Source organism: Halobellus litoreus (genome assembly GCF_024464595.1).
Classification (GTDB): domain Archaea; phylum Halobacteriota; class Halobacteria; order Halobacteriales; family Haloferacaceae; genus Haloquadratum; species Haloquadratum litoreum.
On sequence record NZ_JANHAW010000002.1, the window covers coordinates 57672 to 114358 of the forward strand.

Below are 56687 nucleotides of genomic sequence, written 5' to 3' on the forward strand. Positions count from 1 at the left end.
GACGATACCCCGAAGCGAGATTTACAGTCGATTCGTGTCATCGGCGAGATCCTCCGGCGTTTCGACGTCGTGGCCCTGCAGGAAGTCCGGGGCAACCTCGAGGCGCTCCGCGAGACGCTCGCATTTCTCGGCTCGGACTGGGGACTCATTCTGACCGACGTCACACGGGGCGCGCCCGGTAACGACGAGCGCCTCGGGTTCCTCTTCGACCAGCGAAAGGTCCAGATCAGCGGTCTCGCTGCCGAACTGGTGGTGCCCCGCGAGGAACTGGACGATATCGGTCCCGACGCCCTCCAGCGGCAGTTCGCCCGCACGCCGTATGCAGTGAGTTTCCGCTGTGGCGACGAGAGCTTCGTGCTCGTGACGCTCCACGTGCTCTACGGCGACTCCGCGACTGAACGGACCGGAGAGCTCCGAGCCATCGCAGCGTGGCTCGACCGATGGGCCCGCGACAGCGACGCGTGGGACCACAACTTCATCGCGCTGGGGGATTTCAATATCGACCGGATGGGCGACGAGCGCTACGACGCGTTCACCTCCACCGGCCTGCACGTTCCGGCGGACCTCCATCGGGTCCCGCGAACGCTGTTCAGCGACCCGGACAACCCGAACAAGCAGAAGTTCTACGACCAGATCGCGTGGTTCACGGAGGCTGACAGTCGCCCCGCACTCTCGCTCGCGCACGAGCGGAGTGGCTACTTCGATTTCAGGGACGCTGCGCTCCCGCGTCGCGATCTGAGCGACTTTCAGCTCTCCTGGCGAATCTCCGACCATTACCCGCTCTGGTCGGAGTTCAGCCTCTGACCGTCGAGGGTGAGCGCGGGCCGTCCCCCCCATCGAGAGAACTGCTTGTAATACAGTTCTATCGAGAATTCCGGTGACGACCGTGCCAGCACCCCGGTCAGAAGTATCGCTCGAGGATCCTGTCGGCCGTTCGAGCAGCGAGCGCCTGGCCCGTGTTCGTCGGGTTCGCACCGCCGACGCCGTTGGACAGTGCGGAGTGGTCGGCGACGAACAGCCGTTCGACGTCGTACGCCTCGCAGGTCTCGTCGACCACCTTCCCCATCCGCATCGTGCTGTGAACGTGGAGTGCCGTGGGCGGGGAATCGGAACGATGAACGTGGGCGGCACCCGCCTCGCGCAGGATTTCGGCGGCGATTTCGGCGAGTTCGTCGCGGCGCTGCCGGTCGCCCCGACTGGGCTCGTAGTTCACGAGCGGGATCGGGCCGTGTTCGTCCGGAAGCGCCTCCGAGACGGTCACGCCGTTGCGCTTGTGCGGCCGGTCGTCGCTCACGACGAGGATCTGGAGCATCCGTCGGTAATCGGAAAGGAGGCGCTTGAGTTCCGCTCCCGCGAGTCGGCCCATCGTATCCCAGGGGGCGTCGTCGGGGTCGTTCTGGAAGGCGAACCCGGACGCGCTGGCACCGAATCCCAGGATTGCACCGATGCCGGGACCGGTTCCAACCGTCTGGAGCATACCGAGGCCGGGGTAATCGAAGCGGGCGGCGATGTCTTGTCCCTGATGCTGGTCGACCGTCCGCTTGCCGAGGATTCCCTCGAGGTCGGCGGCGTCCCACAGCCCCATCACGTTGTCACCGAAGTGGATGGTCAGCCCGCGACCCACCCACTCGTTCCGCGGGAGATCCGTGTTCAGCCACAGCCGCGGCGTCTCGATGGCTCCCGCAGCGAGGATGACAACCTCCGCCTCGACGGACTCCGTGCGTCCAGTCCACGTGTCGCGGAAGGCGACGCCAGTCGCCGTGGGTGAATCGTCCAGGGCAGTCTCGGTCCGAACGTCCGTGACGAAGGCGTTCGGCCGAATCGTCACGTTGCCCGTGCGCAGCGCCGCGGGCACGAAACTGACGTTGCTCGCGCGCTTCGCCTTCTCTTCGTAGGGTGCCCCTCGCGGGTGGGGATTCCCGGCGATGTTCCCCAGCGCCAGGGTGTCGCCCCGGACCTCCGGGTAAGTGAAGCCCCCATCGTGCCCGGCGTCCACGTGGAGTTTCGCATCCGGCGGTCTGATGGCGTTCGGCTGGGGGCGGTAGCCCGGACCGGTGACGTTGTAGTCGTCGATGAACTCCCACCCGGCTCGGGCGGCACCGCGGAAGAACAGTTCCTCCTTGGCGGTGATCGGCGCGGGCGTCACCTCGCACAGCTCCTCGACCTCCCGGTAGTAGGGGAGCAGGTCGGCGTAATCGATCGGCCAGTGGCCCTGCTCGTCGATGGACGCGGGATAGGCCCGCGGATGACAGCCGGTGTAGTGGAGGGTCGTCCCGCCGACGCCCGCACACTGGAGGATAGCGCCGTCTCCCGGGAACTTCCGAAACCAGAAGCCCCGCTCGTGGTCCGCCGGGCCGAAGAGCAGTTTGTTTATCATCTCGAACTCACGGGTGGTGAACTGCTCATCCAGAAGATCACCACTCAAATCGGCTGTACTCGAAGAGGCTTCGCCGCCGGGTTCCTCGTTGGGTTTGGGCCACTGCTCGTTACCGTAGAACGGCCCCGCTTCGAGCAGGAGCACGGACAGGCCGGCCTCTCCGAGTTTCCAGGCCGCGACCGGACCGTCACCACCTGCGCCGACAACGACCGCATCGTAGCTCTCGGCGACCATCGTCACTCGGGATAGGGTTCCGTGTAGTCGCTCGTGTCGTACTCGTTCTCCCGGAACGATCCGGGCTGACGGGTTATGCGAACCGGTGAGGCGGCGTCCGAGTCGATGGTCGTCCACGTTTCGCCGTCCCCGAGCGTCCCGTCGTCGGTCCCGATGTATCCGCGGAGCGCGGCGTATCCGTCCGCGAAGCCGGGAAACCCGGTCTGCCGCCAGCTCTGGACGGCGGCCGGATCGTTGGGGTGAACGCGCTCGCTCGGGGGCTGTGTGAACTCGTCGTAGCCCTGCCACTCGCTGTAGTAAATCATCTCCGTGAACCCGACGACGAGCTGGCCGACGAGGCCGGCATCGAACTCGAACAGGTCGTCGACGCCGGGCGTGACCGAGAGTTCGAACTCATCGAGAATAGAGATGGCTCGCAGCCGGTCCTTGGAGGACAGCTTCGAGAACGTCCCGGCCGCGTCCCGGACCGCTTCCGGCGACGCCTCGCCCGGGTCGAGGAGCGACACTGGCCGGTCCGGGCTCGGCTCAGACTCGTTCTCGCTGCGGTCACATAGCGCTAGCGCCGCAAAGTCGAGCGCGTGTGCGATCGGGTCGGCCAGCTGGATATTGCCGTGCGGGCCGACGTGCGGGAGGCCTAACTGGAACCCGTCGTCGACGTACGTGACGACGAACTCGTCGAGGGCGATCGCCAGCCCACCCGGGACGTGTTCGTCACCGATCTCTGAGCCGAGCGCCGGCGTCTCGGGCAGGACCGCGTCCGTAACGGCCCGGAACGTCACCTCTGTGTGGTGGTCGACGTCCGACCCGAGGCCGATCGTCTCGAGAGCCACCTCACGAAGTGAACTCACGGCACGCCAGAGGGCGTCTATCCACCGGACGAGTTGACCGAGTTTGCCGCGTGTTCCCATACGACGCTATGGGGGACAAAAGTAATAATTTTTGCTGATAGATAGGGAGAGACGATCGTCCGGTGTCGAGACCGGATCGAGAACGGCTCATTCACGATCAGTCGTGCCGCCCCGACTCGGACGTCAGTTGAGTCGCTCGACGGAACCCGAGAGTCAGTAGCACCCAGCCCGTCACGCCGGTCGCGAGAAAGTCGAGGGGCCAGTGCCAGGGATACGGCGACGGCGGGTCTCGAACGTGCTTGAGCGGAGCCCTGAGAACGGGAATATACCAGAATAGATACGCGAGAAGGTAGAACCCGCCGATGATCATCCAGAGCCAGTCGGTGCGCCGGAGCCAGGTTTGAACGGACATATTCGATCCATCGCACCGCGTCCCTAAGCCTCTTTGCCGGAACGAGCGACCCGACCGCGCCGTGAGCAGAACCGCCAGACGGCGTAGCCCGCGGCGACCAGCGCGAGCGCGAGAAGCGCGAACCGGACGGATCGCTGTCCGTCCTCGCCAGACTGGCGGCCTATGGACGCGGTGGCCCGCCACGCGAGCGGGCGGGCGGCGACGTACTCCTCGACGGTGGCACCCTCGACGACCTCGAAGGTGGTCGATCCGAGCGAGTCGAAGGGAGCGAGAAGCGACTCCATTACGTCAACGAACCGCTCTGCGTCGGCAGTGGAGTCCCACTCGTAGAGTTCGAGATACGCTCCCGATTGCTCCCCCGCGAGCCAGAGCTTCCGTCTGAAGCCGGGCAGACCCAAAAAGAACGGTGTCGCGACGTTCGCGACCGGCGCGAACAATACCTCACGGAGCCCCGCTGCCGCCTCGCGTTGTGTCACGTCGATCCGAAAGACGAGGACGGCTGGCTCCTCGACCGCGTCCGCCCGAGCCGCCCGGAGTGTAGTCTCTCGATAGACCGAGAATCGATCGCCGTCCTGCAGTTCGAGGACGTACCCCAGTCGGTCGTGAGGGAACCGAACGTCGCCGGCGAGAAAATATCGGATAGAGTGGACGGCCGCCCCTGCGAGCGTGAACGCGTGTTGGATCTTCATAGCGGACCTTCCGGCCGGCGGCCCGACCGGAGTCGACCGATTGATTCGGGCTACAGCTACAAATAATCGCGCACACCAGATGTCGATAGTCTAACTAGACAGATAGTTGAACGATACGGCGTTCCTCATCTCGCCGAAACGATGCTCGTCTCCCTTCGAAGGAGTGACCGAACGACCGCGAACCCGACTTCAGGGACAAGGCCGGTCATCGAGCCGCGACATCGATTGAGAACCGGCGAACGGCGACACGAGGGCCAGTCGCACCTACACGAGCGCCGGCGGCCTTCTCGCGAATCGTCCCGGAGTACCCATCGTACTTCTCACATTCTTTCCACTCACAAACACGTGACTGATCGGAAAGTTTTATGCTATGCGGTAACATACTTATAAGGGTTATGGGGGCTGCCGAGCAGCCGTCGACCGGCGAAAACAAACCGGTTCCTGCTCCGCAGACGGAGACGACGCGTGAGGCGACAGACAGATCGCTTGTGGGAAGGTTCATCGCGAGACGGGCCGTGAACAAAGGGGCGTATATCCAGCTCCGCGCGGAACTCACCGCGGCGCGCCCGGAGTTTGAGCAGTTGGTCGAACAGACTGACGCGGAGGGCGCATCGTGGGTGAAACACGGCCGCGACCTATTCGAGAGGGCAGAGACGAATCTTAGACGGGGTGAGATCGAGGAAGCCTGGCGGGCCCTTCACACCGCAAGGCGGTTCGAGGTCTACGGGCTCGAAGCTCTCGCCGGCCAGACGGCGACCGCGGGCGAACGATCGGAACTCCAGATTCGGGCGGGAATCGTCCACGAGGAGGCGCTCGACGAACTCGTCGGCTGGCGACGGCGGGCAGTCGTCGACATCCTTTGCGACGAGCACGAACAGCTCCGGGCGGGGATCACAGGTCCGGAACTTCGGGCGGCGAGTCGACTCCTGCACGAGCAGTACGAGCGGGTCTATCTGCGCCGCAGTGAACGCCAGCGCGAGTTCAATCAGTTGGTCCTGATGGGGACGCTTTCCGGGCTGGCGCTGCTCGTGCTCACCCTGGCTGACTGGTCTCTGGATGCGACGTCGACTGCGGGGCTTGCGAGTCTCCTCGGGGAGTTTCTGGCGACGCCGTTCGACGCGAGCGCCGGTGACGTCGCTACCCCCGGGTTCGCCGTGTTTATGACCGTCGTCGGTGTCATAGGCGCGTCGCTGTTCGGGATTCGAACCCTCCGAAACCAGTCGCTCTCGACGAAGATCCCTCAGCAGATAAACCAACTCACAGTGACTAGCGCCCGAGGCGTCATCGGCGCGATCTCCGCGCTGCTGTTCTACTTCGTCCTGCAGACCCCACTGCTGACGGACGGGGCAATTCTGGCCGACGGCGTGGTCTCGGCGCCGATGATGGTCGTCGTCGCGTTCGCCGCGGGATACACCGAGCGTATGGCTCCGAGCGTGGTCGCCAAGGTCGCGTCGATTACCGATACGGACGACAGTGACGCCTCGCCACCGAACCCGGACTCGAACCCCGCCACGGCTCCGACGCCGGGATCGAACGAAGAGCAGACTGGAACTGGTCCCTGACCGATGGCGTCCTCCGACCTAAACACCAATATGTTTATAATTTCTCCTGCCTGGTGCTGGGCTTCGTCAGTCTCAAGACTACTGTGTACGCCGCCGACCTCGATGAGGACCTGAATGAGTTTGAGACGTCGACCTGGAGTTTCATCGTCAGCGGCTGTCGCTCTCGACGCTGTACTTTATGTACGTCGTCTGGATGGCACTCGTGACGAGACGATTCGTGCCCATCCGTTCGCTCGACATCAACCGGGTCGAGATCGTCGCAGTCTATCCGGTTCTCCACCTCGTGGCGACGCTCGTCGGCTACGTGAGTGCGATGCTCTTCGGTCCGGACGGGTGGCGCGTCCGCGATATCGCAGCACGACACGGCCCGGTAAGAGGCCCGTTCTGGAGGTGGGTGGCTGTTCTGAATGTAGGAGGGGTACGGCCACACCGGACAGGCGCGCTCACTCGAGGTCCAGTTTCACGTGGCTGACTCGCTGTCGAAACGCCGCTTCCAGCGACGCCAGCGGGAGGGTCTCCCGCTCCAAGTAACGGAGCGTTCGCCGCAGGGCCGGATCGACGCTGGGGGTGAGCAGGAGGTACCCGAAACCGGTCGAGACCGCACGGATTCGCCAGTCGACGAAGCGTTCCACCGGCGGCCACTGCGTGTCGACCAGGAGCACCGCGTTGCGCCACGCCAGCGACCGGGCCTCAGAGAGTCCCACGTACGTGACGGTCTCGTCGACGGAAGCGAGCCACTCGTCGGCGCGGGTGTAACTGTCTGCGTCGTAAACGTCAGCCACTACGCCCTGGACGACGTCCACCAGTTGGCGGAGGACGTCGTTGATTCGGTCGTGATCCCGGTGTTTCGCCCGCCTGTCCGGGTCGATTCCGACGTCGCGGAGGGAGTACGACAGGTCGTGATTGATGTGGGCGTTGACCCCGAGCAACGCGTCCTGCAGGAACAGCGTCTCGCCGCTCGCAGCGGCCTGAAAGGCGAGTCGCCAGGCTTGGGGGGACGGTAGCCAGCTCACCCCCGCTCGGCCCCGAGCAGCGCCGTTCGGTACCGCTCCGCGAAGGCGACGAGGTAGTCGCGGACCCACCCGGGAGACTCGAACGCCCCCGATTCGATGCCACGCTTGACGGTCGCCGTCATTTCCGTGTAGACGGTCAGGAACACTGACCGACGGTCGGAGCGCTGGCGGAAGTATACCTCCGCCTCGCCGAGGCGGTTGAGAACGTCGTCGACGGATCTGAAGAATCGGCCATCGTCTGGAGCAGACGGTCGTCGGGGGCCCTTCTGGTGAGATTCGACGGGAACCCAGTCACCCTGACCGTCACGCTTACCGGGTGCACGGGCCACGGCCCGCAGTTCGGCGAACGTCGGTGCGTAGGTGCGAACGCCGGCCGTCATAGCGATTCCGGTAGACGGAGCCGGGAGGTCACTGCGGCACTATCCGCCCGCACCGTTGCGTAGAGGGAGGGCCGTCCGTTGTGGGAGTGACAGTGACCGCCTGACGATGAAACTCGGGGTCACGCTCCTCCTGCGTCGACAGACCGGTCGGTCGAGTCGGTGACCGTGGCCACCTCGTCCGGAGAGAGGTGGGTATATTCGACGCCCTCCTCGTTCATAATGACCTGTATCTCGTCCATCCCGTACTCGACGTCGAGGCCGTACATCGAGACGTGGGCGTCGGGGTGTTCGCTCGGCTCGGTCTCGAAGTGCGCGCTGAGTTCGATACCGCCGTCGTCGTGGAGATAGCCCCGGATGTGGACCTGCCACCACTCGTAGGGTTTATCCTCGTGGTATTCGACGCGTCGAAGGTTGAGCACCTCGCCGAGGTAGTTGTAGGACAGTTCCCAACCGGGTTCGAAGTGGTTGCGGCCGAACAGGCGGACCACCTCGGGCTTGGTCATATCGACCAGATAGGCCGGCGTCTCACTGCGCGGGCGCGTGAAGAACGTCTTGCGGATCCACCACAGCGAATGGCGCAGGTTTCGCAACGGCGCGCGGTGAATCGTCCGGAGCCGGTCGAGAATCGTATACGCGGGCTCGAACTGGGACTGCGTGACCGATCCGAAGGGGAGCACATCCCAGAGTCGGTCGGCCAGAGTCTCCCCGCCCCTGTGTCCGTCACTTCTACTTGTCATGCGAACGATTAGCACTGAGCGAATATGAATTTACGCTGGTCCTCTCACGAGCCCGATGCCGAGAATCACCCGAGTTCCCGGGACAATGCAGTCGTCTATACCGTTCTGGATTACCGTCGACAGTGCGTGACGACGACGATTAACTCCGAAGGCGAGCGATTGTCTCGTCTCCGGTCTCTTCGACCTCAACTAGTCCATCATCGGCCAACTCCTCAAGTAGCTCTCGAAGCCATTCGCGTCCGTGCTCGCCGTCCGGCGTATAGTCGACGCGAATACGGTGTCCGAGTGTGTCGAGGCCCATCTCGTCGTGTTCGCCGAGGAATCGAACCACACGCCCGCGGAACTGTCGCCGACTGCCATCGAAGGTCGGCTGGGTCGGAACGTCGGGCGCGGTGAAGTCGCCGGTCCCGTAGGCGTGACACCACTGTCGCCAGGGACACCCGGCCTCGTCACAGCGCGGCGTCTTCCCGCAGGCGACGCCCCCGAGTTCCATAATCGCGTTGTTCCAGACCCGTGATTTCCCCTCGGGCATCAGTCCCGCCGCGACTCGCTCGAACGCCGCGTCGTCGTCCTCGACGTCGAACGCGCGGTAAAGCACGCGCTTGACGTTCGTATCGACGACGGCATCGCCGTTGTTGAACGCGAAGGAGGCCACCGCGTTCGCCGTGTACGGTCCGACGCCCATCAGTTCGGAGAGTTCCGCCGGCGACTCCGGGAAGTCACCGTCGTACTCCTCGATCACCTGTCCGGCGGCCTCGTGGAGGTACTTCGCGCGGTTGTTGTAGCCGAGGGAGTGATCGCTCCAGAAGGCGACGACGTCGGCCCGGTCGGCCGCGGCGAGGACCTCGGCGGTCGGCCAGCGGTCCAGGAAGTCGTGCCAGGCGTCGATGACGCGGTCGAGTTGCGTCTGTTGGCTCATCACCTCCGAGACGAGGATCTCGTAGGGATCGTCGGTCTCGCGCCAGGGGAACGATCGGTGATCGGCTTCGTACCACGACACGAGCGCGCCGCGGACGGCGTCGATGTCTCCGTCTCCGATTCCCTCGACGCCATCGCTCCGATCACCCTCCTCGTCGGTCATCACTCGAAGGTGGGACCGACCGGGTTTGTGGATTCTGGTCGGCGTCGACGGCTCCCACCGGAGTCGACCAACCCTCTCCGGCGTCGGCGATCGGGCCCGACGAGCGACGGCCAGACCGACCGAGACGAAAGTCGTTTGCCCGCGTCGCCCGAGAGGGAGAGGTATGAGTCTCGACGAACTCACGGAAGACGTAGAAACCGCTTACAGCGACGTCGACGAGGAGCAGTCCGTCTCGCTGGATCGGGAGACGCGTCACGAACTCGCGATGCTCGCGGCGGCGTTCGGGACCGACGACACCGACGAACTGCTCCGGCGGGCGGTGCACCTCCTGTTTCAGACGACCGTCGACCGCGGGACGCTCGATTTCCACCTGCGGCAGGGCTACGACGTGACCTACGACGAGTATCTCTCGGGGATGACCTTCGAGGAGATGACCGGGCAGGACCAGTATCCCCAGCGAGACGACGAACGCCGGTATCAGATGTAACCGCGTCCGAACCCCCCTCCGACGAGCGTTTATATGCGATCGGGCGGCCATCCTTCCCGTGCGCTGACGCTGGCCTCGCGTCGGGCGCGGTTGTTCGGCACGTCGACGCGGGGGACGGTCGTCGTCGCGGGCGCGGGCGGGTCGCGCTTCGGCGTCGCGAGCGGTGTGCCGACTGTTCGCCCATTCTGCGACCCGCTTCCGGAGCGGAGACCTTTATCCGTCGGAGACTCCGATAGCGAGTATGGACACCGACGAGGTCGAACGACGGATCGAGGCCGAGATACCGGACGCCGAGGCGGACGTCACGCTGCCCCGGGTTCCCGACGAGGACCACGAGGACGCGCACTTCGCCGCCGTGATCGTCTCACCGGCGTTCGAGGGGAAGTCCCTCGTCCAGCAGCACCAGATGGTCTACGACGCCCTCGGCGACGCGATGACGACGGAGATCCACGCGTTAGAGATGCAGACGTTCACGCCCGAGGAGTTCCGAGAGCGGAGCTGACCGGACGCCACCCCTCCTTCGGTCCGCGCCTACCCGAACAGGCGCTCGAACTCGCGGACGCTTTCGTCCGTTCCGGCGACGACGAGCCTGTCGTCCACTTCGATCCGAGTGTCCGGCCCGACGTCGGTCACAACGCCGCCGTCGCGCTCGATGGCCACGACGGTACTGCCGGTTCGCGCGCGGATATCGACGTCCTCGATCGTACGACCGACGATCTTCGGCGCGCCCATCCGGACGACCTCCACCTGTTGATCCAGCGAAAGCACGTCGCGGTCCTGGAGCACCCGCGAAGCGATCATCCGGCCAGTAACCGTCGCCAGCGATAGGACGTAGTCTCCGCCGGCACGGAACGTCTTCGGGATGCTCGGCGCTTTCTCGACGCGGGCGACGATCTCGGTTTCGGGTGCCAGATCGCGGACCACGAGCGTCGCGAACTCCGTCGTCGTGTCGTCAGGGAGCGCGAGCACCACCGTCCGGGCCTCGCTGATTCCAGCCTCCTCGAGCGTCTCGACTTCGGTCGCGTCGCCGACGACGTCGACGCCGTCTTCGTCAGTCCGATCGACGGTCGTGTGCGGCACTCCGGCGTCTTCGAGCGTCGCGGCGACGGTCCGTCCCACTTGCCCGTACCCGACGACGATCGTTTGTCCCGTCCCGAACTGCCGGAGTCCAGCCTGGGTCATCGCGAGGAGGCGGTCGAGCTGTTCGGGGTGTCCAGAGACGAACAGCACCGTTCCGGCGGACAGTTCGTCGTCGGGCGTCAACTGGGCCGTGAACTCGCCGTGGAACCACGCACCGATCACGTTGACGCCCGTCTCCTCGCGGATTCCGCTGTCGGCGAGCGTGCTCCCGACGAGGCTGCTCCCGTGGTGGATCGGGACCTCCGCGAGCTCCAGGTCCTCCCCCACTTCGACCGCTTCGTCGATCTCCGCCGTCAGCGCCGTCGTCACTTTGGCGGCGAGGCTCTCGCCGAGCAACGACCGCGGCGAGAGGACCTGATCGGCCCCCGCCAGTCGGTGGTACCTCGCACGCGCGGGCTCTTCGACGACGCTGAGGACCGAAACGTCGTCGTCGAGCTCCCTCGCGGCGAGGACGATGCTCGCGTCGACCTGATCGTCGCCGTCTGCCACCAGTGCCCGGGCGTCTGAGAGTCTCGCCCGCGCCAGCCCGTCGGTCGATTCGGGGTCCGCTCGAATCACGCGCTGGCCGTTGTCGTACAGTTCGGCGGCCTGGGTTCGATCCGGCTCGACGATCACGTACGGCACGCCCTGCGATTCGAGTTCCGTCGTGAGCGCGTCGGCGCGCGACGTGTACGAACAGATCACGACGTGGTCTTCGAGGGCCTCATCGAGCGCTTTGGGAACTGTCGTCGAGAACGCGTCTTCCAGGAACGGCGTCGCCAGGACCGGTAACGCACCGATCAGAAGCGCCATTCCGACCAGATCCATCACGATGATGAACACGTTCATCTGGGGGCTCGTCCACGGTGCGTCCCCGCCGAACCCGGTCGTCGTGAACATCTCCACGACCACCTGCAGGGAGTGTAGCAGGGTGACCGGGTCCCCCTCGTACACGCGCATCCCGAACTGGTAGGACACCGCAGTCAAGAGCATCACTGCCGCGAGAAACGCGGTGTATCCGACGACTCGACGTCCCCACGCGTTCACGGGATGAAAACGGGCGGGGAGTATCTTAAACCGTCGGGATCTCCGACAGAACCGAGAAACGGCGTGACTCTCTCGGGATTCGCCGGCGGATCGAACCGACGGGTTTTACGCGCTCGCCAGCCCTCGCTCCGAGTATGTCAGACGACGAGTACCGCATCGAGCGGGACAGCCTCGGAGAGATGCAGGTGCCGAGAGACGCCTACTGGGGCGCACAGACCCAGCGGGCCATCGAGAACTTCCCCATCTCGGGTATCGCCTTCGGACGCCGCTTCGTCCGGGCGCTCGGAGTGGTGAAGAAGGCCGCCGCGCAGGCGAACCGCGATCTCGGACTCGTCGACGACGAGATTGCCGACGCCATCGTCGCGGCCGCAGACGAGGTCATCGCCGGCGAGCACGACGACCAGTTCCCGGTCGACGTCTTCCAGACCGGATCGGGGACCTCCTCGAATATGAACGCCAACGAGGTCATCGCTAACCGCGCCGCCGAAATTATGGGCGAGTCGATCGGCGACCGCGCCGTCCACCCGAACGACCACGTCAACTACGGCCAGTCCTCGAACGACGTGATCCCGACGGCGATGCACGTCTCTGCGCTGGAGGCCGTCCAGAAGGATCTGATCCCGGCGCTCGAAACGCTCGCGGCGTCGCTCGAAGCGAAGGAAGACGAGTTCGACGGCGTCGTCAAGACCGGTCGCACGCACCTGCAGGACGCCACCCCGATCCGACTCGGCCAGGAGTTCGCGGGCTACCGCACGCAGGTCGAGAAGGGAGTCGCCCGCGCGGAGACCGTCAGCGACCACCTTGGCGAACTCGCCCTCGGCGGCACCGCCGTCGGGACGGGGCTCAACACGCACCCCGAGTTCCCCGAGCGCGCCGCCGACTACATCTCCGCGGAGACGGGCCTCTCGTTCCGGCCGGCGGACAGCCACTTCGAGGCGCAGGCCGCCCACGACGCGATGAACGAGGCCCACGGCGCGCTCCGCACGGTCGCGGGCTCGCTGAACAAGATCGCGAACGACCTCCGACTCCTGGCCTCGGGGCCGCGAAACGGCCTCGGCGAGATCGAACAGCCCGAGAATCAGCCCGGGAGTTCGATCATGCCCGGCAAGATCAACCCGGTCGTCGCGGAGGCGGTCAACCAGGTCCACAAGCAGGTCGTCGGCAACGACGCCGCCGTCGCCGCGGGCGCTGCGGAGGGACAGATCGATCTCAACCTCTACAAGCCCGTCCTCGCGCACAACTTCCTGCAGTCGGCCGACCTGCTCTCGAACGCCGCCGAGGTGTTCGCCGAGCGCTTCGTCGCGAAGCTCGAAGCCAACGAGGAGGTCTGCGAGGCGCAGGTCGAGCGGTCGATGGCGCTGGCGACGGCGCTGAACCCGACGATCGGGTACGACAAGGCCAGCGAGGTCGCGAAAACGGCCCTGAAGGAGGACAAGACGGTGCGGGAAGTCGTCGTCGAGAAGGGCTACCTCACGGAGACCGAGGCCGACGAGGTGTTGAACCCCGAGTCGATGACGCACCGCGGTATCCTCGGCGAGGACTGACCGCCGCAGTCGTTCAGACTGGCATACTCCGTGCGCGGCCGTTTTCAGATCCATCCGTACGCAACCGTTTCCGGCCCCGTCCCCCGTCGCGGTCGTCGCCGGACGTACGCTTTTGCCCGTGCGACCGTATGCGGACGTATGGCGGGTCCGAACCCCGATGAACTGCTCGCGGTCGTCGATCGGTTCCCGACGCCGCCCGAATCGGACCGATTCGACCGCGCCGACGAACTGCTCGACGGCACGTACAGCGCGATGGCGGACTCGTGGTACCCGGAGCTACAGCGCCGCGCTGCGGCGTACGCCGACGGCGACGTTCTCCGCGAGTCGGTGCTCGAACACGTCGAATCGGTCCCCTCCTTCCGGCTCTCGGAGGGGGCGACGCCGTTGCCCCGATCGCGGGAGGCGCTCGCGAGGGCCGCCGCCACGCTCGATTCCGTCTCCGAAGTCTCGGCGTGGTACGCCGACCTGTGGACGATGCTCGCCGACACCCGCGACGGTCTGTCCCTCTTCGAGCGAGTCCTCCACGACTTCGGCTACGCGGCGGCGCACGTCCTCTTTCTCGGCGCGTCATCGCCCGAACAGGTGGTCCGTCGACTCCGCTGGGCGTATCGGGCCGTGGGGGTCCGGATCGACGAAACGGCGTCGGAGGCCGGAACCGAACGGACGGCGTTCACCTGTCCGTACCGCGACCTCGCCGCCGGGAGTCGCGGACAGCGGTGGGTCTGTCACGAGAAACTGGACCGCGTCGACGACGGGTACGTGACCTACCTGCGAGAGGGCGGAATCGACTACCAGCGACCGCGAGGCTGTCCCGACTCCGAGCGATGCTACTCGTCGGTCGCGCGGGACGGCCCCCGCCAGTGGTGGCCGAAGACGTCGCCGGCGACGGTCGAGAGCGGACCGTGACGCCGAGCGATTCGACGAACGGACCCGCGCCGTTCGACCTCGACGCGGCCAGTCGGATCCGGCGGGAGTACGGCGCGTGGGCACCGATCTACGACTGGTTCGCGCGCTCGACGGCCTCGGTCGGCGGCGTCCGCGACGGCTGCGTGGCCGCGCTCGACCTCGAACCGGGCGACACCGTCGTCGATTTCGGCTGCGGTCCCGGCGTCAACTTCCCCGCGCTACGGGAAACCGTCGGTCCCGACGGCCGCGTCGTCGGCGTCGACGTCACCGGGCCGATGCTCGAACGGGCGCGCGGACTCGTCGAGCGACGCGGCTGGGAGAACGTCGCCGTGGTGCAGGGCGACGCCACGAGACCGCCGGTTCGATCGGCCGACGGCGTCCTCTCCACGTTCGTGACGTCCCTGTTCGCGGATCCGTACGCGGTCGTCTGTACGTGGTGCGACCTCGCGGACCACGTCGTCGTGACTAACTTCGCACCACACGGGGGACGCGCAGCCAACGCCGCGCTCTGGGGGTTCGCACAGTTGAACGCCCGCCTGTTCGACGTCGAGGCGGGCGATCCCCTTCGGCAACTCCAAGCCCGAACGGCCGAGTCCCGACGGGCGCTCGTCGACTGCCTCGATTCGGTCGTCTACCGGGACTACCTGTTCGGAACGATCCGCCTGCACGCCGGGTATCGGGCGGATTGAGTGGACGTCGCGGCGCGAGCCCGATTCCCCGAAAGCGCGTTCGCCGCGGGTCGTCCACACTCGTTCGAGAATCGATACGTTGATACTGGCATTCGTCGAAATCCGCGTATGCAGGGACTTCAGTACAACCGCGACCGCGGTCGGGACCTCCTAGAGTGCCGACACTGCGGCGCGACGTTCCCCGAAGGCAGGGCGACGACCGACGGTTGGCACTACGCCTGTCCGGAGTGCGACGAGGGAAGCGGCATCGGCGACGGCCTCCGTCGGCTGTAGCGAATCTACCGGGAAAACGCCGTCCCGACCGTTCGCTTCGAGTGGTCTCTAGCCGTAACGGCCGTGTGGTATGTGACCTATTGTGTCGCGGTCGCTCTTGACGCAATCGACCGCAGGGAGTCGGTCCCCTCGCCGCGGACTGAATCATTTTTTACGCCGGGAGTGCGCACTCACTCGTAATGACCGCGTACGACTACGACGATCTCGGCCTCGTCGCGGGCCTCGAGATCCACCAGCAACTCGACACCGCGACGAAGCTGTTCTGTCAGTGTCCGACCGACGAGCGCGACCCCGATTCGGCGACGCGCTCGTTCACGCGCTACCTCCACCCGACGAAGAGCGAACTCGGCGAACTCGACGAGGCCGCCCTCGAAGAGAGCCGCGTCGACCGCGAGTTCGAGTACCTCGCCTACGACTCGACCTGCCTCGTCGAGGAGGACGAGGAGCCGCCGCACCGCCTCGACGCGGAGGCACAGGAGGTCGCCCTCCAGATCGCGGAACTCCTCGATATGGAGCCGGTCGATCAGGCGCACGTGATGCGAAAGCTGGTCATCGACGGATCGAACACCTCTGGGTTCCAGCGGACGTCGCTCGTCGCTCAGGACGGGGAAATCGAGACCGGCGACGGCCCCGTCGGCGTCGAGGACCTGCTGCTCGAAGAGGAGTCGGCCCAGCGCGTCGAGGAGCGCGACGAGGGGGTCACTTTCTCGCTGGACCGACTGGGCGTCCCGCTCGTTGAGATCGGGACGCGCCCCGACATCGACTCCCCCGAGCAAGCGCGTGAGGCCGCCGAGACGATCGGAATGCTGCTCCGCTCGACCGGGTCGGTCAAGCGCGGCCTGGGGACGATCCGCCAGGACGTGAACGTCTCCATCGCCGAGGGCGCGCGCGTCGAGATCAAGGGCGTGCAGGCGCTCGATCAGATCGACGAGATCGTCCGCCAGGAGGTCGGCCGCCAGGTCGAACTGCTCGACGTCCGCGACGAACTCCGCGACCGCGGTGCCGCCGTCGGCGACGTCGTCGATGTCTCCGAGGTGTTCGAGGGGACCGACTCCGGCGTGATCAGCGGCGCGCTCTCGGGCGGCGGCTCGGTGATGGCAGTGCCGCTCTTCGGGTTCGACGGCCTCGTCGGCCGCGAGATCCAGCCGGATCGTCGGCTCGGGACCGAACTCTCGGACCACGCGAAGCGCCACGGCGCGGGCGGCATCTTCCACACCGACGAACTGCCGGCCTACGGCGTGACCGAAGACGAGGTCGACGCGCTGCGCGACGCCGTGGACGCCGGCGAAGAGGACGCTGTCGCCATCGTCGCCGCCGGAGCCGAGACCGCGGAACTGGCTATCGATGCCGCGGCAGCGCGCGCGGAGACCGCGCTCGACGGCGTCCCCGAGGAGACGCGCGGCGCGAACGAGGACGGGACGACGCGCTACCTCCGACCGCTGCCCGGCGCGGCGCGGATGTACCCCGAGACGGACGTCCCGCCGGTCGAACTGTACCCCTCGGCCGTCGAGACGCCGGAACTGCTGACCGAGAAGGTCGAGCGCTACCAGGACGAGTTCGGACTCGATGCGGGCCTCGCAGAGCAGGTCGCCTACGGCCGCCGGATGCCCTTGTTCGAGCGCGCCGTCGACGAGGGCGTCGACGCGACGTTCGCGGCCGGTCTGCTGGAGTCGACGCTCACGGAACTCCGTCGCGACGACGTCGCCGTCGAGCGGCTGACCGACGAACACCTCCTCGCGGTGATGCGCCTCGTCGAGGACGGCGAGTTGGCGAAGGAGGGCGTCGCCGACGTCCTGGGAGAACTGGCGGCCGATCCCGACCTCACCGCCGCGGCGGCCGTCGAGGAGGCCGGGCTCTCGGGCGTCTCCGAGGCCGAAGTCCGCGACGCGGTCGTCGAGGTCGTCGAGCGGAACGCCGAGCAGGTCGACGCGGAGGGAATGGCGGCGTTCTCAGGTCTGATGGGCGAGGCGATGGGCGCGCTTCGCGGCAAGGCCGACGGCGAAATCGTCAGCGACGTGCTCCGCGAGGAGATACAGAAGCGCTCCTAACCGAGTCGGCGGGACGTAGCGAACGCGTTCGGGCACTTCGTGCGCCATTATGTGATCTGATATCTGGCACCGAAGGGTTTTCACCGTGCTCGTCAGCGTGCGTGTATGGCAGAGGCGACCGGCAACACCGCGGCGGAGGCAGGGCTGGGGGACGGGGTGCGCGGGACGATCAGGGAGATCATCAAGTACACCCCGAGCGGCTACTCGATCCCGGACGAGTCGTGGCGTCGTCGCCACCGCAACATCGTCATCCTCCTCGTGGCGCACATCCCGCTCCTCTTCGCCCTCGGGATGTACGAGGGCACGGACTCGTTCACCGGTGCGACGATCCCCGGAACCCCGCTCTCGCAGATCCTGCTTCGGGTGGGCGTGCTCGGGGCTATCGCCGCGCTAGCGAGTTGGCCCAGACTCGGGCGGCGAACGCGGACGACGCTCGCGACGGTCGGACTGGCGACGGGATCGGCGATACTCGTCTACTTCTCGGGGGGCTACATCGAGGCGCACTTCCACTTCTTCGTCGTTATGGGCGTCGTCGCCATTTACGAGGACTGGCTCCCCTTCCTCGTCGGGATCGCCTACGTCGCGATCCAGCACGGCGTCTTCGGGATGCTGAACCCCAGTGCGGTGTACAACCACGCCGCCGGTGCCAACAACCCCTTCGTGTGGGCGGGCATCCACGCGACGTTCGTGCTGGCGCTGTCGGCCGCGCTGATGGCCAACTGGTACTCCATCGAACGATCCCGCGAGGAGACCCGAAAGCAACTCGCCGAGACCGAGGAGGCCGAGGCGCTGAAGGCCGAGGCCGAGAAGCGACAGCGGGAGGTCGAACGACTGAACGAGCATCTCGAAGCGAAGGCCGACGCCTACAGCGCGACGATGGCGCGCGCGGCCGACGGTGAACTCGGTGTCCGACTCGACGCCGAGAGCCAGAGCGAGGCGATGACGCAGATCGGCGAGGCCTACAACGAGATGATGACGGAGATGGAATCGGCGATGTCCGACATCCAGACGTTCGCCGAGGAGGTCTCCGCCGCGAGCGAGGAGGCCAACGCCGGGGCCGGCGAGGTCAAGCAGGCGAGCGCGGAAGTCAGCGAGGCGATCCAGGAGATCTCGAGCGGGACGACCGACCAGCGCGAGATGCTCGAAGAGGTCTACGGAGAGATGACGGACCTCTCGGCGACCGTCGAGGAGGTCGCGGCGTCGGCGGAAACCGTCGCGGAGACCTCACACCAGACGGCGGAGGTCGCCGAGGCCGGCGAATCGACCGCCCGACAGGCGATCGACGACACGCGGGGCGGCCAGACCGCGATCGACTCGACGGTCGACCACGTCGAGCGCCTCGACGAGCAGATGGCGGAGATCGGCGAGATCGTCGAACTCATCAGCGACATCGCCGAACAGACCAACCTGCTGGCGCTGAACGCGAACATCGAGGCCGCTCGCGTCGGCAGCACGGGCGGCGGGGGCAGCGGCGACGGGTTCGCGGTCGTCGCCGACGAGGTCAAGCAACTGGCCGAGGAGACCCAGGAGTCGGCCAACGACATCGAGGAACTGATCGAGGAGACGCAGGCGCAGACGGCGCGGACCGTCGAGGAGGCGCGGACCGCCGAGGAGCATATGCAGGAGGGCGTCGAGGCCGTCCAGGACGTGCTCGACGCGTTCACGCAGGTGGTCGAGAACACCGACGAGACCGACAGCGGGATCCAGGAGATCAGCGGGGCGACCGACGATCAGGCGGCGAGCGCGGAGCACGCCGTCTCGCGCGTCGAGGAGGTGGCCGAGATCAGTCAGCGCACCGCCGACGAGGCCGAGAGCGTCTCCGCGGCCGCCGAGGAGCAGGCGGCGTCGATCTCGCAGGTAAGCTCGAACGTCGAGTCGCTGGCGACCCAGGCCGAGAAGCTCCAGTCGCTGGTGTCGGACTTCGAGGTCAGCGGGACGGGGTCCGAACCGCCGGCCGGCGGTCCCGGCGCGGGCGCGGGCGAGAGCGTCGCCGTCGGCGACGGCGGACGCTTGGAGTAACCGAGCTACTCGATCGGGAGCAGTACCGTCGACGCTCGTTCTTTAGCCAGGTCATAGAGGTTCGAGACACAGTCTTTGTTCCTCTGTGGATTTGAATCTCGCCGCGGGTCCACAGAGAAGAGGAAGCCGAACTCCTTCTGGGTCCCTTGGTTTTAAATACCCAAAATGTGACAACTTGGAATCAATGCTGACTGTGCCCCTCATTCTGGAATCCCCGGGTCTGATTCCGTGGCTGGTTTTCTTTCTGTACGCGATTTTGCTGGTCGTTGGACTGTACTACCTCTCTCGGACGTTCATCCAGTATCGAATCGTCTACGGGCACCTTGACGACCTGTTCAGGTTCCTCACTTCACTCCGCATCTGGAGTATCCGCTATCGGAAATCCTACACCATCGCCGTCGTTCTGGTTTTGACCGGAATTTTCCTGGGGTTAGTGTATGCGGCCGAAATGCTACACGTCACGTTCTACGGGACGGATCCGGTCTTCAGCGGTCCAGTCGACTATTTTCGTTGGCTGTCGGTATTCGTCATTAGCGGCCTGCAGATGGGTGAGTATCCCCGGAGTTTACTTGCGTTCGTTCTGTCAGGGGTGTTTCCCCTGTTTGTCATCGGTTCCGTGTTAAGCATCGTCAGACTAACCTCGGAGGGGGCTCACGAGGCTCTCGTCACGAGAATGGCCGAGGGCGAGATTTCGCCGTACCGCGTGGTCATTTTGAATTATCAGGAGGAATACGATGAATTCGTTCGCTCCGTGCTCAGTCACTCCACGGCATTCGTCGTCCTCTTCGCGAAAGACGATCACATACAGGACGCGAGGAGTTTTGTCGAGGGCATCGAACAGACCGACGGGCGTGAGTACCGGACCCACATCGAACACCTCTCGTACTCCAGTGACGTGCTCTTTGAGCAGTACAGCGTCCTGCAGAGTGACGAACTCTACATTTTCCCCGACGCCGAGAGCCGCACCGATTACGAGAATCTCCGACTTATCACCCGTCTCAACGAGGAGGTCAAGGACCGCGAGCAGAGTCCCTACCGATCAGCGGAGCCCCCGAACGTCATCTGGATGACCGACAGTCGCAAGCTGTCCGGTGTCGCGAAGAACCTCGAACCGACGACGTTCAAAGAAAATCTCCACGCGATGAGTTTCCAAGACGACGTCCGTGATCTGGTCCGCGCGAACACGAACGAGACAATAACGGAACTTGAGCAGTATTACAACTTCTCCGACGAGGAGGTCCCCCCCTGGATCGAGGGGTACCCGCTGGAGAACTACACGTTCAGGCCGAATCCACTCACCGAGGAAGAACTCGATGCCCTCGACGAAATCAAAGACTACCGGGTGCGGATCGGATCGAATTCGGTCGAGTCGGTCCAGCAGGGTCAACTCGCAGCGATGCGAGACAGGGTTCTGAATTCGATCCGGGATCGGTTGCAGACCGAGCGAGCAACGAACCCGCCGGATCGAGTCGGGCTGTTTTTCGGCCTCCTGACAGAGAATGCGAACGCGTCGATACCGATCGATCTCCATTCGGCGTACCTGAGCCAGCAGATGGAGACGACGACCGACGCCATTCAACTTCGGAAAACGGAGAACGTCTCGGCCCCTGATGACCGCCGGAGCTCCGGCGGAAACATCTTTATCGTGAACTACAACTCGAAGATCAAGGACTTCGCCCTCTCGTTCGAAGACTACGAATCGAGCAGTGAGCGCTACCTCACGATGTACACTTCCGAGAACCAGATCACACCGGACAGCACTTCACGTACTAACTTCGTGGAGTACCGTTCGATGAACGACCTTCTCGATATGCTGTTCAACGAAACTGAGCGGAGTCCACACCGTGTCAGGCCCGGCGACACGATCATCCTCCTGCTGGATTACACTATTCCGAGCCCGAAAATCAACGTCCTGCGCGTGCTGGACGCGATCGACGATAAACTGAATGCCGATTCGACCGATGTCGATCACAACGAGGTGTTCCTCGCCGTTGAATCGGACCTCGAATCGGGGAACGAAGAATACCGCTATCTGGCGGTCGACAAGATACTCGAGACGCAACTCACCCAGCGGTTGTTCCTCCATAACCTCGTCCAGATGCGGACGAGTGATGTCGTCACGAATCTGATTCAGGAGGGGAAAATCACCCGAGAGGAAGCGTTCGGCTGGGCAGTCAACACGGCGTACTATTTCAGGGAGTTCCGGATCGACTCCTGTAAGGACCCGAAAACTGGCGATCGAGAGGACGAGCCGGTGACCGGACCGATCACGGATATCGTCGAAGAATGGCAAGATAACAGCCAGCGGAACCCCCTCCCGTTCACCACGTTCTCCCTCCATCGTGATGAGGAACACGGGATCTCTGTCGAGTTACACGAGTTGCGCCGAGATCTTGAGGTGACTGAGAATCAGTTTTTGGTCTCATTCCCGCGGATGTAGAAAAGTCAGTACGGTCCGATGAGAATCGAGAGCAGCACCCAAGCGAACACGAGAAACAGGCCGACGGAGAGGCCAGTGAACAGGAAGTGGGTTATCCCGTACCGGACCAGATCCGATCGATCCGGGAACGACATCTCGTCGTGAAACTCCGGATATACCTTTCGCTGGCGTAGTCGATGGATGCGGATCTGATTGAACCAGAGCAGTCCCGCCAGTGCGCCGACCTGTGTCACGTATGTCCCGATGTTTAGTCCAGTCAGCGACGCCTGCACGAGAATGATCTCGGTGACGTCCGACGTGAACTCGATTTGCGAGAAGACCGTCGCCACGAGGGCTGCGGCGGGGAGATCGTTGAATATGTTCACTATCACGCCGGACCCGAGGACTCCGAACACTGCGGATCGGACCGGACTCCCGACGAAAAAGTTCTCGATGATCGGGATCAGAGTCCCACTCACGAATGCTGTCTGGCCGAAGGCTTCAGCGAACGTAAAGAACGTCATCCCGAAAAAAAAGACGCCGTATGGAAGCCGCTTGATCGCGCCCGAGACGGGTTCCTCGTGTTCGCTGGAACGCATCCAATACCCAATCGCGATAAGGATACTCGGAACCGCACACCAGTACAGTGACGCCTCAAAGAACGTCACGACAGCCACGAACGCTACGAATAGCCCGAAAATGACGATCCAGTCCCGCATCTGCCTCGTGAAATACGGTTCGGGCACTTCCTGTGGCATCGTGTACTCGTTCTGAATTTCAAGGTAATTGAACAGTCGCGAATCGGCCCGGGAGATATCAAGCATCCTGCTAATCAACAGGAACGACGACCCGAAGGCGGCGACTGCGGGAACGAACATCAGCGCCAGATACTCAAAGAAGTTGATCGCCAACTCCTCTGCGACGATAATATTCGTCGGTGATCCGATGAGTAATCCCATCGACAGCGTGTTTGCTGCGACGAATTGGGAGAGCAAGAGAGGTTTCGTGTTCTTGACTCCGGCTTGGAAACAGATCTCGACGATGATCGGCGTCACGACGAGAACGACGATATCGTTCGTCGTAAAGAACGTAACCGCGGATGTCATCGTGAACATATAGAGGACTAGTCTCCGGGACTGCCCCTTACAGAGCTCCACGATCTTGTACGCGAGATATCGAAAGAATCCCGACGCTCCCAGCCCCTCGGACATAATGCCGAAAGAAAAAATGAGAATGATGATGTCGAGTTTCTCGGCAAAGGCCGTCCTGATTGCCGAACCCTGGATTGCCTCCAGCCCCAGCGCGAGTATAAACGCAATGACTGGAACCCACCAGTCCCTGTCGATCCCGAATCGCTCTCTCAGCCGAATCTCCACCCCTGCCCGGTGATCTGTGACAATAGTTAACACAGACAATATTGTCAGAATAAGAATAATTACGGCGTCAGATGATGCCATTGTGTACTGTTTTGGGGTGTTTAGGCGACAGCACATCCCGACCGAATTATTTCAGGGATGACCGATCAGGGGCTTGTTTTCCCATTCGTTACTAATAATTTTCGCTCTGCTAGCAATTATGCGCCTCCATCTCCCCGATGATGACCTCGAAGTGTCGCATCGAATAGATTTCTCTGAGGCGCTCAGAGAAGGAGACCGGCCCCGCTCGGGGGTCGGAGATAGCGCTGAACTTACAGAAATTTTTCATTATCCGGGGGCCGCCAGTTTTAGGTCCACGGGACGCGGTCCAGAACGGCTTGTGGGACTCGTAGTCGAAGAGAAAGGTATCGTCGTCGTTTCGCCGACGCAATAAGCAGTGACCGGGTGCGATCTCATCGTCGCTCTCGGACCGCAACGGGCGTGGCGTCTCGCATCTATCGCAGGATGGCGGACAACAACGCGGCTACACTACCAGGTTCCGTGGCCGAGATTGGGAAACCATTTGATAATAACAGCGTTGACCCCAGTCAGAACGGAACAGCTGTACTGGACGACCCTCCGGATTTGAGTCTGAGGGCGTAATAGGAGGCATTTCTAGGAATCTCGGCTACAAGGACGTCCCCCGACCGGGGCGACCGACCAGAGGCGCGACGTTATGATCGAAGAGGTCGTTGACCGCAGGTGCAGCGGACATCTGACGAATGTAGACACAAGGGGTGGCGGAGTCAGTCGCGACGCGGTCGGGCAGTCGGTTCGGAGCCGGCGTCCGCGTCGGCATCGTCGGTGTGGTCGCCGAACGTTCGGTCCCCGAGGAGGTCGTTCGCGCGCCGAAAGATGCCGGTGAGGGTGGTGATCTCCCGCTCGGTCGGGTGCGCGCGGCCGAGCAGCCGTCGCAGCATCACGTTCGTCTTCTCGCGTTTGTGCGCCCGATTGTCGATGGATCGATGGAACTCCTCGAAAAAGTCGTAGAAGCGGTCGATCTCGGCCTCCGAGGCGCGCTCGCGCTCGACGTCCGGCAGTTGCGTCTCCTCGACGGTCAGCGTCCGGAGTTCGTAGAACAGGATCGTGGCCGCCTGTCCGAGGTTCAACACCGGATAGTCGCCGCTCGCGGGGATCGAACACACTTCGTCGAGCCGTTTCAACTCCGCGTTGTCGAGGCCGGTCCCCTCGCGGCCGAAGACGAGCGCCGTCTCCGTCTCCACGGTTTCGAGGCTCTCCCGGACCTCCACAGGCGTCTTGAACGGGAACCGCACGTGCTTGCGGCTGTCCTCGTTGGTGATCGCGGTCGTCCCGATCGTGTGGTAGTTCTCGACGACCTCCTCGAAGGTCACTTCGTCGGCGTTCGGGAGGACGTCCTCGCGGGCGTGGCCGGCGAAGCCGTACGCCTCCCCGTCCTCGTCGAGTTCGGGGGGATCGACGAGCTTCAGGTCCGAGAGCCCGAAGTTCTTCATCGCGCGGGCGATCGTGCCGACGTTTCCGGGGGTTTTCGGCTCGACGACGACGACGACGGGCTCGCGGCTGCGTGTCGGGTCGGTGCTCTCTCCCGACATCTACTTCGTGGGGTAGTCGCGGCTGAGATCGACGTCGCCGAGCGACGGCGCGTCCTCGCCCTCCTCGACGGTCGTGATCTCGCCGGTCCTGAGGTCGATCCGCTTGCGCTCGCCCTCGTAGTTCTCGTTGAGCCGGCGGTTGAGTTCCGCGGGGTCCGGCGGCGTCGGCAGCGTGTCGGGGTCGGTGTCGACGTGTTCGAGGCCACCGTAGCCCTCCGGCGCGCGGTTACCAGCCGCGAACCACTCGTGGAACCGGTCGCGGAAGGTCTCCGTCCCCGCGGCCTCCTTCCCGCCCTCCTCGCGGAACCAGTAGAGGAAGTCCGCCTCGTGGTCCGAACACAGCAGCACCTCCTCCATCGGTTCGCCGTAGACGATCTCCGCCTGGTTCGAGCGGCGCTTCTCCGCCTCCCCGTGGACGAGATAGCAGGCGTCGCAGGGCTTCTCCTGGAGGTACGTCAGGCGGATGAGTCGCTTCCGCGTGTCGTCGGGCACCGAGTCGAGCGCGCGGAACTCGCCGTCGTCGGTGAACACCTCCTCCTCGTCGAAGCGCCAGCCGCGGAGACCGATGCTGACTTTGGCCATTAGCGGACCGTAGCGCGTCGGTAAATAAAAGGAGCGCGTCTCGGCGGACGGCTGGGTCGAGCTGATCGCCGTGGGCCGCAGCGGAGCGACCGGAACGTGCGGCTTTTCCTTCCCCCGCGAGAACGGAGGGCTATGGACCCGAAGCGGGAACTCACGAGCGTCGACCTGGCCGCCCTCGTCACCGAACTGAACCGGTACGAGGGGGCGAAGGTCGACAAGGCCTACCTCTACGGCGACGACCTGCTCCGCTTCCGGATGCGCGACTTCGACCGCGGTCGCGTGGAACTGATTTTGGAGGTCGGCGACACGAAGCGGGCGCACGTCGCCGATCCCGACCACGTCCCCGACGCGCCGGGGCGGCCGCCGAACTTCGCGATGATGCTGCGGAACCGACTCTCCGGAGCAGACTTCGCGGGCGTCGAGCAGTTCGAGTTCGACCGCATCCTCGTCTTCGAGTTCGAGCGCGACGACGAGGACACGAGGATCGTCGTCGAACTGTTCGGGCAGGGCAACGTCGCCGTCCTCGACGAGACCGGCGAGGTCGTCCAGAGCCTCGAAACCGTCCGGCTGAAGTCCAGGACGGTCGCACCGGGGGCGCAGTACGAGTTCCCCTCCTCGCGGCTGGACCCGCTGACGGTCGGCTACGAGGCGTTCGTGCGGAATATGGCCGACTCCGACACCGACGTCGTGCGGACGCTCGCGACGCAGTTGAACCTCGGCGGCCTCTACGCCGAGGAGGTCTGCACCCGCGCGGGCGTAGAGAAGACGACCCCGATAGGGGACGCCACCGAAGAGGAGTTCCGCGCGCTCCACGACGCGCTCGACGACCTTCGGACCAGACTCCGCTCCGGGGAGTTCGACCCCCGCGTCTACGTCGACGACGACGGTGCGGTCGTCGACGCGACGCCGTTCCCGCTGAAGGAACACGAGCGGGAAGGACTCGACAGCCAAGCCTACGACTCGTTCAACGAGGCGCTCGACGAGTACTTCTACCGACTGGAGACCGAGGAGGCGTCCGAGGCGGAAGAGCCGGGGAGCGCGCGCCCGGATTTCCAGGCCGAGATCGAGAAGAAAAAGCGAATCATCGACCAGCAGGAGGGCGCGATCGAGGGGTTCGAACAGCAGGCCGAGACCGAGCGCCGCCGCGCCGAACTGCTGTACGCGAACTACGACCTCGTCGACGAGGTGCTCTCGACCGTTCGCGAGGCCCGCGGGAACGGCGTCCCGTGGGACGAGATCCGCGAGACGCTCGACGCGGGGGCCGAACGGGGGATCCCGGCGGCCGAGGCCGTCGTCGACGTCGACGGCGCGGAGGGGACAGTCACGATCGAACTCGACGGCACCGACGTGGAAGTCGACGTCGACGACGGCGTCGAGAAGAACGCCGACCGCCTCTACACCGAGGCCAAGCGGATCGAGGAGAAGAAGGAGGGCGCGCTCGCGGCGATCGAGAACACGCGGGAGGAACTCGAAGCCGTCAAGAAGCGGCGCGACGAGTGGGAGGCCGACGAGGGAGACGACGAAGGTCAGACGGAGGAAGCGGACGGAGACGACGAGGCAGAGTTCGAGGACCGCGATTGGCTCGCGATGGAGTCGATCCCGATTCGGCGCTCCGAGGAGTGGTACGAGCGGTTCCGCTGGTTCCACACGGCCGACGGCTTCCTCGTCATCGGCGGCCGCAACGCCGATCAGAACGAGGAGATCGTCACCAAGTACCTGAACAAGCACGACCTGTTCTTCCACACGCAGGCCCACGGCGGCCCGGTGACGATCGTGAAGGCGACGGGGCCCTCCGAGCCCTCCGAGGCGGTCGAATTCCCCGAATCCACGAAGGAGCAGGCCGCTCAGTTCGCCGTCTCCTACTCTTCGACCTGGAAGGAGGGTCGATACGCCGGCGAGGCGTATATGGTGACGCCCGATCAGGTGTCGAAGACCCCGGAGTCCGGCGAGTACATCGAGAAGGGCTCGTTCGTCATCAGAGGCGATCGGACCTACTTCAGAGACGTCGCCGCCGAAGTCGCCGTCGGAATCCAGTGCGAAGGCGAGACCCGGGTGCTCGGCGGTCCGCCGGCGGCGATCGAGGACCGCGTCGCGACGTCGATCCGTGTGCAACCCGGCCGCTATGCTCAGAACGACGCCGCGAAGATGCTCTACCGGGAGTTCAAAGACCGGTTCACAGACCAATCGTTCCTCCGGAAAGTTGCCAGTCCGGACAAGATCCAGGAGTTCCTGCCGCCGGGTGGGAGCGAGATCGTCGACGAGTGAGGGTGCGCCCAGAAAATAATAATTTCTGACACTTTACGGTTGGATTACGGCAGATAAGCCATCTATGTTTATCTCCGATGACAGCGTACTGATTAGTCTGAGCGAGCTCCGTCGAAACGGTGTCAGACGACGCCGACGGCATCGCTCGGTGATCACGATGATACAACAGTCACTGCAGTACCTCCGGAACGACGAAGAGCAATGGGTAAGGACCGTTCTCATCGGCGGCATTCTCAGCCTCTTGAGCGTCCTCATCGTCCCCTCGTTCCTCGTCCTCGGCTATCTCGTCCGGGTCGTCCGTGGAACGATGCACGAGAACGAACAACCGCCGGTCTTCGACGAGTGGGGCGACCTGTTCGTCGACGGTCTGAAGGCCTTCGTCGTGGCGTTCGCGTACAGCCTGGTGCCGGGAATCATCGCCGCCGTCGTCATCGGCGGTAGCGTCCTCTCGTTCGTCGTGGGCGGGGGGTCGGAATCCGCCAGTCTCGTGGGTCTCGGGATGGCCGGCCTCTTCGTCGGCGGGTTGCTCGCGTTCGTGCTGAGCCTGCTGGCCGCGTACGTCATACCGGCGGCCGTCGCCGCCTTCGCGGAGACCGACAGACTCGGCGCGGCCTTCTCCGTCGGCGAACTGCGTCCGGTACTGACCTCGGGAACCTACGCCACCGCGTGGGTCTACGGCATCGCGCTCATCCTCGCGGCCAGTCTGATCGCGGGCGCGCTGAACGCCGTCCCGGTCATCGGAACCGTCGCGGGCGCCTTCATCGCGTTCTACGCCGCGGTCGCGGCCTACTACCTCATCGGTCACGCGTGGGGCGAACTCCGCGACGTCGAGGTCAGCGAACGCGACGATACCGTCGGTGAGTCGCCGGCGGTCTGAGACGGCCGACGGCACGGGAGCGGAACGCTCTCGGGGCCGAGCTCCGAGAGGTGGGCTTCACTCACCTGTAACTATTCTCTGGTAATTTTTCTGGTGTCGGCGGAGTCGGTCGATTGACCGATCACCTATGCGCAAGAATTACTTGTTTGGATCGTGAGATCCGATTCGATGCTGTCAGATGCCCTGTCCTACCCGCTGAACGGTGATAGCTGGCTCCGAACGATTCTCGTCGGCGGCCTCCTGAGTCTGCTCACGGTGTTCGTGATCCCGGTATTCTTCCTCCAGGGATACTACGTCCGGATCCTCCGAGGCGCGTCGACCGGGGGGACCGATGCACCCGAGTTCTCCGACTGGGGCGACCTGCTCGTCGACGGACTGAAACTGTTCGCGGTGAACCTGCTCGTCTCGCTCGTCGTCTTCGTGGCGATGTTCGCGGTCGCCGCCATCTTCGGGGCGGGATCGCTCCTCTCGGGGGCCGGGCCCGCGGCCGATCCCGGATCGGGTGGCGGGGGGATCTTCGCGGTCTTCGGCGCGGTCGGGTTCCTCCTGTTCCTCGCGATCGTGCTGGCGATCGGCTACGTGGCGCCCGGGATGTTCGCGAACTTCGCTCGAGAGGACTCCATCGCGGCGGCGTTCGACGTCTCGACGGTCGTCGCCGGCGTGACGACGAGCGAGTACCTGGTCGCGTGGGTACTCGCCGTCGTCGTCGGCCTCGTCCTCGGGACGATCGCGAGTCTCCTCAGCATCGTGGTCGTCGGCATCTTCGGCCTCTTCTACGTCCAGGTCGTCACGTACTACCTGTTCGGCCGCGGGTTCGCCGACGGCCTCGACGAGAAACGGGGCGGCGCGGCGGCGACGACGTACTGAGCCGCTCGGCAGCCGTCAGGATCTGAGCACCGACACGACGCCGAAGAGTGCGAACAGTCCGCCCACTCCGATCACTTTCATCGGCGCGGTCGACTCCTCTGCCTTGAGGAAGCCCGCCGCGGGCGCGTTCGGGTCGACGTAGGCCGTCACGCGTTCGCCCTCGCCGTACCCGTCGAGGACCGAGCGCGCCGCGCTTTCCGTGTCGAAGTTCGACTGCGTCGACGCCGGATACACGTCGGTTCCGGTGTAGTTCGCGCCGTCGTATCGGTAGCGGAACTCGACTGTCGGGTGGTATTCGACGCCGCCGCGACGCGAGGACGATTCCTCGACACCCGTTTCGACGACCGTCGCGTCGACCTCGACCGCGTTCGCGACGGCCTCGGACTGTTGGGTGTAGTCGTAGCCACCGTAGCCGGCGACGGCGACGCCGACGACGATCATCAGGAGGGCGAGACGTGTGGAGTCGGGTCCGTCGCTGCCGATGGAGAGATTCAGGGCCACGAGAGGTGGTGATCGGTCGAGGTTTTAAAAATCCCCCGTTCGGAGGACGTGCGCGGAACAATTCTTCAATCGATACCACCGCCGACGAACGGCCGGAGGCCGTGAGTCGGCGGCATTTTTCCCTCCGCCGTGAGACGCGAAGCGTCTCACGAGCCTTGCTTCGCTTCGCTCAGCAAGACAGGTTTTTGCGCGGCGGGGTCCCACAGACCCCGCCGTGGAAAAAGGTGGATGTTTAGGCCCCGGACCTCGGAGAACTGGGTATGCGAATTTCGAGTCGCGGCCACGGCGAGGAGGGTCGCGAGCGGATGACACTCGTTCCCGAGAACGTCGACGACCTCTGGCACCTCTCGCACGTCCTCGAATCGGGCGACTTCGTCTCCGGCGACACCACGCGTCGGATCCAGCGCGACGACGAACAGCTCAGAGACACCGGCGGCCAGCGCGAACACCTCTTCGTCACGATCGAAGTCGACGACGTGGAGTTCGCGCGCTTCGCGAACCGCCTGCGCGTCGGCGGGGAGATCGTCGACTGTTCCCGGGAGGACCAACTCGGTCACCACCACACGATAAACGTCGAGGAGCACGACGAGGTCACGATCGAGAAGCACTTCAAGCCCGATCAGGTCGAGCGGATCGAGGCGGCCGAGGAGGCCGCAGAGAACGCCGACGTCGCCATCGCGACCGTCGAGGAGGGCGAGGCCCACATCCATACGGTCGCACAGTACGGCACCGAGGAGCGCTTTTCCTTCACCGCGCCGACCGGAAAAGGCGAGTACGCGCGGCCGCGGTCGGAACTGTTCGCCGAGTTGGGGAAGGCGCTCGCCCGGATGGACGTCGACGCCATCATCCTCGCGGGGCCGGGGTTCACGAAACAGGACGCCCGCGACTACATCGAGGAGAACCACTCGGAGGTCGCGGACCTCCTCACCGTCGTCGACACCGCGGGCATCGGCGACCGCGGGGTCCACGAGGTGTTGAAACGCGGCGCGGTCGACGAGGTACAGACGCAGACGCGAATCTCGAAAGAGGCGTCGCTCCTCGACGACCTGATGGAGGGCATTGCGACGGGCGAGAAGGTCGCTTACGGCATCGACGAGGTCGCCGAGGCCGCGGAGTTCGGCGCCGTCGAGACGCTGCTCGTCCTCGACGACCGGCTGCGACGGGAGCGGCAGGGCGACGGCGACTGGGAGGTCGACGTCAACGAGGTCATCCAGACGGTCGAGCGCAAGGGCGGGGAGGTCACCGTCTTCTCCGGGGAGTTCGACCCCGGTCAGCAGTTGCGGAACCTCGGCGGGATCGCGGCGCTGCTGCGGTACCGACTCCAGTAATTTGGGGCGTCTTTCGCCAATGCACCGCCGTCAGAGCCGGTATACGACGGCCTCGTAGGGCTCGAAGGACCGTTCGACCGGCGTGGACGACGTCCCGTAATTGGAGCACAGCGGCGTCGCGTCAGCCAGTTCGAGGTCGGCGTCGGGATCGAACGCGGCCGACTCACCCGACCAGTTGAGTACGATCAGCAGGCGCTCGTCGTCGAGCGTGCGTGTGTAGGCGTAGATCTGTTCGTCGTCGGGGAGCAGGAGGTCGTAGTCGCCGTAGACCAGCGCGTCCTCGCGGTGCCGGAGGTCGATGAGTCGCCGGTAGTGGTGCCAGATCGAATCCTCGTCGGCGCGCGCCGCCGCGACGTTGATCTCCGAGTAGTTCTCGTTGACGCCGAACCACGGCGTGTCGATGGTAAAGCCCGCGTGTTCCTCGTCGGACCACTGCATCGGCGTCCGCGCGTGGTCTCGGCTGACGTAGTTCACGAACGCCCGCAGGTCCGCGAAGGAATCCGCGCGGCCGTCATCGATGGCGTCCTCGACGGCCCCGATCGTCATCGGGTCGTCGAGCTCCGCGAGACTGTCGAACTCGTCGTTCGTCATCCCGATCTCCTCGCCCTGGTACACGAACGGCGTCCCGCGGGTCGTAAGCAGGAACGTCGCGAGCAGTTTCGCGCTCTCGACGCGGTAGGCGTCGTCGTCGCCGAACCGCGAGACGATCCGGGGCTGGTCGTGGTTGCCGAGATACTGAGCGGTCCAGTCGTCGCCCAGTTCCGTCTGCCAGCGGCTCATTATCTCCTTGAACTCGACGAGGTCCCACTCGCCCCACTCGGTCGGGTCGAACCGCCCGCGCGGACTCACGTCGACGTCCATATGCTCGAAGTGGAGTATCATATCCAGCCCGTCCCCGTCCGCGCCGAGGTACTCGCCCGCCATATCGACGGTCGTGTCGGCCATCTCCGCGACGGTCATCACGTCGTAGTTCGAGAACGTCCGGTCGTACAGTTCCCGGAGGTACTCGTGTATTCTCGGTCCGTGGCCGAACACCTCGATGCCGGTGGGTTCGCGGTCGGCTGTCCCGTCGGGGAGTCCCTCGGGCTTCGAGATGTAGTTGATCGCGTCGACGCGGAACCCGTCGATGCCCTTCTCCAGCCACCACTCCACGAGGGCGGCGATCTCGTCGCGCACGTCGGGGTTGCGCCAGTTGAGGTCCGGTTGCTTCTCGTCGAAGAGGTGGAGATACCACTGCCCGCGCACGTCGTCGTAGGTCCAGGCCGACCCGCCCATGAACGACCCCCAGTTGTTCGGCGGGACGGGGTCGCCGTTGCTGTCGGTCCCGCCGTCGCGCCAGTAGTAGTAGTCCCCGTAACCGTCTGCCCGTCGGCGGGACTTTTCGAACCACTCGTGTTCGTCGGAGGTGTGGTTCACCACCAGATCCATCAGCAGCCTGATGTCGCGGTCGTGTAGCTCAGCCAGGAGCCGCTCCCAGTCCTCGATCGTTCCGAACTCCGCGGCGATCGATCGGTAGTCGCTGATGTCGTACCCGTTGTCGGCCTGCGGCGACTCGTACACGGGACAGAGCCAGACGACGTCGACGCCGAGCGCGTCGAAGTACTCGACCTGCTCGGTGATGCCCGGGATGTCGCCGACGCCGTCGCCGTCGCTGTCGTTGAAGCTCCGCGGGTACACCTGGTAGACGACCGCCTCTTTCCACCACTCCCGGTCAGTCGCGTCAGCGTTTCGTGAGCTATCAGCAGTCATAACGAATACGTCCCGAGATGCGGCGTCTCCGCATCTGTCTTCTGATGGCCGTCGGGACAGCCCGAGTCCGACGTCACTCGAACGCGAGGCTCGCTCACTCGCCCGTGAGCGCTTCGCTCCCCGGGGCGAAGTCGATCGTCTGTCCCAGCCCGGCCTCGTTGGCCTTCTCGTAGAGGAGGTACGCGCCGGCGACCGTCTCGATACCGGTCCCGCCGCTGTCGAAGACGGTGATCTCGTCGTCGGACGTCCGACCGGGCGCGTTGCCGGCGACGACGTCGCCCAGTTCGGCGTGGACGTGGTCCTCGTCGACGATTCCGGCCTCCAGTGCGGCCAGGAACGAACCGGCGTCCTGGTGGACCCGCTCCTTCAGGTCCGGGACGTACGTGGCTCGCCGGATGGTCTCGGCGTCGAGTTCGCGCTTGTCTCGATCGTACTGCCCCATCGCGGTCACGTGCGTCCCCGGTTCGAGGACGTCGCCGTCGAAGACGGGCTCGCTCGCGTTCGTCGCCGTCACGACGACGTCCGCGCCCTCGACGGCGGCGGCGGCGGAGGCGACGGCGGCGACGCTGGCGTCGAGACGGCGGTCCATCTCGCCCGCGAACGACTCGCGGTGCTCCTTCGTCGGCGAGAACACCCAGACGGTTTCGAGGTCTCGGACCGTCGCCAACGCGCGCAACTGTCCCCGGGCCTGCGCCCCGCTGCCGATGATCGCGGCGGACGACGCGTCTTCGCGCGCGAGTTCGTCGGCGGCGACGGCCCCGGTTGCGCCCGTTTTGAAGGGGTTCATACTCGCGCCGTCGACCATCGCGATCGGCGCGCCCGACTCGGCGTCGAACAGCGGCGTGGTGAACCACGCGTCCGACGCGCCGAAGCCGGCGCTGTACATATATCCGCCCATCGCGCCCGTGTCCGGCAGCAGGGCCGCGTAGGTGGTGAAAAAGCCCGGCGGCTCGGCGTTCGTGAGTTTCGTCCGCGGCTCGGCCGGTGCGCCCTCGCCGCGCTGTCGGTATCCGTCGCGAACGGCGTCCACGAACTCCGCGGGGGTCGCGAGGCCGTCGACGTCCGCGCTCGTCAGGAACAGCGTTTCGGTCATGTGCCCCGGTTCGACAGCCAATCGTAAGAACGTGCGGAAACCTGCAGGTCACCGGATCGGCGGTTCGGAGCGACGACCGATGCGCTCCGCACGCACAGACCAGATTTCGGAAGCAGTACTCCGCGAAGACGACAGAGAGAACGGACGGCGAACGGGGCTTCCGTGACGGATGCGCTCGTGTCGGCCGCTCAATCGGCGTTCGGGAACTGGCCAGTTTTCTGGGTCTCGCCGGTATCGAACTCCGGTCGGGAGCTCCCACTCACGGGCGCGCGAACGAAGAGGGCGTGGCCGACGACTCCGGCAGCGACGGCGGCGGCGATGGGAACGGCTTGCGTGAGCGTGAGACTGGTCTGCATCAGACCGCCGGTGAGGCCGAAGAGCGTCAGCGGAATGAGGCCGAGGACGTAGTCGTAGTACCTTGTCATAATGTGTTCAGTACTACGTGCGTACATCATATAATTGTTTCCCGTAGCCCATTGAATGATTTCTAGTTGGTCTTCAGTTGGTTTCTCATAAGTTATTAGACGAAGTCGCGAGAGAACGTCTCTGACACGTAATCTCGTGGGGAGCGAGGGCGACATCGGTGCGTTGAATTGCCCGCTACTCGGAGATGCGGACGTGAACTCGAACGATCGGTCGATCGTCGCGTTGGTGATGCTGGCCCACGGGATGGTGCACACCTACGAGCTCTCGATCCCGATCTTCGTCTCGATCTGGTTGACCGAGTTCGAGACTCTCTCGCTCGGCATCGTCGAGGTCGGCGTCACCGAGGCGACGCTGGGGCTCGTCGTGACCGCGGGATACGGGCTCTTCGGCGTCGGCGCGCTCCCGGGCGGCGTGCTCGTCGATCGAATCGGCTCCGCCCGGCTCATCACGCTCTGTCTGTTCGGAATGGCCGGATCGTTCGTGCTCTTGGGGCTCTCGCCGAATCTGCTCGTCGTCGCGCTCGCGCTCTTGCTCTGGGGCGCCGCGGCGAGCGTCTATCACCCGGCCGGGCTCACGCTGCTCTCGAAAGGCGTCGCAGAGCGGGGCACGGGCTTCGCGTACCACGGCATCGCCGGCAACGTCGGAACCGGGCTGGGCCCGCTTCTGACCGCGATCCTGTTGCTGTTCGTCGACTGGACGGTCGTCGCGGTCCTCCTCGCGCTGCCGGCCCTCGCCGCCGGCGTGTATGCGACGCATGCACGGTTCGACGAAACGGCGGCCGTCGACGACGGAACCGACGCCGATGCCGACTCACGAGACGGCTCCGGGGACGACAGGGCCAACACCGGCGTCGCGTCGCTCGCCGAATTCACCGTCGAAACTCGGCGGCTCTTCGTCGGCGCGTTCGCGCTCGTGTTCGTGGTCGTGATGGCCTCCGGACTCTACTACCGCGGCGTCCTCACGTTCCTGCCGAACCTGCTGGAATCGCTGCCCGGGTTCGAGCCGATCCCGTTGACCGCGGCGCTCCCGACCCCCGTCACCGACGCGCTCGGCGTCCAACCCGGCTCCGAGCGCGCAATCAACCCCGAGCGGTACTTCTACTCGGGGCTACTCATCGTCGGCGTCTTCGGGCAGTATCTCGGCGGGAAGCTCACAGACCGGATCCCCGTCGAGGCCGGCCTGGCGGGCGGATTCGGCCTGCTGGCGGTCTTGGCGCTGATCTTCCTGCCGGCGGCGAACGCCGGGCTCGGTCCGCTCCTCGTCGTGGGTGCGGTACTGGGCTGTGCGCTCTTTCTCGTCCAGCCGTTCTACCAGGCCACCGTCGCGGAGTACTCTCCGGCGGGGACGCGCGGGCTCTCCTACGGCTTCACGTACCTGGGGGTGTTCGGCGTCGGCGCGCTCGGCGGAGCGATCGCCGGGACGATCCTGACGTACGCGACGCCCGGGGCGCTCTTTCTCACGCTCGCCGCGTTCGGCGCGACCGGCTCGGGCGTCGGCGTCTACCTCCTGCGGCGGCGATCGGGCTGAGACGCAGGCATCGGCGAGACAGGGCAGCAGTCAGTTCGTAGCGATCAGGAACGGATCCACCCTCAGCGTGCCGTCGCGGGTGTCATCACCCAACGATTTTGAAAAAGAGCCACCGACCGGCGACCAGCGCGACCGCGCCCGTGAGTAGCATCACGACGCCGAACGTGACCTGAAACCCGCCCGGGAACAGCGGCGACGCGCGGAGCGCGAATCCGACGACAGCGGCGGGAACCCACGCGCGGACCGCGAGCGGGATCGCCGCCTTGGCCGACTCGGCCGCGCCGGCGGAGTAGGCCCCGATCAGCGGCGCGGCGACGGCCCAGCCGACGAGGAAGGGGACGAGCGTCAGCAACCAGCCGACGGGGTCGGCGGTGAGGTAGTCGACGCCGTTGTGGTTGATCACGCCGATCGTGAGGACGGCCGCGAGCGCCAACACGTCGGCGACGGCGAGGGGGGCCGCGCCGGCGTCGATGCGTCGAGCGAGGAACGACTCCTCCGAAGTTGACATACGCGACGATTCGGACGCTCCCTAATGGCTCTCTCGGATTCGATCCGCGACGTCGTCCCCCGTCGACGTCGTCCGTCGCCGCCGCCGTTGCTTCCCGCCGTCGTCGTGGCCGGTGACCGCGTCACGCTTCCGGTGGGATACGCCCCACGACGACGTACTCGAAGCCGTCGCGGACGATCCGCGCGTCGAAGCCGGCCGCAGCGACGGACTCGCAGAGTTCCGCGGGCGTCCAGAACGTCGAGTCGAACCCGACCAGTCGCTCGGCAGCGACGAGCGACCGCCCGCGAAGCCCGCGCGGGTGGAACTCCTGGACGACCACCACCCCGCCGGGGCGGACGACACGCGCGGCCTCCGAGAGCCCCGCGGCCGGGTCCGGAAGGTGATGCAGCGCGTCGACGACGACGGCGGCGTCGACGGCGTCGTCACCGACGGGAAGCCGTCCGGCGTCGCCTCGAATGACCTCGTGACCCGACTCGCGGGCGCGTTCGAGCATCCCGGCCGAGGCGTCGACGACGACGGGATCGATCCCGATTTTTCGGAGCCCCCGCGAGGCGCGGCCGGTCCCGCCGGCCAGGTCGAGCACGCGGTCGATCGGCCGGTCGGCGAACGCGAACGCGTCTCGGAACGGGCCGACCCGCGCGGGCGGCATCGCGACGTCGTACAGCCGGGCCAGTCGATCGAAGAAGCGCACGTCGCCGGGACCGAAACGGGAGGACATACCCCGCGTTCGTCAGGGAGCGAAAAGGAACTATCGCACCGCCGAACTCTTGGGACCGCCCGTCGTAGACCCTCGGGATGGAGTTTCTCGTCCTCGGGTGGCCGCCGGACGGCCCCTCCCTTCGGTTGGATTACCGGCACTTCGCCTACGCGGGGAAGTTCGTGATGTCGAACACGGGGAAGGCCGTCGTCCGCGAGACGGACGAAGAGGACGGTTCAGTGATCTTCGACTCCGGAGACGGCTGCATAGTCGACGCGGGTGACGACACTGAATTCGACGCCGAAGACGACAGCGGACCCGGCGCGGGGGACGACTACGACGCCAGCGTCGTCGCCGCGCTCGCGTTCAACGCGGATCGGACCGACGAGGCGACCCTGTGGTACCGCTACATCACCGTCCACTCGGCGGCGAAAGGGGCGGCCATCGGCCCGCGACTGGCCGCGTTCGTGGCTCCCCGTGCCGCCGAACGCGGCTACGAACGGCTCAGAATCGCCGTCAACAACCCGTTCGCCTACGAGGCGATGTACAAGGCCGGCTTCGAGTGGACGGGGGCGGAAACCGGCGTCGCGGAACTCGTGCTCGAACGGCCGGCGAACGGATCGCCGGACACGCGGCTACGGGACGCGGACGTCGACTCCTATCGGGCGGGGCTCGACCGGTTTCGAGAGCGGGACCTCGGCGATCCCGAGGCGTCGTTTCTCAGCGAGCGAATCGGTTCCGGACTCCCGGCTCCCTGTGACGTTCCCGGGGCCTAGCGACGACGCGAGAACGCGGTCCCGACTCGCGGCCGTCACGCCAAGCCGGCCCGTGGCCCGCCGAGTCCAGAGCCCCCCTCGAACCGAGGGTCGACCCCGAGGATTAAATCGGCGGCCGACCGAAGAGCTAGCGATGGGAAACGCAGATCTACGGAGTCTGGCGGTGCTCTCCGACGTCTCATTCGAGGAGGTCGCCGGCAGCGTCGTCGCCGTCGACGCCCACAACTGGCTGTACCGCTACCTGACGACGACGGTGAAGTTCACGCGCGAGGAGGCGTACACGACCGCGGCGGGCGAGGAAGTGGCGAACCTGATCGGGCTCGTGCAGGGGTTGCCGAAGTTCTTCGAGCACGACCTCGTCCCGGTGTTCGTCTTCGACGGCGGGGTGACGGAGTTGAAAGACGACGAGGTGGCCGAACGACGCGAGGCGCGGGAGCAGGCCGAGGCCAAGCGGCAGGCGGCCGAAGAGCGCGGCGACGCCGTCGCCGCCGCGCGACTGGAGGCTCGGACCCAACGGCTGACGAGCGTGATCCACGAGACGACGCGGGAACTGCTCGAACTGCTCGACGTGCCGGTGATCGAGGCCCCCGCGGAGGGCGAGGCGCAGGCCTCGCATATGGCGCTCCGCGGCGACGTCGACTACGTCGGCAGCGAGGACTACGACACGCTGTTGTTCGGCGCCCCTTACACGCTCCGGCAACTCACCTCGAAGGGCGATCCCGAGTTGATGGACCTCGAAGCGACGCTCGCCGAGCACGAGATCACCCGCGAGCAACTCGTCGACGTGGCGATCCTCTGCGGCACCGACTTCAACGAGGGGATCTCCGGCGTGGGGCCGAAGACGGCGCTCTCGGAGATCCGCGAGCACGGGGACCTCTGGGCCGTCCTCGATGCCCGCGACGCCTCCATCGCGGACGCCGACCGGGTCAGAGCGCTCTTCCTCGACCCGCCCGTCACCGACGACTACGCGTTCGATACCGACATCTCGCCGGACGTCGAGGCCGCGAGGGCGTACGTCACCGAGGAGTGGGCGGTCGACGCCGACGAGGTCGCCCGCGGGTTCGAGCGCATCGAGTCCTCGCTCGTCCAGACCGGTCTCGACGAGTGGACCTGACCGCGCGTTCGCGTGACCCCCGCCGCCCGGACAAACCCGGTACGATAACTCAAATGCGCATTCCACCTTTCCCAATCGGTTTAGTGCCGTCGCCCGAAGGTCTGATTCGATGCGTCGCCGCCGCCTCCTCTCGTCCGCCACCGCCCTCGTAGTCGGCTGTCTGAGCGGATGCCTTTCGCTGTCGTCGGGCGGTTCTCGCGCGTCCCAGACGCCGGAGCCGCTGCCGACGACCGGCGATGGGTCACTCACCGACTTCGACGCCGGGGAGCCTTTCGAACGCCGACGCGTCGGTGAGGCCGCCGCGGAGATGCACCACCGCGCCGTGGTCTGGAACGACGACGCCGACCGCCGATCGATCCGCGTCCGCCTCCGCGAACTGGAAAGCGACGAGACGCCACTGGATCTGACGCCGACCTTCCCGGCGTACGGTTCCCTCCAAATCGACGTGTTTCGACCCGCCGACTACGTGCTGGACGTGTCTCCGCCGTCAGAGTCGAGCCGGAGGCTGGGGATCCGGCGAGACTTCGTCGACTGCAACGACTCGGCGACTCACGTCGCGGTTCGTCCCGACGGCAGTGTCAGAGCGCGGGTGATCTCGACAGTCCGCGCGTGCGAGGCCGCTTCACCGACGCCTGAGGGAGACTCGACAGCCGCAACCCCTGCTGGAACCTCGGCATCGTCGACGGCGCAGGCGACGGACGAACCCAGCGAGTGATCGAGCGAACGCGACGTCGGGCGGTCCGTCGCTCTGCACGGTAGCTTTTTGTCCCGTCGCCGTCCCTCGTTCGGTATGTCCGTTCTCGGGATGGGACGCTCGCGCCTCTCGTGGTGGGCGGTCGGCCTCGCTCTCGGAGCGGCGCTGGCGTACGTCGTCTACTCGTTCGTCGGGACGTTCGTCTTCGGGCTCTTCATCTACTACGCGACCCGGCCGATCTACCGCCGGATCAAGACGCGGATCCGACCGCCGAGCCTCGCCGCCGCGGTCGCGTTGTTCGTGTTGGCGCTGCCGGCGCTCCTGCTCATCACCTACACTGGCGCGGTCGCCGTTAGCGAACTGGTCAGATTGACCAATCAGGGGCTGTTCGACCTGTCTCAGTACCCGATTTCCGAGGATCAACTCGCCAGGCTGACCGACTTCGAGCGAGTCCTCGAGTTCGAACTCCAAGCGATTACCGTTCCCCGAATTCAGCAGCTACTCTCGTCGATCGGGTCCGCGGGCAACGCCGTCGCGTTCGTCGGTATCGGTCTCGTCCACCTGTTCGCGATGATCGCACTGGCGTTTTACCTGCTGCGGGACGGGCGAACCCTCTCGCGGTGGGGCCGCGCACGGATCGCCGACGACAAGGGCGTCCTGGAGGCCTTCCTCGGGGCCGTCGACCGCGACCTGACGAAAATCTTCTTCGGGAACATCCTCAACGCGGTGCTCACCGGGACGATCGGCGTCGTCGCGTACTCGCTGCTCAATCTGGCTTCCCCGCCCGGCGTCGCCATCCCCGCTGCGGCGCTCGTCGGACTGATGGCGGGGATCGCGAGTCTCATTCCGGTCGTGGGGATGAAACTCGTGTACGTCCCCGTGGCGATCTACATCGGCGTCACCTCCTACCTCGTCGACCCGACGACGCTGTGGTTCACGGCTGTCTTCGTGGCCCTGTCGTTCGTCGTCGTCGACACCATTCCGGATCTCGTGCTCAGACCGTACATCTCGGGGCGGAACCTCCACGTCGGGGCGGTGATGATCGCCTACACGCTCGGCCCGCTGCTCTTCGGGTGGTACGGAATCTTCCTGGGGCCGATCATCCTCGTACTCGTCGTGAACTTCGCGCGTCACGTGCTCCCGGTGTTGATCCAACGGGAGTCACTGGTCCCGTTCGCGGTCGATCCGGGCGTGGAGACGTCCATCGATGCCACCGGATCGTCGCCCGCGGATTCGAGAGCCGTCGCCGACGGGTCGAACTCGGTGGCGGACGACGGTGGAAGCGAACCGGAGACGCGTGAAAAGTCGGATACGGCGGGCACGTCGACGAACGGCGGGACCGAGACGGACGGTGGCTCGCCAGCATCAAGCGCCACCGGTGGGTTCGAGTTCGGTGCCGATCTCTCCGACCGCACCTGAAGCGGCGACTCAGTCGTCGATGCCGTCGAAAGAGACGTTGATGTACGTGCTCTCCCAGTCCTTTCGCGCGGCGATCTCCCGACGGCCGCGTCGCGTGAGCGTGTAGTAGTTCGTTCGTCGGTCGCGCTGTCCCTTGTCGACGAGTCCCTTCTCGACGAGCGTGTCCAGATTCGGGTAGAGCCGTCCGTGGTGGATCTCCTTCTCGTAGTACTCTTCGAGTTCCTCTTTGATTGCGAGACCGTGCGGTTCGTCGAGACCGGCGATCACGTACAGCAAGTCGCGCTGGAATCCTGTCAGGTCGTACATCTGCTGATTCTACTCGTATATTAGTGTTCTCCAAAATAAACATATCGACCTCTGTCGCGGCTCGCGTGCCCGCTGGCGCGGTGAGCAGAGTTAGCCGTTCGATGAAGGGTTGCCGTACATATCTGCCATTTTACGTCTTCGCAGTCAATTACCAAATATGTCTTTTTTCCTATAAAATTGGTCACCGTCTCGACCGACGTTCCTCCGAACACGGGCGGCTAGCGGACGTCGACGACCCGGTTCGAGCGCGAAGACCCGGATTCGATGAGAACGATCGGTGGGCAGACGACGAAAGGTTCGATCCGGATTCGAGCCGTGCCTTCGGCTCTCGAATTCGTCGGTCCGGGAAAAGGAAGCAAGCCGCGTGAAAAGCACGCGGATGCTTGCCGCCCTGAATTGGTCCCCGCTGACGCTTCGGCCCTCCAAAGCGAAGCGTCACCTGACACTAACCGACTGCTGTATATAAATATACCGGCTCCGAAGAGCGGTGGACGCTTCCTTCCAACTGGCTTCGGTCGCGACGCGCTTTTCTTCGCGCGGCGGACAGTTCGGTATATGCGCATCCGTGGTCGCCGCCGCTGCAAAGACTGCGGCCGAGAGTGGTCGTACTTCGAGCTGGGAACCGTCACGTGCCCGGACTGTGGGAGCCTGCGGAGCGTCGGGAGTGGAGAGCGGGAGCAACACACCGATAGCGCCGTCGAACTCGACCTCTCCACGCACCGCGCCGCACTCGACGAGCACACCGACGTCGGGGACGTCGCCGAGGAGGTGAAGACGACCCTTCGAGACTACGTTCGACAGCGCGGTTTCGTGCGCGGCGGTGAGCTCCTGACAGTCGACGACACGGTCCTCGCGGCCGCGGAGCTGCTTCACGCCGTCGACGTCTTCGACCGAGCTCGAGACCCCGACGACGCGGCTCGCCTGTACGTCCTGGAACTGCTTCGGGGCGCCGACAGCGGCGACCGTCCGGATCCGTCGTCAGTCCCCGACTCGATGACCGCCGCGCGCGGGCTGGCGTACGCGTCGGTGCTCTCGACGTTCTGTTCCGACCTCGGAACCTGGCTCGACGACAACCCCGATCCGGCCGCCGGACGCGTGCGCGAGACGATCGCCACGCACGTCAAACGCGTCGAGGCGATACACGGCGACGTTCCGGTAGCGGAGTCCGAGGCGCTCGTCACCGCCGCCCGCGACCTTGTGACGTACCTCGCCGACGGCGACGAGGCGTCGCTTTCGACGGCCCGTGACCGACTCGCTCGGCTCGGATGAGACGCTGCGGCACCGTCGCCCCGACGAGAACCGACGACCCGACGACAACCCATTTATCCGACCGCGACGCACCTCTCCGCCGATGGGCGATCAGTTCGACCAACACGCCGTCCGCCACCGGATGAAGCTCCTCCGGTCCGACGGGGACGTGACGCTGTACGAAAACCGCGACGGGGTCGAATGCCCCGCCTGCGGGGAGCCCTTCTCCCGGGTCCTGCTCACCGAGCGCCGGGCGCACTCCTTCGACCTCACCGACGCCGCGCGTCTCTGTGTCTCCCGAGAAGACAGTCGTCTCGTGGTGTGTACGCACGGAAACTGACGCGCTGTGCCGGGATTTCGGCACCGACTGACGCGCTGCAGCGCTCCGTCGGCTCCGATCGGGACGGACCGCAGCGCGGCCGGACGTTTTTACGCCAGGACGAGACCACACCCGGCGTGACCTGAACGCGGGCCGCGACGGTCACGGCGGGTGCGCGGCGCGCCGTCGCGGCCGAAGCGGGACTGCGCCGCCTGTTCGCCACCGTCGTCAGCCACGCCCACGTGTCGCGATCGACGAGCCGCGCTCAGCCCTTGATGTTGCAGACGGGGAACGTCCGGGCGACCTTGTCGCCGATTCCCAACTCGTCGGAGACGCGAACGACCTCGTCGACGTCCTTGTAGACGCCCGGCGCCTCCTCGGCGACCGTCGCGCCCGACTGCGCCTTCACGTAGATCTTCTCCTGATCGCGGAGTTCGTCTCGGACCGTCTCGCCCCAGTACTCGTTCTTCGCCTGCGTCCGACTCATCGTCCGACCGGCGCCGTGCGCCGTCGACCCGAAGGACACCTCCAGAGAGCGCTCGCCGCCGCGGAGGACGTACGAACCGGCTCCCATACTGCCGGGGATGATGATCGGCTGGCCCACGTCGCGATAGGTGGCCGGCAGTTCCGGTCGGCCGGCGGGGAACGCGCGCGTCGCGCCCTTCCGGTGGACGTAGAGCTCCCGCTCCGCGCGATCCACCGCGTCGTCGGGCGCGGCGGGTCGACCGTCGTCGTCGACGCCGACCTCGTGCACTTCTTTCTTCCCGATGTTGTGCGCGACGTCGTAGAGCAGTTCCATCTCCATCGACTCCCAGTCGCGGTCGAAGACCCGCTCGAAGACGCGCCGAGTCCGGTGCATAATCAGCTGCCGGTTCACCCACGCGAAGTTGATCGCGGCGCACATCGCCCCGTAGTACCTCTCGGCCAACTCCGAGCCCGCGGGAGCGGCCGCCAGTTCCTTGTCCGGAAGCTCGGCGAGGAGATCGGCGTGCTCCTGTTCGATCCGTCGGAGGTAATCCGTACAGATCTGGTGACCCAGGCCGCGGGACCCACAATGGATCAGGACCACGATCTGATCGGCTTCGAGTCCAAACTCCGCGGCGACCTCCGGGCGAAAGACGTCGGTGACGCGCTGGACCTCCAGGAAGTGGTTCCCGGAGCCGAGGCTGCCGATCTGGTTCTTCCCGCGGTCCTTGGCCTTCTGCGAGACCGCGTCCGGGTCGGCGTCGGGCCGCATTCCCTCGTCCTCGCAGTGTGTGAGGTCCTCCTCGACGGCGTACCCGTGTTCGAGCGCCCAGTCGACGCCGCGATCAAGGATCTCTTCGAGCGTGTCGCGGTCGGATTCGACGATGCCGCCGCCGCCGAGTCCCGACGGCACGTTCGCGAAGAGGGCGTCGACGAGTTCCTCCTCGTGGCCGACGACGTCGTCGTAGGTCAGGTTCGTCCGCATCATCCTGACCCCGCAGTTGATGTCGTAGCCGATCGCCCCCGGCGAGATACAGCCCGTCTCCACGTCCGTCGCGCCGACGCCGCCGACGGGGAACCCGTAGCCCTGGTGCCCGTCGGGCATACAGATCGCGTGATCCGCGATCCCCGGCAGATGCGTCGCGTTTCTGAGCTGCTGGAGGGTCTTGTCGTCGCCGATCTGTTCGAGCAGCGCGTCGCTGGCGAGGACGCGCGCGGGGACGTTCATCTCCCCCTCGCGTGGAATCTCCCAGACGTACTCTCGGACTCGTTCCAAGCGGATGCCGCCGTATTCGCGGACGTCCCGATTGTCGCTCATACGTCATCTTACCACGTCCGCCGAGGAAAGCATTCCCTTCGTGCGCGGTCGAGCCTCAGTCGTCCGACCGAACCGACGTCGACGGCGGCTCGGGGGTCGATCGCCGATCGCGCTCCCGGATCCACGCGTCGAACGACAACGGACCGGCACCGGTCACGAGCAGCGCCGAAGCGAGTCCGAAGAGCGAGAGGTGTGCGAGGATCGGGTCGTCTGGGAGGCCGAAGAGGGTCGTGGTGAAGAGGAGGAACGCGACGCCGGAGGCCGCCCGGACGAACACGCCGAACACGAGGACGGTCCCGACCGCCGCCTCGGTCAGGCCCGCGCCGACGACCCACAGTTCCGGGCTGACCGGAACCACGGCAGTCAAGTTGTACTTCGCGACGACCGCCGTCGCGTCGCCGGGGTTCATCAGTTTCTGTGCGACGCCCAGATAGACGAAGGAGACGCCGAGCCCGACGCGAAGCACCACGGGAACCAGCGCCGTGTACGGCTCGACTCGACGGACGAACGGTACGGCGACCGCGCGGTAAAACGGATCGATGCGGGAGTATGCGGTCTCCGCGTCAGCGAGCTGTGAGACCACGTGGTCGGCGCTCGGACGGCCGCCGCCGACGAGCGCGATCGCGATGAACGCCGGAACGTACTCGAACGCGAGAAACAGTGCCGGGGAGAAGAGCAGACCACCGAGATACGAGAGCAGTCCGAGAAAGGCGACGAGTCGCGTCCCGAACCCGAACAGGAGCAAGAAACCGACGGTGATGCCGAAGAGGCGGACGAACGTCGGCGATCCGAGCGTGACGACGGGAGAAAAAAAGTACCCGGAGAAGCCGGCACCGACGAGGGGAAGTCCGACGCTCAGCCGGAGGAGCCACGGGAGCAGGTCGCGATACCCCCGGACGGTCTCCCGAAACACGGCGATGTCGCGACGCAGTGGACGGAGTCGTAGATAGCCCAGCGCGGCGAGCAGACTGGCCGTCCCGCCGACGCCGAGCACGGCGAGGTTCAACGGGTCCGTCAGCGCCTCGACGAGAAACGCCACGACGGCGACGGGGTCGCTTCCGGGCGTGACGTACCGGACGTGAGCGCTCGCCCGACCTGCAAGGCTCGAACCCACAATCAGTACTGCGAGAACCGACGCAGCGCGGCCGATCGTGCGTGATACATTCACGGCTGGACCTCCATCTTACGAACTCGCTGCGCGGGTGGGATCACTCCTGGTAGGCGATCCGGACCTGCTCCCACTTGTTCTTCGATTCCAGATGCGTCTGCAGGGCGTCGGCGTACGCCTGCGTCAACCGTTTGGCGGCGTCGATGCGCTCCTGGTCCGATCCCGTGCTCGTCCCGTTTCCGAGACCCAGGGCGCCCTTGATCTGGTCGACGACGCCCCCTGAGGACCCGCCGGACTTGTCGTCTCCGGGCGCACCGCCCATCTGTGCCATCTGCGAGCGGACGTTTTCCAACTCCGGCATAATCTGCGGGAGCTTCTCGGTGTCGGCGACGATCCGCGCCCGCTCCGGGTCGTCGGCGTGTTCGATGTCCAGTTCTGTCGCGGTCATGATGAGTCCCCACTCCTGGCTCGAGAACTCCGAGTTCTCGACCTGGTCGGAGAACTCACGGTCGACAGCCATTCGGTCCCCGACGATGCTGTCGGTCCAGTCTGCCATACGCTCCCGTAGGTCAGTCGTCGGTTTGAGCGTTTCCCTCACCCGCCGAGGAGTGCGTTTTTATCGGCGGAGGTCAGGGAGTACGTATGGACCGGTACGACCTCCTCTACAGGCTCTACGAGGAGTACGAGACGGACACGCTGCGGGATCTGCAGAACTTCGTCGACCTCTTTCCGCCCGTCGACTCCCGCGTCGCTCTCGAGTACTGGGAGGACGCGAGCGACGAACTGGCGGCGCAGAAAGACGACATCGCGCAGTCATTCGCCGCGGGCGAGACGCTCGCGAACATCGCCGCTCGCGCGACCAGAGAGCAGACGTTCACCGCGCTGGACCTCCACTCGAAGTACGGCCGATCGGTGAACGCGCTCGTACTCGACGTCGACGAGACGCTCCGCTCGGCGGGGCAGACCGACAACGAGATCCCGCGCGAGACGTTGCATCTCCTGACCCAACTCCACGAAACCGGCGTTCCGATCGTCATCTGCACCGGGCAGACCCTCGAAAACGTGAAGGGATTCATGATCCAGGGCCTCGGGACGGAGTTGGTCCACTCGGGGTCGTTCAGCATCGTCTACGAGGCCGGGACGGGCGTGTTCACACCCGGCCACGGGTCGGACACGAAGCGCCTGTTGTACGAGACGCTCGACGAAGAGATCCAGGAGATCTTCTCGCTGGTCCGCTCGCGGGTTCTCACCGCCGCGCCGGCGGAGCTCCGCCGCTCGCTGCACCTCCAGGGCAACGAGTTCAACGTCACGCTCAAGCCGAACTTCGACGTCGGTAGCGACGCCGCCGAGGAAGTCATCGACGAGGGGTTAGTGTACCTCATCGATCTGCTCGGACGCGCCGTCGTCGAGACGGTGGAGGGAGTCGACGACGTGGGAATCGAGGTGCGAGACGTCGAGGCCCAGGAGGGCGACCGTCCGACGGACTGGGCGCGGGCGTACTACTCGGACGCTGATCCGGAGATCGCCGAGGTGCTCGCCGGCGAGGACGCGACGCCGAACTGCGGGGTCGACGCCGTACCGGTGGCCGTCCGAGCGCGCTTCGACCGGATCGACGTCGGGTACTACCACGCCGACGCCGCCGAGATCGGCTCGCTGGACCTCGACAAGCCGACCGGCGTCACCGAGGCGCTCGACGTCCTGGCTATCGACGACCCGTTCGTCTTGGTGATGGGCGACAGCAAGTCCGACCTCCGGGTGATGGAGTGGGCCGCGGACGCCGACGCCGGACTCGCGGCGGCGCCGAGACACGCCTCGGACTCGGTCCTCTCGCACGTTCGCTCGACGGACGAACTCGTGTACGAACCCGGCGATGCCGGGTCGATCCTGCGGACGGTCTCGGTGTTGAACCAACTCGCGGAGTGGTAGGGCTGTCGCGCTCCGGCCCGACTGTCCGCTACACGTCGGCGTCGTCGGGGATCTCCGCGGCTTCGTCGTCCGCGACTTCGACGCCGAAGTAGCCGGGTTCGTCCCCGACCGGATCGTTGATCACCAGCTCTTCGGCGTGCACCATCAACCAGGGGATCGTCCACGCGACGACCCGGTCTTCCGTGTCGGCGTCGAGTTCGACGTCCGGATCGAGCCCCTGGAGCAGGCGAGCGATCTCCGGGACCGTGTACATTAACTCCGGATCGAGCACCTCGTCGGGGTCGTACAGTCGATAGGGGTACAGCGTCTCGAACGTCTCCTTCCGTTTGGGCATACGCTCCCGTTGTCGTCGACGGGCAAAGTATCGGTGGATGCGTCCCCAGCGTTCCGGCTGACGCACCGCCTATGAAACTGTTATGGCCGACAGTATATGTGCCAGCCGTCCTTGGTTCGAGTATGCGAACTGTGGACGCTGCCGGGCTGGAGATCGGCGACGAGCACCCGCCGCGGATTATGGGGGTCCTGAACGTCTCGAAGGAATCGCCCTACGACCCGAGCGTCTTCGACGACCCGGGGGAGGCGGCCGCCTACGTCGACCGCGAACTCATCGACCAGGGCGCGGACATCGTCGACGTCGGCCTCGAATCGGCCAACAAGCGCTTCGGGGTGCTCTCGGCCGACGCGGAACTCGAACGCCTCGACACGGCGGTCGAGACGCTACAGAGCGTCTCCGGAGACGCCGTCTTCTCGATCGAGACCCGCTACCACGAGGTCGCGGACGAAGCGCTCTCGCGGGGGTTCGATATGGTGAACGACATCTGCGGGTTCGCCGATCCCGAGATGCCGCGGGTCTGTGAGGACTACGACGTCGCGGTCGCGAAGATGGCTTCCCCGCCGGATCTCACGGCCCCCGGCGCGGTCGAGTCGGTCGACTGGGCGGCGCGGAGCGCCGCCGAACGGGAGCGTAGCCGCGGCTACGCGGACGACATCTACGACGCCCTCGCACTCAACGGCTTCACGGACAAGACGATCGTCGACCCGGCGTTCGGCGGCTGGTCCGAGGAGAAGACGCTCGAAGACGACAAAGAGACGTTCCGGCGGCTCCGGGAGTTCCGCGGGTTGGGCTATCCACTCCTCGTCTCGATCAACCGCAAGAACTTCCTCCGCGAGGTCACCGGCCGATCGACCGAGGAGGCGCTGCCGGTCTCGCTGGCGGCGACGTCGATGGCGGTCGAACGCGGCGCACACGTGATCCGGACGCACGACGTCGAGGAGACCCGAGACGCCGCCTACATCGGGCACGAGTTCGCTCGCTCCCGACTCAGCGGATCGAGCGGCGGCCGCGACGCCGGCGACGTGTCCGTCGAGGAACTGGACGTGACGACGACGCGGGAGGCCGCGCGACACCTCGACCGGATCGGTTGCGACGACTCAGCGGCGGTCGCGGCGGACGCCGTCGTTCGCGTGATCGAACTCTCCGGACTCTCGGATCCGGCCGTCGGGGCGCTCTCGACCGCCGCGGTCGAGACCGGCGTGACCGTCGTCGCCGAGGGAGCGACCGAGAAACGCGTCGCCTCGGCCGACGGAGGCGAACCGTCCACCGGCCGACGCGTGCTCCTCTTCGGGACGCCCCGTGGGCTCTCGGGCCTCGAAGCCGCAGTCGGCGACGACGGCGGCGACGCACTGTCCGACGCGCTGGGCACGATCGCTGCGGCCGTCGAGTGACTCCAGACTGAAGTCGTAGGGGCCCCGCCTCGGCGGCCTGTGAGAAGCGGCCGCGTTCACCTCCCGATTCCGACGCAAAGTGGCTTTCTTTGCTTCCGGTACTGGACGGATGCCTCGGTTTCGAGCGTCAGACACCGTGTACCCCCCTGTCAGACGCGATCGAACACGGGAAAGCTTATGACAGATCGATTGAAACCGGAAAAGTGGAAGCCGGGAGGGCACGCGGGTAGGGGTACTTGGTGCCATTCCGGCTCACGCCGTAACGACCGAGAGCGACAGCTATAGAGCGCTTGCCACGCACTGCGTACCCGAAGGCACGCTCCCGGACGATGGCGCGAGTGAACACGGACACACGCTCTCCTATGAACTTCGAACGCTGGAATCCGATCTACGAATCGATCCTCGGAGACTTCGGCTATCCGAGAGACGGTGACGAGCGCGCTCGCGACGTCATCAGCGAATATGCGGAGCCGTTCGACTTCGAGCGCCTCGACTGCGCGGGCGACGCCGTCGCCGTCGTCGGCGCCGCGCCGTCGCTCTCGGCGGCGGTCGACCGCGTCGCCGACGCCGACCGGGTGTTCGCCGCGTCGACGGCTGCGGACGTCGTTCGAGACGCCGGTTACGAAGTCGATCTGCTGGTGACGGACCTCGACAAGAACCCCGAGACGGCGCTGGAACTGACCCGCGAGGGCGTTCCCGTCGCGGCGCACGCCCACGGCGACAACGTGCCGCTGGTCCGAGAGTGGGTCCCGCGGTTCGAGGCGACGCATATGATCGCGACGACGCAGGCCGAACCCGTCGACGCCGTCTACAACTTCGGCGGCTTCACCGACGGCGACAGGGCGGCGTTCCTGGCCGACGCGCTCTCGGCGGCGGAACTCCGGTTCGTGGGGTGGGACTTCGACGATCCGACCGTCGACGCGGCGAAGGCGAAGAAACTCCGGTGGGCCGAGCGACTGCTCCACTACCTCGAACGACGTCGCGGCGAGCGGTTCTCGGTCCTCGACGGCCGACGCGACGGCATCGATCCGATTCCGCTCGATCGCCCCGAGAGCTGAACCCGTCCGCACTCGCGCCGCCGACACGTTGACGGCGGGGGCGTTCTTCCGACCGATATGGAGATTCACTGGCATCGGCGGGACCTCAGACCGACTGACAACCGGGCGCTCGCGGTCGCGTCGGGGGCGGTGGACGCGGACGACGCCGGGTCCGCCGAAGACGAGCACGACGCCGATTCGGACTCCACCGCGACGTCGGGACCTGTCGTCCCGGTGTTCGTCTTCGACGACGACGTCCTCGAACACGCCGGCGACGCCCGCGTTCGGTACCTCCTCGACGCGCTCGCGGAACTGCGCGCGTCGTACCGCGAGCGCGGATCGGACCTAGTCGTCGCCCGCGGCGGCCCGGCGTCAGTCCTCCCGGATCTCGCGGCCGAGTACGACGCGGACCGCGTCGTCTGGAACAAGGACTACTCGGGACTTGCGCGCGAGCGCGACGCCGAGGTGCGCCGCGCGCTCAACGCCGTCGACGTCGATCGGGCCTCGTTTCACGACGCCATCTTCCACGAACCGGGATCGATCACGACGAACGAGGGCGAGCACTACTCCGTCTACACCTACTTCTGGAAGAAGTGGCGCGACCGAGAGAAGCCCGACCCGATCCCGGCACCCGATCCCGACGCGCTCGCGGCCGTCGACGGCGACGACCTCCCGACGATCGCGGAACTGGGGTTCGAAGAGCCGCAGGCCGATGTCCAGGCAGCGGGGACCGAACCCGCCCGCGAGCGACTCACCGAGTTCTGTGCGGACGGCATCTATCGCTACGCCGAGGATCGGGACTACCCGACCCGCGACGGCGTCTCCCGCCTCTCGACGGACCTGAAGTTCGGCACGATCGGGATCCGCGAGGTGTACGCCGCGACCGCCGAGGCGCGGGAGCACGCCGCCGCCGACGCGGTCGAGTCGGTCGAGGAGTTCCAGTCGCAACTCGCCTGGCGGGAGTTCTACACGCACGTGCTGTTCTTCAATCCCGAAGTCGTCTCCGAGAACTTCCGCGAGTACGAGCACGAGATCGAGTGGCGGAACGATCCCGAAGAGTTGCGGGCGTGGAAGGACGGCGAGACCGGCTACCCGATCGTCGACGCGGGAATGCGGCAGCTGAAGGCAGAGGCGTATATGCACAACCGCGTCCGGATGATCGTCGCGTCTTTCCTCACTAAGGACCTGCAGATCGACTGGCGGGAGGGCTACGACCACTTCAGGGAGTTCCTGGCCGATCACGACACCGCAAACGACAACGGCGGCTGGCAGTGGGCGGCCTCGACGGGGACGGACGCCCAGCCGTACTTCCGGATCTTCAATCCGATGACGCAGGGCGAGCGCTACGACCCAGACGCGGAGTACATCAAAGAGTACGTCCCCGAACTTCGCGACGTCGATCCCGACCTGATCCACGAGTGGCACGAGCTGTCGCCGACCCAGCGTGCGCGAACGGCCGGGGAGTACCCCGAACCGATCGTCGACCACGGCGAGCGGCGGGAAGCGGCGCTCGCGATGTTCGAGGCCGCCCGCGGCGACGAGTGAGGGGATTCGAGCGGAGTAAAACTGTCCCGCGTTCCACGTACCCGTTTACGGTTACGCGCCCGGCCGAACGTACCGTGTTACCACACCTCTCTTAACGTTTAACAGGAATCCGTCCGTGTAATGGAACGGAGGCCAAATATGAGCTACGAACTCGATCCCCTTCCGTACGACTACGACGCCCTCGAACCGCACATCTCCGAGCAGGTCCTGACGTGGCATCACGACACGCACCACCAGGGCTACGTGAACGGCTGGAATTCGGCCGAGGAGACGCTCGAAGCGAACCGCGACGCGGGCGACTTTTCCTCTTCGGCCGGAGCGATCCGGAACGTGACCCACAACGGCAGCGGTCACATCCTCCACGACCTCTTCTGGAACTCGATGTCGCCGGAGGGCGGCGACGAGCCGAGCGGTGCGCTCGCCGACCGAATCGAGGAGGACTTCGGCTCCTACGAGGCCTGGAAGGGCGAGTTCGAGGCCGCAGCGTCCAACGCCAGCGGCTGGGCGCTCCTCGTCTACGACTCGTTCTCGAACCAGCTGCGCAACGTGGTCGTCGACAAGCACGACCAGGGCGCACTCTGGGGCAGCCATCCGGTGCTCGCGCTGGACGTCTGGGAGCACTCCTACTACCACGACTACGGTCCGGCCCGCGGCGACTTCGTCGAGAACTTCTTCGAGGTCGTCGACTGGGAGGAGCCCAGCGCCCGCTACGAGCAGGCCGTCGAACTCTTCGAGTAAGCGACGCTCGGCGACGAAGCGCGTCGTACACCCCGATATTTTTTAGCGTCCCGCACTGTCCAGCCGTTGCTGAAATCTGAATCTGAGCCTTGCGTAGTCTTTTGATTCCGGGCGAACAGCAAACGGGTATGGCCCTCCAACTCGGCCGATCGTTCATCGACGGTATCAGACGGGTGCTCTCCCGAACCGGCGGCGTGCTGTTCGCCGCGCTGTTGGCCTTGCAGATTCTCCTCCAGACCTCGGTCAACACGGCCGTCATCGGGTTTCTCCCACCCGAAGCGGCGGCGCAGACCCAGGAGACGCTGGGACTGACGCTTCCGATCTCGGGGACCGTTGCGACCGCCCTCTTCCTCCTCGTTGCGATCCTCAGCGCCACGTATTTCGTCGTGCTTGCCCGGGGGATCACGCGACCGATGTCCGAACTCGCGACGTTCCCGCGGGAACTGTACACGCGTCGGATCGGGCGGGCGACCCTCTCGGTGATCGGCGGCGGCATCGTGGTCAGCATCGCGGTGACTATCGGTCTGGTGTTCCTCTTCCTCCCGGGAATCTACCTCGGAGCGTGCCTCCTGTTCTTCTTCTTCGAGGTCGCGATCGAGGACGAACGCGCCATCGGCGCGATCAAGCGCAGTTGGAATCGAACGAAGGGGAACCGGCTGAAACTCGCGGTCATCGTCCTGCTCAGCGGCGTCATCGGCGGTATCGTCGGCGTGCTGGCGACGGTGTTCGACCTCGCCGGGGCACCGGTCGTCGGCGACCTGGTGACGAACACTGTCAGCACCCTCCTGTTCGTCGCGCTCTACGGCATTATCGCGGACGCGTACGTGCAGATCCGAGGAGACGACCCCAGCGGCCCCGGCGGTTCGGGAGCCCGCAGTCCGGTCGATAGCGGCGCCCGAGCCGACCATCGGTAGCGATTCTGCAGGCTCGGAGCCGCGCGAAACCGGGGCGCAGATCGAATGACAGTCGTGGTACCGCGACCCGCGCAAGTCTTATCCCCGAACGCGGTTTACGTTTGTTTGCAATGGCAAACGGTAAGGTTGACTTCTTCAACGACACTGGCGGCTACGGTTTCATTTCGACGGACGACTCTGACGACGACGTGTTCTTCCACATGGAGGACGTTGGCGGTCCGGACCTCGAAGAGGGGCAGGACGTCGACTTCGAGATCGAATCGTCCCCCAAGGGACCGCGCGCGACGAACCTCGTTCGCAACTAATACCGACTTCGGTCGCCTCACGGCGACGGTAGACGGAACACAATTTTCCCGAGTTCACTCGGGTGATTTCGACGCCGACGAACCCTCGGTCCGCAACTCGGAGTGAGTTCTCGACCGGCTGTCTCGGGGAGAGAGTCCGAAACGCTCAGTTGTACGGCCGACGTTCGACCGCCTGTGACTGCCGAGCGCGACACGGACGAGCGCGGCGACGACCCCCGCGACCGAGACGTACGAGAGCGGGAGCCCCGAACCGGCGTGTTCGTCGTCTCGACGGACGCCGAACGCCGGGCTGCGTTCTCGATCCGCCGGGAGGTCTTCGTCGACGAACAGGGCGTCGACGAGGGTATCGAGTGGGACGAGCACGACGAACCCGGGGCGGACGCGACCCACTTCGTTGCCTACGACGACGGCGACGTCGTCGGCGCGGCGCGGTTCCGAGCCGTCGACGCAGACGCCGACGAATCGGCGACGGGCAAGGTCGAACGCGTCGTCGTCGCCGCCGACAGACGCGGCGAGGGTTGGGGCCGTCGCGTGATGGACACCGTTGAGTCACACGCTCGCGAGGCTGGGTTCGATCGACTCGAACTCCACGCGCAGACGCCCGTGCAGGAATTCTACGAAACGCTCGGATACGAGGCCTACGGCGACGAATTCGAAGAGGCGGGAATCCCGCACGTCGAGATGGCGAAAGCGCTGTCGTAGCGCCTGCGGTTCCGCGAACCGCAAATCGAGAACGGCGAACGTTTATCAGCGATCCCGGGACCAGCACCCCCGTGATCTGAACGCCACCCCGCGTCGGGTCGCGGTTGCTCGGCACGTCGGCGCGGGACAGAGCCGACGCTCCCGCCGTTGCTGCCGTCCTCAGCGCCGGCGATGCCGTCGACCTGCGGGTGCCGACTGTTCGCCACGGCAACGCGACCCGGAAGTCACGACAGCGGCTTGGAGACGTACGGCCCGTCCTGGTGGTAGCCGAGCTTCTCCCGGTAGTACTCCCGCGCGCCGATGCCGGAGATGATCGCGAGTTTCCCGTAGCCGGCATCGGCGGCGAGTTCCTCCGCCCGGCGGATCAAGCGTCGCCCGTAGCCCCTGTGCTGCCACTCGCCCTCGCCGCTGCCGATGCCGGCCTCGCTCCCGTAGACGTGGAGTTCCCGGACGATAGCCGCGTCCGTCAGTTCTCGACGGACCGGGTCGTTCGGGAATCGGAGCCGACAGAACCCGACGAGCAGATCCTCGACGGGGTCCTCGAACGCGAGGAAGTGCTCGGTCCCGCCGGCGACGTCGTAGGTCGTCACGTTCAACTCGACTCGCTCGGGGTCGGGGTCGGCCTCGTTCATCCCGGCCTCGCGGGCACGGATGTCTCGGAGGTCGATCCCCTTCTCTTCGGCCCGCTGCGCGGCGAGCTGCCGGAGGTTCGACTTCCAGACGCCGGCGTCGATGAAGTCCGCGGGGATGTCGCGTTGGACGCGCTGCAGTCGCGTGTACTCTGGGATCATCCCCATCACCTCGCTCACGATCTCGGCGGCCTCCTCGTTGCCCAGCGGCTCGAACTCGTCGCGCCGCCACTGATCGTAGACACGCGTCCCGCGAACGACGAGCGTCGGGTAGATCTTGAGGTAGTCCGGGCGGTACTCCTCGCGCTCGAACAGTTGCCGGAAGTCCTCGAGGATCATCTCCTTCGTCATCCCCGGTTGTCCCGGCATCATATGGAAGCCCACTTTGAAGCCGGAATCGCGGAGCCTGCGGTTCGCGTCGATCGACGCCTGCACGCCGTGACCGCGGTGCATCTCGCGATTGATCCGCTCGTAGGTCGTCTGAACGCCGACCTCCACTTTGGTCGCGCCCAGATCCAGCATCCGGTCGATCTGCTCGGGATCGCACCAGTCGGGCTTCGTCTCGAACGTCGTGCCGATGTTCCGGATGTCGGCCGTCTCGTTCTCGGTGATCACGTCTTCGACGTAGCGGAACTCGACGTCCTCGGGGTCCGGCTTGAACGACTGATCCTCCGCTGGCGAGGGCTCGGAGTCGAGGTCGTAGTCGTTCAACGCCTCCAGGGCGCGCTTGACGAACCACTCCTGGTAGTCGTGGCTGCGCGCGGTCATCGTCCCGCCCATCAGGATGAGTTCGACTTTGTCGACGGGGTGCCCGATGTGTCGCAGCTGTTCGAGGCGGAGCGTCACCTGTCCGTAGGGGTCGTACTCGTTCTGCTCGCCGCGCGCTGCGGCCGGTTCGTGGCCCGTGTAGGACTGCGCGGAGTCGAACTCCGAGGCCGGACCGCCCGGACAGTAGAGGCACTTCCCGTGCGGACACATCTGCGGCGAGGTCATAATCGCCACCGGGGAGACGCCCGAAGCGGTTCGGACGGGCTTGCGCTGGACGACCTCCTTGACCTCCTCGCGTCGACCCTGCGGCGCGTGCTGGAGGATCTCCGCGTTCTTCGGGA

At 65.6% G+C, this 56687-nt stretch carries 55 protein-coding genes (2 of these 55 cut by a window edge); 31 read left to right on the forward strand and 24 right to left on the reverse strand.

Going from position 1 to position 56687, the window contains the following annotated elements; genetic code table 11:
* Positions 1-804, forward strand: partial view of an endonuclease/exonuclease/phosphatase family protein gene (locus NO360_RS07850; RefSeq protein WP_256307207.1) — the 3' portion only. The gene continues 171 nt to the left of window position 1, outside the view; only the last 804 of its 975 coding nucleotides appear in the window; its start codon lies off the left edge, out of view; its stop codon occupies positions 802-804.
* A 97-nt stretch (positions 805-901) separates the two neighbouring features.
* Here the strand turns inward: NO360_RS07850 and NO360_RS07855 are convergent, their stop codons facing one another.
* The 4 genes from NO360_RS07855 to NO360_RS07870 form a co-directional block, all read right to left on the reverse strand.
* On the reverse strand, positions 902-2611 hold the full coding sequence (locus NO360_RS07855) for a GMC oxidoreductase (protein ID WP_256307208.1): 1710 nt from the start codon (positions 2609-2611) through the stop codon (positions 902-904).
* A gap of 2 nt (positions 2612-2613) precedes the next feature.
* Positions 2614-3519, reverse strand: a complete 906-nt coding sequence (locus NO360_RS07860) for a hypothetical protein (protein WP_256307209.1) — start codon at positions 3517-3519, stop codon at positions 2614-2616.
* A 97-nt stretch (positions 3520-3616) separates the two neighbouring features.
* Positions 3617-3871, reverse strand: coding sequence for a hypothetical protein (locus NO360_RS07865; protein ID WP_256307210.1), 255 nt, complete (start codon positions 3869-3871; stop codon positions 3617-3619).
* Between the two features lie 23 nt (positions 3872-3894).
* The gene (locus NO360_RS07870) at positions 3895-4560 is read right to left on the reverse strand and encodes a hypothetical protein (RefSeq protein WP_256307211.1); all 666 of its coding nucleotides are present in this window, start codon (positions 4558-4560) and stop codon (positions 3895-3897) included.
* A 395-nt stretch (positions 4561-4955) separates the two neighbouring features.
* On the opposite strand from NO360_RS07870, the gene NO360_RS07875 reads away from it, so the two are divergent.
* Positions 4956-6122, forward strand: coding sequence for a hypothetical protein (locus tag NO360_RS07875; protein ID WP_256307213.1), 1167 nt, complete (start codon positions 4956-4958; stop codon positions 6120-6122).
* Positions 6123-6300: 178 nt separating this feature from the next.
* Positions 6301-6594 (forward strand): hypothetical protein, encoded by a 294-nt coding sequence (locus NO360_RS07880; protein WP_256307214.1) that lies wholly within the window; start codon positions 6301-6303, stop codon positions 6592-6594.
* Here the strand turns inward: NO360_RS07880 and NO360_RS07885 are convergent.
* The 4 genes from NO360_RS07885 to NO360_RS07900 all read right to left on the reverse strand — a co-directional run bounded on the left by NO360_RS07885 (position 6566) and on the right by NO360_RS07900 (position 9333).
* Positions 6566-7135: a DUF5995 family protein gene (locus NO360_RS07885; RefSeq protein WP_256307215.1), complete on the reverse strand. Its 570-nt coding sequence runs from the start codon at positions 7133-7135 to the stop codon at positions 6566-6568. The two genes, NO360_RS07880 and NO360_RS07885, sit on opposite strands and share 29 nt — an antisense overlap.
* A complete protein-coding gene (locus tag NO360_RS07890; protein WP_256307217.1) occupies positions 7132-7515 on the reverse strand; it encodes a DUF5995 family protein in 384 nt (127 codons plus the stop codon). Before NO360_RS07890 ends, NO360_RS07885 begins: the two co-directional genes overlap by 4 nt.
* A gap of 119 nt (positions 7516-7634) precedes the next feature.
* Positions 7635-8252 (reverse strand): hypothetical protein, encoded by a 618-nt coding sequence (locus NO360_RS07895; protein ID WP_256307218.1) that lies wholly within the window; start codon positions 8250-8252, stop codon positions 7635-7637.
* 139 nt (positions 8253-8391) lie between these two features.
* The gene (locus NO360_RS07900) at positions 8392-9333 is read right to left on the reverse strand and encodes an HhH-GPD family protein (protein ID WP_256307219.1); all 942 of its coding nucleotides are present in this window, start codon (positions 9331-9333) and stop codon (positions 8392-8394) included.
* A gap of 163 nt (positions 9334-9496) precedes the next feature.
* On the opposite strand from NO360_RS07900, the gene NO360_RS07905 reads away from it, so the two are divergent.
* Together NO360_RS07905 and NO360_RS07910 are read left to right on the forward strand one after the other, a co-directional pair.
* Entirely contained in the window at positions 9497-9820 is a 324-nt protein-coding gene (locus NO360_RS07905) for a ribbon-helix-helix protein (RefSeq protein WP_256307221.1), read from the forward strand.
* A gap of 241 nt (positions 9821-10061) precedes the next feature.
* On the forward strand, positions 10062-10322 hold the full coding sequence (locus NO360_RS07910) for a BolA family protein (protein ID WP_256307222.1): 261 nt from the start codon (positions 10062-10064) through the stop codon (positions 10320-10322).
* Positions 10323-10351: 29 nt separating this feature from the next.
* On the opposite strand, the gene NO360_RS07915 is transcribed toward NO360_RS07910, so the two are convergent.
* Positions 10352-11986, reverse strand: a complete 1635-nt coding sequence (locus NO360_RS07915; protein WP_256307223.1) for a potassium channel family protein — start codon at positions 11984-11986, stop codon at positions 10352-10354.
* Positions 11987-12120: 134 nt separating this feature from the next.
* Here NO360_RS07915 and NO360_RS07920 point away from each other — a divergent pair, with 134 nt between their 5' ends.
* The 7 genes from NO360_RS07920 to NO360_RS07950 all read left to right on the forward strand — a co-directional run bounded on the left by NO360_RS07920 (position 12121) and on the right by NO360_RS07950 (position 21905).
* Positions 12121-13530 carry a class II fumarate hydratase gene (locus NO360_RS07920; protein ID WP_256307224.1) on the forward strand — a complete coding sequence of 470 codons (1410 nt, stop codon included), beginning with the start codon at positions 12121-12123 and terminating at the stop codon, positions 13528-13530.
* A gap of 138 nt (positions 13531-13668) precedes the next feature.
* Positions 13669-14436 (forward strand): hypothetical protein, encoded by a 768-nt coding sequence (locus NO360_RS07925; protein WP_256307225.1) that lies wholly within the window; start codon positions 13669-13671, stop codon positions 14434-14436.
* The gene (locus tag NO360_RS07930) at positions 14394-15125 is read left to right on the forward strand and encodes a class I SAM-dependent methyltransferase (protein WP_256308503.1); all 732 of its coding nucleotides are present in this window, start codon (positions 14394-14396) and stop codon (positions 15123-15125) included. The genes NO360_RS07925 and NO360_RS07930 overlap by 43 nt, the downstream gene beginning before the upstream one ends.
* Before the next feature lie 108 nt (positions 15126-15233).
* Positions 15234-15398, forward strand: coding sequence for an HVO_2901 family zinc finger protein (locus NO360_RS07935; protein WP_256307227.1), 165 nt, complete (start codon positions 15234-15236; stop codon positions 15396-15398).
* 179 nt (positions 15399-15577) lie between these two features.
* On the forward strand, positions 15578-17446 hold the full coding sequence (gene gatE / locus NO360_RS07940; protein ID WP_256307229.1) for a Glu-tRNA(Gln) amidotransferase subunit GatE: 1869 nt from the start codon (positions 15578-15580) through the stop codon (positions 17444-17446).
* A 105-nt stretch (positions 17447-17551) separates the two neighbouring features.
* Complete coding sequence (locus NO360_RS07945; protein ID WP_256307230.1) at positions 17552-19465, forward strand: methyl-accepting chemotaxis protein; 1914 nt, start codon at positions 17552-17554, stop codon at positions 19463-19465.
* A 673-nt stretch (positions 19466-20138) separates the two neighbouring features.
* Entirely contained in the window at positions 20139-21905 is a 1767-nt protein-coding gene (locus tag NO360_RS07950) for a hypothetical protein (RefSeq protein WP_256307232.1), read from the forward strand.
* Between the two features lie 5 nt (positions 21906-21910).
* Here the strand turns inward: NO360_RS07950 and NO360_RS07955 are convergent, their stop codons facing one another.
* The 3 genes from NO360_RS07955 to NO360_RS07965 all read right to left on the reverse strand — a co-directional run bounded on the left by NO360_RS07955 (position 21911) and on the right by NO360_RS07965 (position 25452).
* A complete protein-coding gene (locus NO360_RS07955; protein ID WP_256307233.1) occupies positions 21911-23341 on the reverse strand; it encodes an ArsB/NhaD family transporter in 1431 nt (476 codons plus the stop codon).
* A 704-nt stretch (positions 23342-24045) separates the two neighbouring features.
* Entirely contained in the window at positions 24046-24870 is an 825-nt protein-coding gene (locus NO360_RS07960) for an RNA methyltransferase (RefSeq protein WP_256307234.1), read from the reverse strand.
* Entirely contained in the window at positions 24871-25452 is a 582-nt protein-coding gene (locus NO360_RS07965) for a DUF8114 family protein (RefSeq protein WP_256307236.1), read from the reverse strand. It abuts the gene before it with no gap.
* A gap of 132 nt (positions 25453-25584) precedes the next feature.
* On the opposite strand from NO360_RS07965, the gene rqcH reads away from it, so the two are divergent.
* From rqcH to NO360_RS07980, 3 genes are all read left to right on the forward strand, one after another.
* Positions 25585-27717 carry a ribosome rescue protein RqcH gene (gene rqcH, locus NO360_RS07970; RefSeq protein ID WP_256307238.1) on the forward strand — a complete coding sequence of 711 codons (2133 nt, stop codon included), beginning with the start codon at positions 25585-25587 and terminating at the stop codon, positions 27715-27717.
* A 157-nt stretch (positions 27718-27874) separates the two neighbouring features.
* Positions 27875-28594 (forward strand): DUF4013 domain-containing protein, encoded by a 720-nt coding sequence (locus NO360_RS07975; RefSeq protein ID WP_256307240.1) that lies wholly within the window; start codon positions 27875-27877, stop codon positions 28592-28594.
* Positions 28595-28762: 168 nt separating this feature from the next.
* Positions 28763-29461 carry a DUF4013 domain-containing protein gene (locus tag NO360_RS07980; protein ID WP_256307242.1) on the forward strand — a complete coding sequence of 233 codons (699 nt, stop codon included), beginning with the start codon at positions 28763-28765 and terminating at the stop codon, positions 29459-29461.
* A 15-nt stretch (positions 29462-29476) separates the two neighbouring features.
* Here NO360_RS07980 and NO360_RS07985 read toward each other — a convergent pair whose 3' ends face one another.
* A complete protein-coding gene (locus NO360_RS07985; RefSeq protein ID WP_256307244.1) occupies positions 29477-29962 on the reverse strand; it encodes a DUF3592 domain-containing protein in 486 nt (161 codons plus the stop codon).
* Between the two features lie 260 nt (positions 29963-30222).
* Here NO360_RS07985 and NO360_RS07990 point away from each other — a divergent pair, with 260 nt between their 5' ends.
* The gene (locus NO360_RS07990) at positions 30223-31290 is read left to right on the forward strand and encodes an mRNA surveillance protein pelota (RefSeq protein WP_256307245.1); all 1068 of its coding nucleotides are present in this window, start codon (positions 30223-30225) and stop codon (positions 31288-31290) included.
* Between the two features lie 30 nt (positions 31291-31320).
* On the opposite strand, the gene NO360_RS07995 is transcribed toward NO360_RS07990, so the two are convergent.
* From NO360_RS07995 to NO360_RS08005, 3 genes are all read right to left on the reverse strand, one after another.
* Entirely contained in the window at positions 31321-33039 is a 1719-nt protein-coding gene (locus tag NO360_RS07995; RefSeq protein ID WP_256307246.1) for a glycoside hydrolase family 13 protein, read from the reverse strand.
* A gap of 94 nt (positions 33040-33133) precedes the next feature.
* Positions 33134-34132 carry an ornithine cyclodeaminase family protein gene (locus NO360_RS08000; protein WP_256307247.1) on the reverse strand — a complete coding sequence of 333 codons (999 nt, stop codon included), beginning with the start codon at positions 34130-34132 and terminating at the stop codon, positions 33134-33136.
* Positions 34133-34320: 188 nt separating this feature from the next.
* Complete coding sequence (locus NO360_RS08005; RefSeq protein ID WP_256307248.1) at positions 34321-34557, reverse strand: DUF8015 family protein; 237 nt, start codon at positions 34555-34557, stop codon at positions 34321-34323.
* Positions 34558-34786: 229 nt separating this feature from the next.
* On the opposite strand from NO360_RS08005, the gene NO360_RS08010 reads away from it, so the two are divergent.
* Complete coding sequence (locus NO360_RS08010) at positions 34787-36085, forward strand: MFS transporter (RefSeq protein ID WP_256308504.1); 1299 nt, start codon at positions 34787-34789, stop codon at positions 36083-36085.
* Between the two features lie 85 nt (positions 36086-36170).
* Here NO360_RS08010 and NO360_RS08015 read toward each other — a convergent pair whose 3' ends face one another.
* Together NO360_RS08015 and NO360_RS08020 are read right to left on the reverse strand one after the other, a co-directional pair.
* Positions 36171-36593, reverse strand: a complete 423-nt coding sequence (locus NO360_RS08015) for a DUF3054 domain-containing protein (RefSeq protein ID WP_256307250.1) — start codon at positions 36591-36593, stop codon at positions 36171-36173.
* A 121-nt stretch (positions 36594-36714) separates the two neighbouring features.
* Positions 36715-37311, reverse strand: coding sequence for a class I SAM-dependent methyltransferase (locus NO360_RS08020; RefSeq protein WP_256307252.1), 597 nt, complete (start codon positions 37309-37311; stop codon positions 36715-36717).
* 77 nt (positions 37312-37388) lie between these two features.
* Here NO360_RS08020 and NO360_RS08025 point away from each other — a divergent pair, with 77 nt between their 5' ends.
* The 4 genes from NO360_RS08025 to NO360_RS08040 all read left to right on the forward strand — a co-directional run bounded on the left by NO360_RS08025 (position 37389) and on the right by NO360_RS08040 (position 41293).
* Positions 37389-38066 carry a GNAT family N-acetyltransferase gene (locus NO360_RS08025; protein WP_256307253.1) on the forward strand — a complete coding sequence of 226 codons (678 nt, stop codon included), beginning with the start codon at positions 37389-37391 and terminating at the stop codon, positions 38064-38066.
* Positions 38067-38199: 133 nt separating this feature from the next.
* Positions 38200-39180: a flap endonuclease-1 gene (gene fen / locus NO360_RS08030; protein ID WP_256307254.1), complete on the forward strand. Its 981-nt coding sequence runs from the start codon at positions 38200-38202 to the stop codon at positions 39178-39180.
* Positions 39181-39289: 109 nt separating this feature from the next.
* Positions 39290-39895: a hypothetical protein gene (locus NO360_RS08035; RefSeq protein WP_256307255.1), complete on the forward strand. Its 606-nt coding sequence runs from the start codon at positions 39290-39292 to the stop codon at positions 39893-39895.
* A gap of 75 nt (positions 39896-39970) precedes the next feature.
* Positions 39971-41293, forward strand: a complete 1323-nt coding sequence (locus NO360_RS08040; RefSeq protein WP_256307257.1) for an AI-2E family transporter — start codon at positions 39971-39973, stop codon at positions 41291-41293.
* Positions 41294-41302: 9 nt separating this feature from the next.
* Here NO360_RS08040 and NO360_RS08045 read toward each other — a convergent pair whose 3' ends face one another.
* Complete coding sequence (locus NO360_RS08045; RefSeq protein WP_103992076.1) at positions 41303-41599, reverse strand: PadR family transcriptional regulator; 297 nt, start codon at positions 41597-41599, stop codon at positions 41303-41305.
* Between the two features lie 555 nt (positions 41600-42154).
* Here NO360_RS08045 and NO360_RS08050 point away from each other — a divergent pair.
* Together NO360_RS08050 and NO360_RS08055 are read left to right on the forward strand one after the other, a co-directional pair.
* A complete protein-coding gene (locus NO360_RS08050; RefSeq protein WP_256307262.1) occupies positions 42155-42868 on the forward strand; it encodes a hydrogenase maturation nickel metallochaperone HypA in 714 nt (237 codons plus the stop codon).
* A gap of 82 nt (positions 42869-42950) precedes the next feature.
* Positions 42951-43187 (forward strand): DUF7385 family protein, encoded by a 237-nt coding sequence (locus NO360_RS08055; RefSeq protein ID WP_256307263.1) that lies wholly within the window; start codon positions 42951-42953, stop codon positions 43185-43187.
* 244 nt (positions 43188-43431) lie between these two features.
* Here NO360_RS08055 and NO360_RS08060 read toward each other — a convergent pair whose 3' ends face one another.
* The 3 genes from NO360_RS08060 to NO360_RS08070 form a co-directional block, all read right to left on the reverse strand.
* Positions 43432-44949 (reverse strand): RtcB family protein, encoded by a 1518-nt coding sequence (locus tag NO360_RS08060; RefSeq protein WP_256307265.1) that lies wholly within the window; start codon positions 44947-44949, stop codon positions 43432-43434.
* Positions 44950-45004: 55 nt separating this feature from the next.
* Positions 45005-46063: a DoxX family protein gene (locus NO360_RS08065; protein WP_345780189.1), complete on the reverse strand. Its 1059-nt coding sequence runs from the start codon at positions 46061-46063 to the stop codon at positions 45005-45007.
* Between the two features lie 94 nt (positions 46064-46157).
* The gene (locus NO360_RS08070) at positions 46158-46613 is read right to left on the reverse strand and encodes a DUF5799 family protein (protein WP_256307266.1); all 456 of its coding nucleotides are present in this window, start codon (positions 46611-46613) and stop codon (positions 46158-46160) included.
* Positions 46614-46699: 86 nt separating this feature from the next.
* Between NO360_RS08070 and NO360_RS08075 the strand changes: the two genes are divergently transcribed.
* Positions 46700-47983, forward strand: coding sequence for an HAD family hydrolase (locus NO360_RS08075; protein ID WP_256307267.1), 1284 nt, complete (start codon positions 46700-46702; stop codon positions 47981-47983).
* A 28-nt stretch (positions 47984-48011) separates the two neighbouring features.
* Here NO360_RS08075 and NO360_RS08080 read toward each other — a convergent pair whose 3' ends face one another.
* Complete coding sequence (locus NO360_RS08080; protein ID WP_256307269.1) at positions 48012-48317, reverse strand: DUF5827 family protein; 306 nt, start codon at positions 48315-48317, stop codon at positions 48012-48014.
* Positions 48318-48439: 122 nt separating this feature from the next.
* Here NO360_RS08080 and folP point away from each other — a divergent pair, with 122 nt between their 5' ends.
* From folP to NO360_RS08115, 7 genes are all read left to right on the forward strand, one after another.
* A complete protein-coding gene (gene folP, locus NO360_RS08085; RefSeq protein ID WP_256307270.1) occupies positions 48440-49708 on the forward strand; it encodes a dihydropteroate synthase in 1269 nt (422 codons plus the stop codon).
* Between the two features lie 362 nt (positions 49709-50070).
* Positions 50071-50766, forward strand: coding sequence for a 6-hydroxymethylpterin diphosphokinase MptE-like protein (locus NO360_RS08090; protein WP_256307272.1), 696 nt, complete (start codon positions 50071-50073; stop codon positions 50764-50766).
* A gap of 57 nt (positions 50767-50823) precedes the next feature.
* The gene (locus NO360_RS08095) at positions 50824-52290 is read left to right on the forward strand and encodes a cryptochrome/photolyase family protein (protein ID WP_256307274.1); all 1467 of its coding nucleotides are present in this window, start codon (positions 50824-50826) and stop codon (positions 52288-52290) included.
* Between the two features lie 138 nt (positions 52291-52428).
* Positions 52429-53028, forward strand: a complete 600-nt coding sequence (gene sod, locus NO360_RS08100; protein WP_256307275.1) for a superoxide dismutase — start codon at positions 52429-52431, stop codon at positions 53026-53028.
* A 128-nt stretch (positions 53029-53156) separates the two neighbouring features.
* Positions 53157-53942, forward strand: a complete 786-nt coding sequence (locus tag NO360_RS08105; RefSeq protein ID WP_256307277.1) for a DUF7847 domain-containing protein — start codon at positions 53157-53159, stop codon at positions 53940-53942.
* Between the two features lie 110 nt (positions 53943-54052).
* Positions 54053-54247 (forward strand): cold-shock protein, encoded by a 195-nt coding sequence (locus NO360_RS08110; RefSeq protein ID WP_049984818.1) that lies wholly within the window; start codon positions 54053-54055, stop codon positions 54245-54247.
* Between the two features lie 255 nt (positions 54248-54502).
* Positions 54503-54949: a GNAT family N-acetyltransferase gene (locus NO360_RS08115; RefSeq protein WP_256308506.1), complete on the forward strand. Its 447-nt coding sequence runs from the start codon at positions 54503-54505 to the stop codon at positions 54947-54949.
* Between the two features lie 224 nt (positions 54950-55173).
* Here NO360_RS08115 and NO360_RS08120 read toward each other — a convergent pair whose 3' ends face one another.
* Positions 55174-56687, reverse strand: the 3' portion of a protein-coding gene (locus tag NO360_RS08120) for a tRNA uridine(34) 5-carboxymethylaminomethyl modification radical SAM/GNAT enzyme Elp3 (RefSeq protein ID WP_256307279.1). 178 nt of this gene lie beyond the right edge of the window; only the last 1514 of its 1692 coding nucleotides appear in the window; the start codon falls outside the window, past its right edge; its stop codon occupies positions 55174-55176.

Coding starts and splice junctions, on each gene's coding strand:
- NO360_RS07855 (WP_256307208.1), bottom strand. CDS start 2,611: ATGGTCGCCGAGAGCTACGATGCGGTCGTTGTCGGCGCAGGTGGTGAC.
- NO360_RS07860 (WP_256307209.1), bottom strand. CDS start 3,519: ATGGGAACACGCGGCAAACTCGGTCAACTCGTCCGGTGGATAGACGCC.
- NO360_RS07865 (WP_256307210.1), bottom strand. CDS start 3,871: ATGTCCGTTCAAACCTGGCTCCGGCGCACCGACTGGCTCTGGATGATC.
- NO360_RS07870 (WP_256307211.1), bottom strand. CDS start 4,560: ATGAAGATCCAACACGCGTTCACGCTCGCAGGGGCGGCCGTCCACTCT.
- NO360_RS07875 (WP_256307213.1), top strand. CDS start 4,956: ATGGGGGCTGCCGAGCAGCCGTCGACCGGCGAAAACAAACCGGTTCCT.
- NO360_RS07880 (WP_256307214.1), top strand. CDS start 6,301: ATGTACGTCGTCTGGATGGCACTCGTGACGAGACGATTCGTGCCCATC.
- NO360_RS07890 (WP_256307217.1), bottom strand. CDS start 7,515: ATGACGGCCGGCGTTCGCACCTACGCACCGACGTTCGCCGAACTGCGG.
- NO360_RS07895 (WP_256307218.1), bottom strand. CDS start 8,252: ATGACAAGTAGAAGTGACGGACACAGGGGCGGGGAGACTCTGGCCGAC.
- NO360_RS07900 (WP_256307219.1), bottom strand. CDS start 9,333: ATGACCGACGAGGAGGGTGATCGGAGCGATGGCGTCGAGGGAATCGGA.
- NO360_RS07905 (WP_256307221.1), top strand. CDS start 9,497: ATGAGTCTCGACGAACTCACGGAAGACGTAGAAACCGCTTACAGCGAC.
- NO360_RS07910 (WP_256307222.1), top strand. CDS start 10,062: ATGGACACCGACGAGGTCGAACGACGGATCGAGGCCGAGATACCGGAC.
- NO360_RS07920 (WP_256307224.1), top strand. CDS start 12,121: ATGTCAGACGACGAGTACCGCATCGAGCGGGACAGCCTCGGAGAGATG.
- NO360_RS07925 (WP_256307225.1), top strand. CDS start 13,669: ATGGCGGGTCCGAACCCCGATGAACTGCTCGCGGTCGTCGATCGGTTC.
- NO360_RS07935 (WP_256307227.1), top strand. CDS start 15,234: ATGCAGGGACTTCAGTACAACCGCGACCGCGGTCGGGACCTCCTAGAG.
- gatE (WP_256307229.1), top strand. CDS start 15,578: ATGACCGCGTACGACTACGACGATCTCGGCCTCGTCGCGGGCCTCGAG.
- NO360_RS07945 (WP_256307230.1), top strand. CDS start 17,552: ATGGCAGAGGCGACCGGCAACACCGCGGCGGAGGCAGGGCTGGGGGAC.
- NO360_RS07950 (WP_256307232.1), top strand. CDS start 20,139: ATGGCCGAGGGCGAGATTTCGCCGTACCGCGTGGTCATTTTGAATTAT.
- NO360_RS07955 (WP_256307233.1), bottom strand. CDS start 23,341: ATGGCATCATCTGACGCCGTAATTATTCTTATTCTGACAATATTGTCT.
- NO360_RS07960 (WP_256307234.1), bottom strand. CDS start 24,870: ATGTCGGGAGAGAGCACCGACCCGACACGCAGCCGCGAGCCCGTCGTC.
- NO360_RS07965 (WP_256307236.1), bottom strand. CDS start 25,452: ATGGCCAAAGTCAGCATCGGTCTCCGCGGCTGGCGCTTCGACGAGGAG.
- rqcH (WP_256307238.1), top strand. CDS start 25,585: ATGGACCCGAAGCGGGAACTCACGAGCGTCGACCTGGCCGCCCTCGTC.
- NO360_RS07975 (WP_256307240.1), top strand. CDS start 27,875: ATGATACAACAGTCACTGCAGTACCTCCGGAACGACGAAGAGCAATGG.
- NO360_RS07980 (WP_256307242.1), top strand. CDS start 28,763: ATGCTGTCAGATGCCCTGTCCTACCCGCTGAACGGTGATAGCTGGCTC.
- NO360_RS07990 (WP_256307245.1), top strand. CDS start 30,223: ATGCGAATTTCGAGTCGCGGCCACGGCGAGGAGGGTCGCGAGCGGATG.
- NO360_RS07995 (WP_256307246.1), bottom strand. CDS start 33,039: ATGACTGCTGATAGCTCACGAAACGCTGACGCGACTGACCGGGAGTGG.
- NO360_RS08000 (WP_256307247.1), bottom strand. CDS start 34,132: ATGACCGAAACGCTGTTCCTGACGAGCGCGGACGTCGACGGCCTCGCG.
- NO360_RS08005 (WP_256307248.1), bottom strand. CDS start 34,557: ATGACAAGGTACTACGACTACGTCCTCGGCCTCATTCCGCTGACGCTC.
- NO360_RS08010 (WP_256308504.1), top strand. CDS start 34,787: ATGCTGGCCCACGGGATGGTGCACACCTACGAGCTCTCGATCCCGATC.
- NO360_RS08015 (WP_256307250.1), bottom strand. CDS start 36,593: ATGTCAACTTCGGAGGAGTCGTTCCTCGCTCGACGCATCGACGCCGGC.
- NO360_RS08020 (WP_256307252.1), bottom strand. CDS start 37,311: ATGTCCTCCCGTTTCGGTCCCGGCGACGTGCGCTTCTTCGATCGACTG.
- NO360_RS08025 (WP_256307253.1), top strand. CDS start 37,389: ATGGAGTTTCTCGTCCTCGGGTGGCCGCCGGACGGCCCCTCCCTTCGG.
- fen (WP_256307254.1), top strand. CDS start 38,200: ATGGGAAACGCAGATCTACGGAGTCTGGCGGTGCTCTCCGACGTCTCA.
- NO360_RS08035 (WP_256307255.1), top strand. CDS start 39,290: ATGCGTCGCCGCCGCCTCCTCTCGTCCGCCACCGCCCTCGTAGTCGGC.
- NO360_RS08040 (WP_256307257.1), top strand. CDS start 39,971: ATGTCCGTTCTCGGGATGGGACGCTCGCGCCTCTCGTGGTGGGCGGTC.
- NO360_RS08045 (WP_103992076.1), bottom strand. CDS start 41,599: ATGTACGACCTGACAGGATTCCAGCGCGACTTGCTGTACGTGATCGCC.
- NO360_RS08050 (WP_256307262.1), top strand. CDS start 42,155: ATGCGCATCCGTGGTCGCCGCCGCTGCAAAGACTGCGGCCGAGAGTGG.
- NO360_RS08055 (WP_256307263.1), top strand. CDS start 42,951: ATGGGCGATCAGTTCGACCAACACGCCGTCCGCCACCGGATGAAGCTC.
- NO360_RS08060 (WP_256307265.1), bottom strand. CDS start 44,949: ATGAGCGACAATCGGGACGTCCGCGAATACGGCGGCATCCGCTTGGAA.
- NO360_RS08070 (WP_256307266.1), bottom strand. CDS start 46,613: ATGGCAGACTGGACCGACAGCATCGTCGGGGACCGAATGGCTGTCGAC.
- NO360_RS08075 (WP_256307267.1), top strand. CDS start 46,700: ATGGACCGGTACGACCTCCTCTACAGGCTCTACGAGGAGTACGAGACG.
- NO360_RS08080 (WP_256307269.1), bottom strand. CDS start 48,317: ATGCCCAAACGGAAGGAGACGTTCGAGACGCTGTACCCCTATCGACTG.
- folP (WP_256307270.1), top strand. CDS start 48,440: ATGCGAACTGTGGACGCTGCCGGGCTGGAGATCGGCGACGAGCACCCG.
- NO360_RS08090 (WP_256307272.1), top strand. CDS start 50,071: ATGAACTTCGAACGCTGGAATCCGATCTACGAATCGATCCTCGGAGAC.
- NO360_RS08095 (WP_256307274.1), top strand. CDS start 50,824: ATGGAGATTCACTGGCATCGGCGGGACCTCAGACCGACTGACAACCGG.
- sod (WP_256307275.1), top strand. CDS start 52,429: ATGAGCTACGAACTCGATCCCCTTCCGTACGACTACGACGCCCTCGAA.
- NO360_RS08105 (WP_256307277.1), top strand. CDS start 53,157: ATGGCCCTCCAACTCGGCCGATCGTTCATCGACGGTATCAGACGGGTG.
- NO360_RS08110 (WP_049984818.1), top strand. CDS start 54,053: ATGGCAAACGGTAAGGTTGACTTCTTCAACGACACTGGCGGCTACGGT.